Genomic DNA, 56345 nt, shown 5'->3' on the forward strand with positions numbered 1-56345 from the left:
GCTCGGTCAGGTGGCGGACCTTGGCCGGCGAACCCGCGCTGCCGATGATCCGGCGGGCGCCGAGCAGCCGGGCGATGCGGCCGGTGGCGGTGCCGACCCCGCCGGCCGCGGCGGAGACGAACAGGTCCTCGCCCTCCCGCAGGGCGGCGGTGCGGGTCAGGGCCGCGTACGCGGTGAGGCCGGTGCCGCCGAGGATCGAGAGGTACGCCTCCAGGGGGACCCCGTCGGGGACCCGCAGCCTGCGGGCCCCGGCCGCGCCGAGGGTGACGAGGGCGTGGGTGCGCCACCTCTCGCGGTGGAAGACCAGGTCGCCCTCGGCCAGGCCCGGGTCCCGGGAGGCGATCACACGGCCGATCGCGCGGCCCTCCAGCGGGGCGTGCAGCGCGAAGCCGTCCTGGCCGCCGTCCATCAGGCCGCGGTGGTACGGGTCCACGGAGAGCACGAGGTTCCTGCTCGCGGTCGCCGAGTCCGGTGGGTTCTCCGCCGCTGCCGCCGCGCTCGGACTCACCCAGTCGGCCGTGTCGCACTCCGTGCGCGGCAGCGAGGCCAAGATCGGCGCGGTGCTCTTCGAGCGGGGGCGGACCGGGGCCTCGCCCACCCCCGCGGGTGAGCGGGCCGTCGGCCACGCCCGCCGGATCCTGCGGCTGTACGAGGTGATGGCCGCGGAGGTGCGCGGCGCGGGCCGGACCGCCCCGGGCGGCGACATCCTCGCGGGGGTCATCCGGATCGCCGCGTTCCGCAGCGCGGCCCTGCACCTGCTGCCGCCCGCCCTGGAGCGGCTGACGGCCCGCCACCCGGGGATCCGCCCCGAGGTCCGGGTAGTGCGCGAACTCGGGGCGGGCGCCGCCGGGGAGGTGGCGGCCGGCCGCGCCGACCTGGGCATCGCCACCCTGGGCGGGCCCGGGCAGACGCCGCCCGGCCTGCTGACCGGGGTGCTCGCACAGGAGGCGTACGCGCTGGTCCACCCGGCCGGGCATCCGGACCCCAGGAGCCTGCCGCTCCTGGACTGGCACGAGAACTGCGGCTCCTACACCCGGGCGTGGTGGCGCGAGCAGGACTGGATCCCGCCCGCCACCGTCACGGCGGAGGACGACGGGATGGTCCTGACGATGGTCGGCCGCGGGCTCGGCATGGCGATCCTGCCGGAGCTGTCGCTCCGCGAGGTCGGCGAGGCGGTGCAGATCACCGATCTGGGGCCCCGGAGGCCGGTGAGGCAGGTGGGATACGTCACCACACCGGAATCTGCCGCCACCCTTGCCGTAAGGGCTCTGATCAGGGAACTTCGCTCCGAGAAGGGGTGAATCGGATGCCTGGAAGGGGTCGTTGCGGGGGCTTCCGCGTCTCAGATAGTAGGAAGTCCGAGTAATTGCGGAGACATACAGGCGGACCTGCCCTAGCTTTGTAGGAGCCGAACGTCTCGCCGATCAGGCGAATGGTGGTCGAGAGCGCGCGCCCCCGGCAGGCAACCCCTGCGGCGCACTGCTCCCCGCCTCTTCCGGCGCCTTGAAGGAACCCCTCATCCGTGGCTCCGCCACGCCGTGATCTCAAGGAGTCGATCCACATGACCCCCACCACCGCCGCGGTCCGCCGCGTCCGCCACTCCTCCACCGCCGACACCGACCGCCGCAACGCCGCCGCCGCGCTCCAGCGGGCCCTCGACCGCCGTGACAACGGCGGCTCGACCGGCCACTGACACCGGCCGCGGGGCACGGCCGGGCACCCGCCCGGCACGCACGGGCCCACGACATGTTGCGTCCTCGTTCGTCCGGATGCTGGACGCAATATGTCTGAGGGCTGGGACAGGGAGTACGGTTTCGTCCATGTCGACCAGCATCAATCTCGCAGTGATCCCCGGTGATGGCATCGGCCAGGAAGTCGTGGCTCAGGGCCTGAAGGTCCTTACCGCGGTCCTGCCCCAGGATGTGAAGCTGGAGACCAGGCAGTACGACCTCGGCGCGCAGCGCTGGCACCGCACGGGTGAGACCCTTCCGGACGCGGAGCTGGAGGCGCTCAAGCACCACGACGCGATCCTGCTGGGTGCCATCGGCGATCCCTCGGTTCCGTCCGGGGTGCTGGAGCGCGGGCTGCTGCTGAAGCTCCGCTTCGCCTTCGACCACTTCATCAACCTGCGTCCCTCGAAGCTGTTCCCGAACACGGCGACCCCGCTGGCCGGCCGTCCGGAGATCGACTTCGTCGTGGTCCGCGAGGGCACCGAGGGTCCGTACACCGGCAACGGCGGCAGCCTGCGCACCGGCACCCCCGCCGAGGTGGCCACCGAGGTCAGTGTGAACACCGCCTACGGCGTCGAGCGCGTCGTGCGCGACGCCTTCGAGCGGGCCGACGCGCGGCCGCGCAAGAAGCTGACGCTGGTCCACAAGAACAACGTGCTCGTGTACGCGGGGCACCTGTGGAAGAACACCTTCGACCGGGTCGGCCGGGAGTACCCCGAGGTCACCACCGACTACCTGCACGTCGACGCCGCGACGATCTTCTTCGTCACGCAGCCCGAGCGCTTCGACGTCATCGTCACCGACAACCTCTTCGGTGACATCCTCACCGACCTCGCCGCGGCCGTCACCGGCGGGATCGGCCTGGCCGCCTCCGGGAACATCAACCCGACCGGTGCCTTCCCCTCGATGTTCGAGCCCGTGCACGGCTCCGCCCCCGACATCGCGGGCACCGGCAAGGCCGACCCGACCGCCACGGTCCTCTCCGTCGCCCTCCTCCTGCGCCACCTCGGCTACGAGGACCAGGCCGTCCGCATCGAGGAGGCGGTCAGCGCCGACCTCGCCGAACGCGACGGCACCTTCCGCTCCACCGACGCGATCGGCGACGCACTCGCCGCGCGCGTAGCCGGCTGACCCGGCAGCACCACTCCAGGAAGCCGTCGGGTCACACACGGACCCGGCGGCTTTTCCTGTGCGGCCCCGGGTGCCACCATCTCCCCTGGGCCGCTACCCCGCTTCTCCGCAGCCAGGCCACGCGCGATAATCGAACGCGAGGCCGCGGAATGCGGGGAAGCTCGGACGTCCTAGTACGCCGTGAGCGCGGTCCGCCATACACAACCGGTGAAGGACAAGCACTCATGACGACGCCCACGATCGAGCTCAAGCCCTCCTCGAACCCGCTGTCCGACGCGGAGCGCGAGGCGATCCTGGCCAGCCCCGGCTTCGGCCGCCACTTCACCGACCACATGGTGACGATCAAGTGGACCGAGGGCCGCGGCTGGCACGACGCCGAGCTGGTCCCCTACGCGCCCCTGTCGATCGACCCGGCGAACATGACGCTGCACTACGCGCAGACGATCTTCGAGGGCCTGAAGGCCTACCGCCAGCCCGACGGATCCGTCGCCACCTTCCGCCCCGAGGCCAACGCCGCGCGCTTCCAGGCATCGGCGCGCCGGATGGCCATGCCGGAGCTGCCGGCCGAGCTGTTCATCGAGGCGTGCGACGTCCTGATCCAGCAGGACCGCGCCTGGGTCCCGGACTCCGGCGAGGCATCGCTCTACCTGCGGCCGTTCATGTTCGCCTCCGAGGTCGGCCTCGGCGTCCGCCCGGCGAACGAGTTCCTCTTCATCGTCATCGCCTCGCCCGCCGGCGCGTACTTCCCCGGCGGCGTCAAGCCCGTCTCCGTCTGGCTCTCCGAGGACTACGTCCGCGCGGTCAAGGGCGGCACCGGCGCGGCCAAGACCGGCGGCAACTACGCGGCCTCGCTGGTCGCGCAGGCCCAGGCGGCCTCGCACGGCTGCGACCAGGTGGTCTGGCTCGACGCCGTCGAGCACCGCTGGATCGAGGAGATGGGCGGGATGAACCTGTACTTCGTGTACGGGGACCGCATCGTCACCCCCGAGCTCACCGGCTCACTGCTCCCCGGCATCACCCGCGACTCCCTCCTGACCATCGCCCGCGACCTCGGCTACACCGCCGAGGAGGGCCGCCTGACCACCGAGGACTGGCAGCGCGACAACGCCGACGGCACCCTCACCGAGGTGTTCGCCTGCGGCACCGCCGCCGTCATCACCCCCGTCGGCTCGGTCAAGTCCGAGCGTGCCGCATGGACGCAGGGCGACGGGCGGCCCGGCCCGGTCACCATGCGCCTGCGCAAGGCCCTGCTGGAACTCCAGACCGGCCACGCCGCGGACACCCACGGCTGGATGCACCCGCTCGGCTGATCCGGCGCCCCCCGCCGCGTACGGACGAAGGCCCGCGCTCCCGACAGTGGAGCGCGGGCCTCCGCGTTCATGGGGGCGGGGCGGGCGGGGCGGCGCGGGGGGCGCGGCCGCGCCGCCCGCTGGTCAGGCGGTCGCCGGCTCCTCGGACGGGACCACCGCCGCAGCGGTGCGCGCGGTCAGGGCCGTGTAGACGAGCCCGCCGACCAGTCCGGAGAGGACGAAGGAGCAGTCCACACCGCCGGTCAGGGCGAGCAGCGGCCCCTCGTAGAACGGGGTGGTCACGGCGAGCAGGCCGACCCCCGCCCCGATGGCCCAGGACGCGGTGGCGGCCGCGTTCCACCCGCCGCGGTACCAGTAGGCCCCGCCCACCGAGCGGCGGTTGAAGACCTGGAGCGCGTCGGCGTCGTACTGCCCCTTGCAGCGCACGTGCCCGATCAGGGTGATCACGGCCCACGGGGTGCCGATCGCGGTCAGCAGCAGGACGAAGGAGGTCATCGCCGCCTGCACGTCCCACTCGAAGGAGCCGATGAAGACGAACGCGGTGGCGACGGCCGCGGCGATCACGGTGGCCGTGGTGCGGGTGGCCCGGGGCACGATCGCGTCGAGGTCGAGCCCCATCGAGTACAGCATCAGCCCGGCGTTGCCCACCGAGCCGGCGGCGGCCGCGGCGAGCAGCGGGACCAGGTACCACAACGGCGCGGCCTCGACCAGCGGCCCGGCGTAGTCGGTCCCGGCGCGCGCGGCGAGCGCGGTGAAGGTGCCGAACAACTGCGGGACCAGCAGGCCGACGAGCAGGCCGAGGCCGGTGGCCCACAGGACCTTGCGGGAGCCGTGGCGGCGCGGGGAGATGTAGCGGGTGTAGTCGCCGAGCAGGGTGATGAAGGCGACGGGGCCGCTGAGTCCGGCCGCGACGACGGCGAGCAGCCAGGTCGGCCAGAAGGAGCCGAGCAGGTAGGCGGTGTCCGGCGGCGCCGCGGTGGTGAACTCGGGGGCGTAGGCGACGACGCCGACGGCGAGCAGGAGCACCATGCCGACGGACAGCACCTTGCTCATGCGCAGCAGCAGCCGGTAGCCGAAGACGGCAGCGACGACCGTGCACAGGGCCAGCGCCCCGTACATGGCGCCCCGCGAGACGCCGCTGTCCGGCAGCCCGGTGAGCCGCGCGAGCACGCCGACCATGACGTCGCCGCCGATCCACAGGGTCAGCGCGGTGTAGCCCAGGGACAGCAGCAGGCCGACGACCGAGCCGACGAGGCGGCCGCGGACGCCGAACTGGGCTCCGCTGGAGGTGGAGAGGTTGGTGGCGGTGCGCAGGGAGACCAGCGCCAGCGGCGCGGTGAAGGCGATGCCGACCAGGGTGCCGGTCACGATGGCGGTGACCGAGGGCCACAGCCCCAGTCCGAAGGACGGGGGAAGCCAGCCGAACACGATGACGCCGAGGCAGAGGTTGGACCCGAGCAGGATCGCGACCAGGTCCCGGGGGCCACTCGTCCGCTCCTCCTCGGGGATGGTGTCGACTCCGCGCTGTTCGATGGGCATAGGGGGACTCCCTTGCAGGGCGGGGGGTGGTTCCGCTTGGCTTTGAGCGACACTCAATGTGACGCAAGCCCTGGTCCGAGGTCAATGCTTCAAGGACCGGAATCAAAGAGTTAGAGTGATGCTCTAACCCATTGACTCAAGAGGTGGTGGATCGGCGTGCGGCTGACCCCTACGGAGCGCGACCGGCTGCTGCTGCGCAGCGCCGCGGAACTGGCCAGGGCCCGACGGGCCCGCGGCCTCCGGCTCAACGTCCCGGAGGCCACCGCGCTGATCGCGGACACCGTCTGCGAGGCCGCGCGCGACGGCAAGCGGCTCGCGGAGGCCATCGAGGAGGCCCGCCGCGTGCTGGGCCCCGACGACGTCCTGCCCGGCGTGGCCGACGTGGTGACCGAGGTGCACGTGGAGGCCGTCTTCGACGACGGCTCCCGGCTCGCGGTGGTCTCGTCCCCCGTCCAAGGCGCGGTGCCGCTCGGCGACGACGCCCCCGGGGCGGTCCTCACCGGGCCGGGCGTCCCCCAGCCCGAGCCGGTGCTGCACCTGCGCGTGCGCAACACCGCGCCCGTGCCGGTGAGCGTCACCTCCCACTTCCACTTCTTCGAGGCGAACCCCCGGCTCGACTTCGACCGTGCGGCCGCCTACGGCATGCGGCTGTGCGTGCCGGCGGGCTCCTCCGTACGGTTCGACCCGCACGGCGAGGGCGAGGTCGGGCTCGTCCCGATCGGCGGCGCCCGCGTCGCGATCGGCTTCGCGGGCCTGGTCGACGGCCCCCTGGACGCCCCCGGGGCCAAGGAGCTCGCGCTGGCCCGGGCCGAGGCGTGCGGATACCTGGGCGCCGCCGGCCCGTCCGGCTCCGCCCCGGCGTCCGGCACCACCCACGCCGCACCGGCCCCGCCGGTCGACGGCGCCGAACGAGCGGACGGAGAGCAGCGTTGAGCAGGCAGACCCCGCACAGCGACCACAGCGCCCACTGCGCGCCGGGCAGCCGGCACATCGACCCGCAGGAGTACGCCTCCGTCTTCGGCCCGCGCGTCGGCGACCGGGTGCGGCTCGGCGACTCCGGGCTCACCGTCCGCGTCGAGTACGACGCCCAGAAGCCCGGCGACGAGTTCCTGGCCGGATTCGGCAAGACCGCCCGCGACGGCCTGCACCTGAAGGCCGCCGCCGTCCGCGAGACCTGCGACGTCGTGATCAGCAACGTCCTGGTGATCGACGCGGTCCTCGGCATCCGCAAGGTCTCCATCGGCATCCGCGAGGGCCGCATCCACGCCATCGGCCGGGCGGGCAACCCCGACACCCTCGACGGGGTCGACGTCGTCGTCGGCACGGGCACCTCGATCGTCTCCGGCGAGGGACTGATCGCGACCGCCGGAGCCGTCGACACCCACGTGCACCTGCTCTCCCCGCGCATCATGGAGGCCTCCCTCGCGGCGGGCGTCACCACGGTCATCGGCCAGGAGTTCGGCCCGGTCTGGGGCGTCGGCGTCAACTCCCCGTGGGCGCTGAAGCACGCCTTCAACGCCTTCGACGCCTGGCCCGTCAACATCGGCTTCCTGGCCCGCGGCTCCTCCTCGGACGCCGCCCCGCTGGTCGAGGCGCTCGCCGAGGGGGGCGCGTCCGGCTTCAAGGTGCACGAGGACATGGGCGCCCACACCCGCGCGCTGGACACCGCCCTGCGCGTGGCCGAGGAGCACGACGTACAGGTCGCCCTGCACAGCGACGGCCTCAACGAGTGCCTCTCCGTCGAGGACACCCTGCGGGTGCTGGACGGCCGGACCATCCACGCCTTCCACATCGAGGGCTGCGGCGGCGGGCACGTGCCCAACGTGCTGAAGATGGCGGGCGTGCCGAACGTGATCGGCTCCTCCACCAACCCCACCCTGCCCTTCGGCCGGGACGCGGTCGCCGAGCACTACGGCATGATCGTCTCCGTCCACGACCTCAAGCCGGACCTCCCGGGCGACGCCGCCATGGCCCGCGACCGGATCCGCGCCGGCACCATGGGGGCCGAGGACGTCCTGCACGACCTCGGCGCCATCGGCATCACCTCCTCCGACGCCCAGGGCATGGGCCGCGCCGGCGAGACCATCCGCCGCACCTTCGCCATGGCCGCCAAGATGAAGGGCGAGCTGGGCCCGCTGCCCGGTGACGGCGAGGGCGACGACAACGCCCGCGTGCTGCGCTACATGGCCAAGCTGACCATCAACCCCGCCATCGCCCACGGCCTCGCCCACGAGATCGGCTCGATCGAGGTCGGCAAGCTCGCCGACATCGTGCTGTGGCGCCCGCAGTTCTTCGGCGCCAAGCCGCAACTGGTGCTCAAGTCCGGCTTCCCGGCGTACGGCGTCACCGGAGACCCCAACGCCGCCACGGACACCTGCGAACCGCTGGTCCTGGGGCCGCAGTTCGGCTCGTACGGGGCGACGGCCGCCGACATCTCGGTCGCCTTCGTCTCGGCCGCCGCGGCGGCCCTCGGGAGCGACGCGATGCCGACCAGGCGGCGCCGGGTCGCCGTCCGCGGCACCCGCGGCATCGGCCCCGCGGACCTGCTGCTCAACTCCCGGGTGGGCGCGGTCGATGTGGACGCGCGCAGCGGCCTGGTCTCCCTCGACGGGGAACCGCTGCGCTCCGAAGCCGCCGAATCGGTCTCCCTTAACCGCCTGTACTTCCTCTGAGGACTTGCCTGTCATGACTGCACAGCCCGTGAACGACGGCTTCCGGATGCCCGCCGAGTGGACGCCCCACGAGCGGACCTGGATGGCCTGGCCCAGCCCCAACCCCACCTTCACCGACGAGCGGGAACTCGCCGAGGCCCGTGAGGCCTGGGGCGCCGTGGCCCGCGCGGTGCGGGCGTACGAGCCGGTGACGCTCGTCGCCTCGCCGGGCGACGCGGAGAACGCCCGCGCCATCGCGGGGGCGGGGGAGGGCCACGAGCTCACGCTGGTGGAACGCGAGCTGGACGACGCCTGGATGCGCGACATCGGCCCGACCTTCGTCACCAACGACGCCGGCGAGCTGGCGGCCGTCGACTGGACGTTCAACGGCTGGGGCGCGCAGGAGTGGGCCCGCTGGGAGCACGACTCCAAGATCGCCCGGCATGTCTCGGACGTGGTGGGCACCCGCACCTACAGCACCCGCCTGGTCAACGAGGGCGGCGCCATCCACGTCGACGGCGAGGGCACCGTCCTGCTCACCGACACCGTGCAGCTCGGCGAGGGCCGCAACCCCGGCTGGACCCGCCGGCAGGTCGAGGCGGAGATCCACGCCCACCTCGGCACCACCAAGGCCATCTGGCTCCCGTACGGCCTGGCCGGCGACTACGGCACCTACGGCACCCAGGGGCACGTGGACATCGTCGCCGCCTTCGCCCGCCCCGGCGTGGTGATGGTGCACACCCAGCCCGACCCGGCCCACCCGGACCACGAGCGGTGCAAGACCATCGCCGCCATCCTGCGGGCGTCCACCGACGCGCGGGGCCGCCGGCTCGAGGTGGTGGAGATCCCGGCGCCGACCGTGCTCGAGGAGGACGGGGAGTGGGTGGACTACTCCTACATCAACCACTACCTGTGCAACGGCGGTGTCGTGCTGTGCTCCTTCGACGACCCGCGCGACGAGGAGGCAGCGGAGATCTTCCGCGGACTGTTCCCCGAGCGGACCGTGACACTGGTTGACGCACGTACGATTTTCGCCGGGGGTGGCGGGATCCACTGCATCACCCAGCAGCAGCCGAAGGTCTGACGACCGCACCGGCGCGAAGACGACGAGGAGTGGGCCATGGCGGCGGGTGGAGTACCGGTACGGGCGGCGCGCAAGAACGCACCCCCGCGCGAGGACGTACTCGTCGCCGCCATGGCCACGATCGCCGAGCGCGGCCTGGAAGGGCTGACCATGGCGGGCCTCGGCCGTGAGGTCGGCATGAGCAGCGGCCACCTCCTCTACTACTTCCGCAGCAAGGACGAGCTCCTGCTGCAGACCCTGGAGTGGAGCGAGGCCGAGCTGGGCACCGAGCGGCGGGCGCTGCTCTCGCGCCGCGGCCCGGTGCGGGAGCGCCTGGAGGCGTACGTGGACCTCTACGTGCCCACGCGGCCCCGGGACCCGCACTGGACGCTGTGGCTGGAGGTCTGGAACCGCTCCCAGAACGCGGGCCCCCAGGAGCGCGACCGCCAGGCCGCCATCGAGGGCGCCTGGCACCGCGACCTGGTGGCGCTGCTCGCGGAGGGGATCTCGCGCGGGGAGTTCCGGCCGGTGGACCCAGATCGCCTGGCGGCACGCGTCCGGGCCCTGCTCGACGGGTTCAGCATCCAGCTCGCGGTGGGTCTGCCGACGGTGGACCGGTCGGCCATCCTCGACCACGTCCGGGAGTTCCTGTCCGAGGCCCTCACGCCGTAGGCCGCGTCCTCGGGGGCCGGACCGGATCCGCTGCCCGCATGCTGAGATTCCTGTCCACCCGCGGCGGACGGTGTGGCACACTGCGAGCGTGCCTGCTCAGCTCGTGATTATCGCCAGCAGCGCGCCGGTCCACAGTGGCCGCTGAACCGCGGTAGAACCTCGCGGAAGCGGCCACCGTGCCTCAGACCCGCGCGCAGACCTCTCGCTACCCGCGAGGGGTCTTTTCGTTTACCGGCACCACCCCGCCGGGAGCGGACCGCGCGCGATGATGGGGGCAGTGGGCCCCCGGGCATCCGGAACCACTCATCCGACAGGAGTCAGATCAGCATGACGACGACATCAGGGGCGGCAGCAGCGGTCCTCGACGACGGCTTCCATGTCTTCGACACCACGCTGCGCGACGGCGCCCAGCGCGAAGGCATCAACCTCACGGTCGCCGACAAGCTGACGATCGCCCGGCACCTGGACGACTTCGGAGTGGGCTTCATCGAAGGCGGCTGGCCCGGCGCCAACCCCCGCGACACCGAGTTCTTCGCCCGCGCCCGGGCCGAGATCACCTTCAAGAACGCCCAGCTCGTCGCCTTCGGCGCCACCCGGCGGGCGGGCGGCGAGGCGGCCGCCGACCCGCAGGTCCGCGCCCTGCTGGAATCCGGCGCCCCCGTGATCACCCTCGTCGCCAAGTCCCATGACCGCCACGTCGAACTCGCCCTGCGCACCACCCTGGACGAGAACCTGGAGATGGTCCGGGACACCGTCTCCTACCTGGTGGCCCAGGGCCGCCGCGTCTTCGTCGACTGCGAGCACTTCTTCGACGGCTACCGGGCCAACGCCGAGTACGCCAAGTCCGTCGTGCGCGCCGCCCACGAGGCCGGCGCCGACGTTGTCATCCTCTGCGACACCAACGGCGGGATGCTGCCCGCCCAGATCACCGCGACCGTCGCGACCGTCCTCGCGGACACCGGCGCACGCCTCGGCATCCACGCCCAGGACGACACGGGCTGCGCCGTCGCCAACACCCTGGCCGCCGTGGACGCGGGCGCCACCCACGTGCAGTGCACGGCCAACGGATACGGCGAGCGCGTCGGCAACGCGAACCTGTTCCCCGTCGTGGCCGCCTTGGAGATCAAGTACGGCCGCCGGGTGCTCCCCGAGGGCGCCCTCGCCGAGATGACCCGCATCTCGCACGCCATCGCCGAAGTCGTCAACCTGACGCCCTCCACCCACCAGCCGTACGTGGGGGTCTCCGCCTTCGCCCACAAGGCGGGCCTGCACGCCTCGGCCATCAAGGTCGACCCCGACCTCTACCAGCACATCGACCCGGAGCGGGTCGGCAACACGATGCGCATGCTGGTCTCCGACATGGCCGGGCGGGCCTCGATCGAGCTCAAGGGCAAGGAGCTGGGGGTCGACCTCGGCGATGACCGCGCGCTGATCTCCCGGGTCGTGGAGCGGGTCAAGGAGCGCGAGCTCAAGGGCTACACCTACGAGGCCGCCGACGCCTCCTTCGAGCTGCTGCTGCGCGCCGAGGCCGAGGGCCGGGCCCGCAAGTACTTCCGCATCGAGTCCTGGCGGGCGATCGTCGAGGACCGCCCCGACGGCACCCACGCCAACGAGGCCACCGTCAAGCTGTGGGCCAAGGGCGAGCGGATCGTCGCGACGGCCGAGGGCAACGGCCCGGTCAACGCGCTGGACCGCGCCTTGCGGGTGGCCCTGGAGCGGTTCTATCCGCAGCTCGCCAAGTTCGAGCTGGTCGACTACAAGGTCCGCATCCTGGAGGGCACGCACGGCACGGAGTCCACGACGCGCGTGCTGGTCGCCACGACCGACGGCGTCCGGGAGTGGTCCACGGTGGGCGTGGCCCCGAACGTGATCGCGGCCTCCTGGCAGGCCCTGGAGGACGCCTTCACCTACGGGCTCCTGCACGCGGGCGTCGAACCGGCCGAGTGAACGGGCGGTCCTTATGTCCGGCTCACGCATGAAATCACCCGTTCGGGTAGCGTCATCCGTATGAGGACCAGGCTGATATCCGTACGTTGTGGATCGTTGCTGTCCGGTCTGCTGCTGGCCCTGTCCGCGACCGCCCTCGCGGTCGCGCCGCAGGCATCGGCCGCCACCGGCGTCGCCGCCGTGGCGGAGGCCCTCAGGCAGGGTCCCGTCTACGTCGACCCCCGCGCCCAGGCGCAACTGCCCCGGGCGGAGGCGGACGCGCTGGCACAGAAGATCAAGGACGCGGACAAGCCGGTGTTCGTCGCCGTGCTGCCCGCGGGCGGGGAGTTCCCGGAGGACAAGGTGCTCAGTGCCGTCCGCGCCCAGACCGGGATCACCGGGCTCTACGCGATCCGGCTCGGGGACGGCTTCAACGCCGGCGCGGACCGTGCGGTCATGCCCCCGAACGCCGTGCGCAACCTCACCGAGGCCGTGAAGACCGGCGCTCCGGCGGACGCGGGCGCACAGCTGGACTCCTTCGTGGACCAGGCCCTGACCCAGGTCAAGGGCGGGGCCCCCGCCTCCTGGGGGAGCGTCGGCGAGGAGGGCGGCGCTCCGGTCGGCGGCCTGGTCACGCTCGGCGCGCTGGCCGTGGTGGGCGGCGGCGGCGCCTACGCGCTGGTCCGCCGCAACCGCAGGAGGAAGGAAGAGGACCGGCGTGAGGCCGTGGAGCGCCTGAGGGTGGTCGTCGACGAGGACATCACGGCCTTCGGCGAGGAGCTCGACCGCCTCGACTTCCACCCAGGCGAGCCCGGCGCGGACGAGGCGATGCGCAGGGACTACGAGCAGGGGCTCGACTCGTACGAGAGGGCGAAGCAGATCATGGCTTCCGTGCGGTACCCGCACGAGGTCACGGGGGTCACACAGGCCCTGGAGGACGGCCGCTTCGCCCTGGCCGCCCTGGACGCGCGCCGCCAGGGCAGGCCGCTGCCCGAGCGCCGCTCGCCCTGCTTCTTCGACCCCCGGCACGGGCCCAGTAGCGAGGACGCCTCCTGGGCCCCGGCGGGCGGGGCCCCGCGGACCGTCCCGGTCTGCGCGGCGGACGCCGTCCGGCTGCGCGACGGCCTGGACCCGGTGGTCCGCACGGTCGACACGGAGCGCGGGCCGCGCCCCTACTACGACGCGGGCCCGGCCTACGGCCCCTGGGCCGGAGGCTACTTCGGCGGCGGTCTCCTGCCCGGTCTGCTGATGGGGACCATGCTCGGTTCGATGATGTCCGGTCCGGCCTACGCAGCGGACTTCGGCGGCGGCACGGGCGGCGGTTTCGAGGGCGGGGACGTCTCGGGAGCCGACTTCAACCCGTCCGACTTCGGCGGCGGGGACTTCGGCGGGGGTGGCGGGTTCGACGGCGGAGGTGGCGGATTCGACGGCGGGGGCGGCTGGTAGCCGCCCCGTGCGGCCCGCGGGTGGCGCCGGTCAGACCTGCTTGATCGCCGAGATGTCGAAGCCCAGCCTGACCTTGTCGCTGACCATCACGCCGCCGGCCTCCAGCGCCGCGTTCCAGGTCAGGCCCCAGTCGGAGCGCAGGATCTCGGCGGAGCCCTCGAAGCCGACGCGCTCGTTGCCGTAGACGTCCTTGGCGGATCCGGTGAACTCCAGGTCGATGGAGAGCGGGCGGGTGATGTCCTTGATCGTGAGCTCGCCGGTGACGCGGTAGGCGTCGCCGCCGAGCTGCGCCGCCCGGGTGGAGCGGAAGGTCATCAGGGGGAAGAGCTCGGCGTCGAAGAAGTCGCTGCCCAGCAGGTGGGCGTCGCGGTCGCCGATGCCGGTGTTGACCGAGCCGATCGTCACGTCGATGGAGGCGGTGGAACGGGTCGGGTCCCCGCCGTCCAGGTGCAGGTTGCCCTCGAAGGCGTCGAAGCTGCCGCGGACGTTGGTGACCATGGCGTGGCGGACGGTGAAGCCGATGCTGCTGTGAGCGGCGTCGATGACGTAGTCGCCGGTGAGGGCGGCGAGCGCCGGGTCCACGACCGAGGTGGCAGTGGCGGTGTCCTGGCTGCGGCGGGTGAAGATGCCCATGACGTGCTCCTCGGATGAGTCGGAGAGGTTCTGTTGAATGTTCAACTACTTCAACGAGGACGACGCTAACCCCATCCTGTTCAAATTTCAACATCTGGCCGGTCTGTCAGCCCGTTGTGTGGAAGGCCCACAAAGGACGAAGGTCTCGTCTGGCGGAGTCCTTGGTTCCTCCGGTCGTACTGTGCGGGCCGGACAGCGGAAGACTCCCGAGACTGTGCGGAATGAACGGAGGTTTTTCATCGCGATCTTCGTAAGGTCGGTACATGACCGTTGTGGACCAGACCCCGAGCGAGCCGACGGACGCCCGTGGGCGCGTGGCCGAGCTGCACTCCCTGCGCGAGCAGGCGCGGCGCGGCCCCAGTGACCGCGCCACCGAGACCCAGCACGCCAAGGGCAAGCTGACCGCCCGTGAGCGCATCGCGCTGCTCCTCGACGAAGGTTCCTTCAGGGAGGTCGAGCAGCTGCGCCGCCACCGTGCGACCGGCTTCGGCCTGGAGGGCAAGAAGCCCTACACCGACGGTGTCATCACCGGCTGGGGCACCGTCGAGGGCCGCACCGTCTTCGTCTACGCCCACGACTTCCGCATCTTCGGCGGCGCCCTGGGCGAAGCCCACGCCACGAAGATCCACAAGATCATGGACATGGCCATCGCGGCCGGCGCTCCGCTGGTCTCCCTCAACGACGGCGCCGGCGCCCGCATCCAGGAGGGCGTCTCCGCCCTCGCCGGCTACGGCGGCATCTTCCAGCGCAACACCAAGGCATCCGGCGTCATCCCGCAGATCTCGGTCATGCTGGGCCCCTGCGCCGGCGGCGCCGCCTACTCCCCGGCCCTGACGGACTTCGTGTTCATGGTCCGGGACACCTCGCAGATGTTCATCACCGGACCGGACGTGGTCCGCGCGGTGACCGGCGAGGAGATCACCCAGAACGGGCTCGGCGGCGCCGACGTGCACGCCGAGACCTCGGGCGTCGCGCACTTCGCGTACGACGACGAGGAGACCTGCATCTCCGAGGTCCGCTACCTCATCTCGATGCTGCCCTCCAACAACCGCGAGAACCCGCCCGTCCACGAGACGAGCGACCCCGCGGACCGCCGCTCCGAGGTCCTCCTGGACCTGGTACCCGCCGACGGCAACCGCCCGTACGACATGCTCAAGGTCATCGAGGAGCTCGTCGACGAGGGCGACGTCCTGGAGATCCACGAGCGCTGGGCCCGCAACATCATCTGCGCCCTGGCCCGGATGGACGGACAGGTCGTCGGCATCGTCGCCAACCAGCCCGGCCACCTCGCCGGCGTCCTGGACATCCACGCCTCCGAGAAGGCCGCGCGCTTCGTCCAGATGTGCGACGCCTTCAACATCCCGATCATCACGCTGCTCGACGTCCCCGGCTTCCTGCCGGGCGTCGACCAGGAACACGGCGGCATCATCCGCCACGGCGCCAAGCTGCTGTACGCGTACTGCAACGCCACCGTGCCGCGGATCTCGCTGATCCTGCGCAAGGCGTACGGCGGTGCGTACATCGTCATGGACTCCCAGTCCATCGGCGCCGACATCACCTACGCCTGGCCCACCAACGAGATCGCCGTCATGGGCGCCGAAGGCGCGGCCAACGTCATCTTCCGCAAGCAGATCGCGGACGCCGAGGACCCCGAGGCCATGCGCGTGCGCATGGTCAAGGAGTACAAGGCGGAGCTGATGCACCCGTACTACGCGGCCGAGCGCGGCCTCGTCGACGACGTCATCGACCCCGCCGAGACCCGCGAGACCCTCGTGGCCGCCCTCGCGATGCTCCGTAACAAGCACGCCGACCTGCCGTCGCGCAAGCACGGCAACCCGCCGCAGTAAAGAGGAGACAAGCCACCGATGAGCACCGACACCCTGCTGCGCGTCGAAAAGGGCAACGCCGCGCCCGAGGAGCTGGCCGCGATCACCGCGATCCTGCTCGCCCGCGCCGCCGCCACCCCCGAGACGGTTCCCGCCCCCCGCTCCGGCTCCCAGGCCGGCTGGCGCCGTCTGGAGCGCACCCCGGGCTTCCGCGCCCCGCACAGCTGGCAGGGCTGAGCCCCGACGCCGAGAAGGCCCCGCACCTCCAGGGTGCGGGGCCTTCCGCGTGGGGCGGGGGTCGGGCCCAGGCCCTCGCCCCACGCGGAAGGCCCCCGTGTCGGCCTGACACGGGGGCCTTCGCGGCGTGTTCGGCGGGGGGACGCCCCGCTCCTACCGCAGGCGCGCCATGAGGGCGTGCTCGACGAGCGTGATGAGCGCGCTCTTGGCGTCCGCGCGGTGGCGGGCGTCGGTGGTGATGATGGGGGCGTCCGGTCCGATCTGCAGGGCCTCGCGGACTTCCTCCGGGGTGTAGGGCTGGTGGCCGTCGAAGCCGTTGAGGGCGATGACGAACGGCAGGCCGCTGTTCTCGAAGTAGTCGACGGCCGGGAAGCAGTCGGCGAGGCGGCGCGTGTCCACGAGCACGACGGCGCCGATGGCGCCGCGGACGAGGTCGTCCCACATGAACCAGAAGCGGTCCTGGCCCGGCGTACCGAAGAGGTACAGGATCAGGTCCTGGTCCAGCGTGATGCGGCCGAAGTCCATCGCGACCGTGGTGGTCGTCTTGTCACCGGTGTGGGTGAGGTCGTCGATCCCGGCCGAGGCGGAGGTCATCACGGCTTCGGTGCGCAGCGGGTTGATCTCGGAGACCGCGCCGACGAACGTGGTCTTGCCCACGCCGAAGCCGCCCGCCACCACGATCTTCGCGGAGGTGGTGGAGCGAGCCGCTCCGCCGTTAGAGCTTGCGAAGTCCACTGAGCACCCTTTCGAGCAGTGTCACATCTGGCTGGCCGCCGGCAGACTCGTCGCCGCCGGGCTGGTGAATGGCGACAAGGCCCGCCTCCGCCAGGTCGGCGACGAGGATGCGGGCGACACCAAGAGGAATGGAGAGGAGTGCCGAGATCTCCGCGACGGATTTGATCTCCTGGCACAGACGGCAGATGCGCTGATGCTCGGGCAACTGCCCTTGCAACCGCGCGGGGTCCGCCGTGGTACTGACCAGCGCCTCGATGGCGAGCTGGTAGCGCGGCCGAGTACGGCCGCCGGTCATCGCGTACGGACGCACCAGCGGGTTGTGGGCCTTCGGAGCCGGCTGGCGTGTCGCGCGCGGCGGCTGCTGAGGCATTTGGGGCTGTTGTGGCTGCTGGGGCTGGCCGTACGGCTGCTGCTGGTAGGGGTCGTACTCCGGCACGGGCCGGCTGGGAGCAGAGGGGAAGTTGAAGCGGTTCTGGTCGTGCTGTCCACCCTGCGGCTGCTGAGCGCCGCCATAAGGATGACCTCCGGGTGTTGTCACGTTTCCTCCTCCGACTCCAAGAACGCAGTACTCCCTGTGGAACCGCGCCACCGCACCCTATGGTGCGATGGCGCGAAACGCACTGCCTGTCTGCTAGTTGAGAAGACTTCCCTGCAGCTCGGCGCGCAGGTCCGGGGTCAGGACGCTGCCCGCACGATCCACCAGAAGGGCCATCTCGTAACCGACGAGGCCGATGTCGCACTCGGGGTGCGCGAGCACCGCGAGCGAGGATCCGTCGGAGACGGACATGAGGAAGAGGAACCCCCGGTCCATCTCGACCACGGTCTGGTTGACGGCGCCGCCCTCGAAGATGCGGGAGGCTCCGGCGGTCAGCGAGGTCAGTCCGGAGGCCACGGCCGCCAGCTGATCCGCGCGGTCGCGCGGGAACCCGTCGGACATCGCCAGAAGGAGTCCGTCGGCGGAGACCACCACCGTGTGGGACACCCCTGGGGTGTTGTCCACGAAGTTGGTGATCAACCAGTTCAGGTTCTGTGCCGCCTGGCTCATCGGGCTCACACTAACGCTCCTGGTCATAGCTGTTACTTGACTGCTCAGATCCCGCACTGCGTCCCTGCTGGACACCGCGCCGCAGGTTGCTCAACCTGCCGCGGACGTCCTCCGGAGCGCGGGAGACCTGGGGGCCGCCCTGCGGGGTCGTCTCCGCCGCGCCCTCGACCAGGTTGGCCTTGGGCACCCGCCGAGGGAGGCCGGACGGGGTGACCCCGCCCGCCTTCGGCTCGCGGAGTTTGGCCGCCTGCTGCCAGCGCTCGTCGTTGCCCGAGCGCCAGGCCGCCGTGGCGTCCTTCTCCTCCGGGGACCGCTCCGGCTCAGCGGGCTGCTGCTGTCGCTGCGGCCGCTGCTCGAAGAGGGATCCGGAGGACTCCGCTTCCTTCTGTGCCGGCTGCCACTGCTGCTGGCTGCCGCGTCGCGGCAGGCCCGCTCCGGTCATCTGGTGACCGGTGTCGGCAGCGGCGCCCGGACGGTCGAAGCCTACGCGCTCCGCGACCGGTTCGGGACCGGCCGGGGATTCCGATTCGGTCCCGTAATCCTGCTGGTAGGCAGCCGGATACGTGTTCTGTCGGGGCCACTGCCCCTGCTGCGACCGGGAGTCGTAGCCACCATCGTAGTCCGGGGCGGCCGGCTGCTGGTCCTCGTAGCCGGCTTCCGAATAACCGTAGCCCTGCTGCGGGTACTCCTCGTACCCCTGCCGGCCCTGAGCCGTCTCGTACGAGTCGTCGAAGCCCTGCCCGGACTGCTGCTCGTAGCCCTGGTACGGCTGGTAGCCGTGCTCCGGCTGAGGTTCCGGATACTCCTGGGCCTGCTGCTCGTACTGCTGCTCCTGCGGGTAGCCGACCTGTGCCTCCAGGGCGGCTCGCCGCTCCTCGCGGCTCAGGGACCGCCCGACCGGGTCGAGCTCGCGGACGTCGCCGCCCTGCTGGTCGTAGCGGGAGTCGTCGAAGCCGAGTTCGGCGGCCGTGCGCAGCGGGGCCGCCTGCTGGGCGTGCTGCTGCGGGATGATCGAGGAGACCGTGAAGTCGTCGTCCGGAACGGACTCGCCGCCGCCACCGTGGGTGATGGCCTCGGGAAGCATGATCAGCGACGTGGTGCCGGCCGCCTCGCCCGAGGGGCGCAGCTGGACGCGGATGCTGTGGCGGTCCGCCAGCCGACCGACCACGAACAGACCCATGCGCTGCGAGATCGCGGCGTCCACGGTCGGCGGGTTGGCCAGCTTGTGGTTGATGTCCGCGAAGTCCTCGGCGGTCAGGCCGATGCCCTTGTCGTGGATCTCGACCATCACGCGGCCGTCGGGCAGACGCGTGGCGTTGACGCGGACCTTGGTCTGCGGGGAGGAGAAGGTGGTGGCGTTCTCCAGCAGCTCGGCGAGCAGGTGCACGAGGTCGGTCACGGCCTGGCCGTGGATCTCGGCGTCGGAGACGCCCGAGAGTTCGATGCGCTCGTACTGCTCCACCTCGGAGGAGGCGGCGCGCAGGACGTCGACGAGGGGGACTGGCTGGTCCCAGCGGCGGCCCGGCTCCTCACCCGCGAGGATGAGGAGGTTTTCGCCGTTGCGGCGCATACGGGTGGCCAGGTGGTCCAGGCGGAAGAGGTTCTCCAGCTGGTCCGGGTCCGCCTCGTTGTTCTCCAGGTCGGTGATGAGGGTCAGCTGCCCCTCGATCAGCGACTGGTTGCGCATGGAGAGGTTGGTGAAGATCGCGTTGACGTTCCCTCGCAGGAGCGCCTGCTCGGCGGCGAGCCGGACCGCTTCCCGGTGGACCTGGTCGAAGGCGCGGGCGACCTCGCCGATCTCGTCCTGGGAGTCGATCGGGATCGGCTGGACCCGGGTGTCGACCTTGCCCGGGTCGGTGCGCGAGAGCTGGTCGACGAGCGAGGGCAGGCGCTGCTCGGCGATGTCGAAGGCGGCGGAGCGCAGGCGGCGCATCGCGCGGCCCATCTGGCGGGCCATGAGGCCGGCCATGATGAAGGCGGCGAGCAGGGCGACGACGACGATGGCGCCGTTGACGATGGCGTCGGTGCGGGCCTCGTCGGAGACCGCGACGGCGTCGTCGACGGCCTTGGCGAGGAGCTCCTTCTCGATCTCGTCGTAGCCGTCGAACTTCGCGGTGGCCGCGGCCTGCCAGGCCATCGGGGTGGTGCCCTCGGCCGCGAGCTTGGTCTTGTTCTGGCCGCTGGCTATCGCCTCGGTCATGCCGGTGAGCACCGACTTGTTGGCCGCCACGGGCGGCGGCACGAAGCGGACCCCCGCCTCCTCCGCCTTGGCCTTCGCGTCGGCGAGCTTGGCGGCGCCCTCGTCGGACTTCTTCTGCATCACCTGCTTGAGGCGGTTCACGTCCTCCTCGGTACCGGCCGCGACGTACTCGCCGATGGCGATTTCCTCGAGGTAGGCGTAGGAGGAGAAGGCGACGAGCTGGCTCTTGCGGATGTCCTCGTTCGCGTTCGGCCGCACCAGCAGGTGGGTGCCGACGGCACGCTGCAGCGAGTTGGCCGCCTTGGCCAGCTGGATCGCGTAGACCATGCGGCCGTAGGAGGTCACGTTGCCGGTGCCGAGGCCGAGCTCGTTGGAGAACTGCATGAGGTAGTGCTGGACCAGCACATAGCCCTCTTCGGTCGGGATCGGGCCCGGCGCGGTGGGGAGGTTCTTCTTCGCCGTCTCCGCGGCGGCGGCGTAGGCCGTCTCGCGGACCGTCTTGAGCTTGGGCTCGTCCCCCCGGAAGAGGTCCAGGCGCCGTTCCATGCCCTGCTTCTTCGGCATGTCCTGGACGGCCTGGTCGAACTTCACCTTCGCCGCGTCGGTCGCGCCGCGGGCCTTGGTGACGATCTCGCTGTTCGGATTGCCGCTCAGCAGCGGCTCGGCCGTGAGGTCGCGCTCGTTGAGCAGCGCGAGGCCGTACTCGGAGGAGGCCTGGACGACCTTGGCTATCTTCTCGGCGTCCTTGGCCTCGTTCCAGGTGTCGACGGAGCCCTTCACCTGGAAACCGCCCATGACCAGGCCGACGAGGGCCGGTACGAGCAGGATGGCGTTCAGGCGGGTCGGCACGCGCCAGTTGCGGGGCGAGAACCTGCTGGTGCTCCCGGGGCTCGCCGGCGGTTCCACGGGCGCGTCGACGGGCGACGCGGCCGCTCGCGGCGGCGGGGTGAAGTTGCCGCGCGCGGGTTCATCCGCGGGGCTCGTGTTGCTTCGCCTCACTCGACCAACAACCTCTCGGCGGTGCTACTAGCTAGTTCGTTGAATTCCAGCACGGTTGACGGCCCTGTTCCAAACAGTTGAAACCGGCCGTTCCCAGATCCTTATGCCCCACATAAATCGGACATAGAGTCCTTCCTGCGGCAAAAATAGGGGGAGTTGTGCGCGTAGCGGCACCGGCCGAACGCACCCCGTGGCCAACGGGCGCCAATTGTCTGTCGAAACGTTATGAACGAGAAGGGCGGGCCGTGTCGTAGGACACAGCCCGCCTCCCCTCGGTCCGGCAGTCGCGCTCCGCTTACTTCAGGCGCGCCATGAGGGCGTGCTCGACGAGCGTGATGAGCGCGCTCTTGGCGTCCGCGCGGTGGCGGGCGTCGGTGGTGATGATGGGGGCGTCCGGTCCGATCTGCAGGGCCTCGCGGACTTCCTCCGGGGTGTAGGGCTGGTGCCCCTCGAAGCCGTTGAGGGCGACGACGAACGGCAGGCCGCTGTTCTCGAAGTAGTCGACCGCGGGGAAGCAGTCGGCCAGCCGGCGCGTGTCGACCAGGACGATCGCCCCGATGGCGCCGCGGACGAGGTCGTCCCACATGAACCAGAAGCGGTCCTGGCCCGGCGTACCGAAGAGGTACAGGATCAGGTCCTGGTCCAGCGTGATGCGGCCGAAGTCCATTGCGACCGTGGTGGTCGTCTTGTCACCGGTGTGGGTGAGGTCGTCGATCCCGGCCGAGGCGGAGGTCATGACGGCTTCGGTGCGCAGCGGGTTGATCTCGGAAACGGCGCCGACGAAGGTCGTCTTGCCCACGCCGAAGCCGCCCGCCACCACGATCTTCGCGGAGGTGGTGGAGCGCGGCGCCGCGGCCTGGGAGCCTCCGTTAGAGCTGGCGAAGTCCACTGAGCACCCTTTCGAGCAGTGTCACGTCCGGCGTACCGCCGGCCTCTCCGTTGCCCGGCTGGTGAATGGCCACCATTCCGGCCTCCGCCAGGTCGGCGACGAGGATCCGGGCGACACCGAGCGGCATCGACAGCAGCGCCGAGACCTCCGCGACCGACTTGACCTCGCGGCACAGGGTGCAGATGCGCTGGTGCTCCGGAAGCAGGCCGGACAGGTGCATCGGATCGGCCGTGGTGCTCACCAGGGCCTCGATCGCGAGCTGGTAGCGGGGCCGGGTCCGGCCGCCGGTCATCGCGTACGGACGCACCAGCGGTTGGTCGCCTTCCGAGTACGAATCTCCGTACGCATCGGGATAGGCGGGGGGCGGGGTCATTGATCCTCCGGGCTGGACAGCAGTGGTCAGCGTGCCGTCTGACGGGGCGGCCGGTGGGGGGACGGTATGACGGCCTGGCGGGGGTACTGGGTTCCGGAGCGAATGCTCCGGGCCCCCGGCCGTTAGTACCGTCCGGCCGGGGGTAGGGGGAGTCAGATGAGCAGGCTTCCCTGCAGTTCCGCGCGCAGGTCCGGGGTCAGGACGCTGCCCGCACGATCCACGAGGAGGGCCATCTCGTAACCGACGAGGCCGATGTCGCACTCGGGGTGCGCGAGCACCGCGAGCGAGGATCCGTCGGAGACGGACATGAGGAAGAGGAACCCCCGGTCCATCTCGACCACGGTCTGGTTGACGGCGCCGCCCTCGAAGATGCGGGAGGCTCCGGCGGTCAGCGAGGTCAGTCCGGAGGCCACGGCCGCCAGCTGATCCGCGCGGTCGCGCGGGAATCCCTCGGACATCGCCAGAAGGAGTCCGTCGGCGGAGACCACCACCGTGTGGGACACCCCTGGGGTGTTGTCCACGAAGTTGGTGATCAACCAGTTCAGGTTCTGTGCCGCCTGGCTCATCGAACTCAACTATCGCTCCTGCTGGTAAGTGGGGTCGATGTGGTAACTGCCGGTCGCCGGACCGCTGTTGCCGGCCTGGCGGCCCTGCTGGATACCGCGCCTGAGGTTGGTCAGACGGCCGCGGACGTCATCCGGAGCCCTCGAGACCTGCGGACCGGCCTGCGCCTCGGACTGCTGCTGCGCCGTGCCGGCCACGAGGTTCGCCCGCGGGACCCGGCGGGGCAGCCCCGACGTGGTGATCCCGCCCGCGGCGGGCTGGCGGACCCGCTCGGCCTGCCGCATCAGCTCGTCGTTGGGCGAGGACCGCCAGCTGACGGTCGGCGTGGCGCCGGTCGCCGCGGTGGCGGGCTCGGCCGGTGCCTGCCCGCGCTGCGGCAGCCGCTGCGGAGCGGGCGCCGCCGCGGCGGACTGCTGCGGCTGCTGCGCCTCGGCGGGTGCCTGCGCGGCGGGCTGCTGCCCCTCCTCGCGGAACCAGTTCGACTCCAGGGTGTCGAAGATCGGGCTGCGGGCGTCACCGGCGCTCGGCGCCGGGGGCAGCGCCTCGGGCCGGGTGGCCTGCGGCAGACCGGGGGCCTGCGGGCGCTGCGGCGCCGGCGCGTAACCGCCGGGCTGCTGCGGCGCCTGCTGCTGGTACTGCTGCGGCTGCGGGGCCTGCGGCTGCTGCGGGGTCTGGGGCTGGCGGGGGAAGCCGCCGACCCCGGGACCGCCGGGGCGCTGCTGCTGGCCGCCGGGCTGGTGGGTGCCCGGGCGGGCGAACTGCCCGGTGCCGGCCGGGTCCACGGGACCGCGTACGTCCGGACGCTCGAACTGGCCGGTCGCGCCGGCGCCGTCGGCGTTCGCCTGGGGCATGGGGGCGTTGAAGTCCGGGCGGGCGAACTCGGCCGTCGAGCCGGGGCCCGAGAGCTCGTCGTGGCCGCGGGCCTGGTCGGCGCCCCAGCTGGCGCCCTGCGGGCCGGGCAGCTCGGGCAGCGCGGCGCCGCCGCGCGGCGGCAGCTGGGGCCGGGCGCCGCGCGAGGGCGGGGCCGCGGGACCGGACTGCTGCTGGGCCTGCTGCGGGGAGTGCTGCTGAGCCTGCTGCGGCTGGGGCTGCTGCGGACGCTCGAAGCTGTTGCCCTGCGGGAAGCCGGGCTGGGCGGACGCGGTGGGCGCGGCGGCCGGACGGGCCTGCGGACCACGGCCCGCCAGCGGCGCACCGGAGCCGAAGCCGGCCTGGCCCTGCCCGCTGGTGGTCGCACCCTGGTGCGGGCGGGCGCCCGGCGCGGTCTGGCCGCCCTGCGGGGACCAGCCGGCCTGGGAGCCCTGCGGGTTCTGCGCGCCCTGCTGGTTCTGGGCACCCTGCGGACGCTGCTGGCCCTGGGCGCCGTCGCGGCCGGGAAGGGCCGCGCGCTGGCCGCCGGGGGCGACCTGGCCGCGCTGCGGAGCCGCTCCCACCGGGGGACGGGCGGACGCGCCGGGCACCGAGCCCTGTCCGCCGGGACCGCCCTGTCCGCCGCCGGGGCCGCCCTGCGGGCCGGGGCCCTGACCGCCGGGCTTCTTGCCGCCCTGGGCGACGTCCACCGGCAGCATGACGAGGGCCGTCGTGCCGCCCGAGTCTGAGGGGCGCAGCTGGATGCGGATGCCGTGTCGCAGGGACAGGCGGCCGACCACGAACAGGCCCATGCGGCGGGAGACCGAGACGTCCACGGTCGGCGGCGCCGCGAGCCGCTCGTTGATCGCGGCGAGGTCCTCGGGGGACAGGCCGATACCGGTGTCGTGGATCTCGACCAGCACGCGGCCGTCCGGCAGCGCGTGGCCGGTGACCTTGACCTTGGTCTGCGGGGAGGAGAACGAGGTGGCGTTCTCCAGCAGCTCGGCGAGCAGGTGCACGAGGTCGTTGACGACGCGGCCGGCGACATCGGTGCCGGGCACCGCCGCCAGCTCGATGCGCTCGTACTGCTCCACCTCGGACGCGGCGGCGCGGAGCACGTCGACGAGCGGGACGGGGCGGGTCCACCGGCGGCCCGGCTCCTCGCCCGCGAGGACGAGGAGGTTCTCGCCGTTACGGCGCATGCGGGTCGCGAGGTGGTCGAGCTTGAAGAGGGAGGAGAGCTGGTCCGGGTCCGCCTCGCGCGACTCCAGCTCGGAGATGAGCGAGAGCTGGCGCTGGATGAGGCCCTGGGAGCGGCGCGAGAGGTTGGTGAACATCGCGTTGACGTTGCCCCGCAGGAGGGCCTGCTCGGCGGCGAGGCGGACGGCCTCGCGGTGCACGTCGTCGAAGGCCGCGGCCACCTGGCCGATCTCGTCGCGGGTGTGCAGGCCGACCGACTCCACGGACGTGTCCACGTCCTGCGGGTCGGACTCGGACAGCTGCTTGACCAGCTCGGGCAGGCGGTCCTGGGCGACGCGGGTCGCGGTGTCCTGGAGGCGGCGCAGCGAGCGGATCATCGAGCGGGCCATGACGAAGGCACCGACGAGGGAGACACCGAGGACCAGGAGGATCAGCGCACCGTTGATGATGGCGTCCTGCTGCGACTCGTTCTTGAGCTCGCGGGCCTTCTGCTCCATGTCCTCGAGCAGGGAGAGCTCGATGCGGCCCATCGCCTGGAGCTTGACGTCGTCGGCGTCGTACCAGTCCATCCAGGACCGGTTCTTCTCCTTGAGGAACTGGTCCTTGGTGCTCAGCACGCGCCGCGCGTAGTGGTCGGCGGTGCCGATCTCGGTGTTGCCGTCGCCGAGGGACGCGAGGAGCTCCTCGGACTTGCCCTGGTAGACCAGTTCGAAGGTCTTCTTCGACTGCTGCTCGCCCTTGAGCGCGGACAGGGCGTACAGACGGTCGTTCTCCTTCAGCTCGCCCTGCCGGTCGTTGCTGTCGGGGAGCGAGGCGGCGATGATCGCGCGCTGGACGGAGGCGTACTCCTTGGCGGCGGAGAAGGCCGACAGGGCGCGCGTGCGCTTGATCATCTCCGGGCTGGAGGTGGCCTGCGCCATGTCCTGGGAGAGCGAGAGCAGCGAGACGATGAGGCTGTTGTACTCGGTGACGGTCTGCTGGGCGCCGTTCGCGTACGCCTTGGTGCGGATGTCCTCGATGAGGGTGAGCTGGCGGCCGATCTGCAGGATGTTGTTGCGGATCGACTTGAGCGTCTCGTCCTTGTCCTCCGAGTTGTCGACCTTGTCGGTCGCACGGGCGAAGGCCTCGGCGGCGGCGTCGGTGTGCTCGCGGACGCTCTTGACGGTGCTGTTGACCTTGCCGGACTTGTCGGCGGACAGCGGACCGGCGGACTTGTCGCGCTCCTCCTGGAGCGCGGCGGCCAGGTTGGTGGCCTGCCGGGTCATCGTCGTCAGCAGCTGCATGTGCTCGAGCTGCGCGATGTCGTTGAGCGAGTCGTTGATACGGACGCCACCGAGCGTGGTGGCGGCGACGACGGGCAGGGTCAGCAGCGACACCAGTCGCGTGCTGATGCGCCAGTTCTGCATGGCGAGGCGGGAACCGGACCCACTGGGGGCCTTGGGTATCGCCACGTCCTGCTCGACGGCCCCGGCGGCCTGGGCCTTGCCCGGCTTGCCGGTCTTGCCGCGGCCCTTGGCCCGCGCCTTCGCCGCGGCGGAGGCGTCGGGGCCCGCGCCTTCGACAGCCGGCCCGCGGTTCTGGGCGTGCTGGGGCGAGGAGCCACGGTCGGTCCCGCCGCGGGGCTCCTGGTCAGCCGCGGCTTCCCCTCGGCCCTGGCGGGCCTGGGGAGACCCCTTGCCATCCCTCTTGAATCGTCCCTGCACTAGCGTCGCAACCTCTGGACCAGGCGTCCCGCCGGGTGACCGGTGGGACGGTGTCGAGTCGTGGGGCACTGACGGCCCCATGGTGGTCGTCGGTGACCGGCGCGTCTCCCTCTCCTTGCCGCCGCGCTGGGCGCTGTATCGCGCCACCTGCGCGCCGACTGATTCCCGCGGCGGTCCCGCGAATTCCAGCACAGTGGCGGATCTCCAACAAGGTGCGAGCGTTCCCCCAGGGGGTCGGTGACGGCTTGTGACAGGGGGGCTACGCCATGTGGGACCGCTTTCGGTAGAAACCGGACTTACACCATGCAAACACGGTGACTGGCAAGGTGTCCCAGTCGCCATGATCAGGAGCGGAATGACGCATTCAGTGGTGCAATGTCCGTTTCGCGGCAGTGAGTTGACTGTCCGTTATGCCGGTAATGCCGGGTCACGGGTGAGCAAACTCACACGGCTGTGGCCATTACTTCCCGGTTCCGTGAGGGATTCGGATGTTTAGCCTTACCTTTTAAAGGGTTGGCGCCGCGGCCGGCGCACGCCACGACCGACATCCCAGATCGAACCGAGGACCCCGAACCCCGATGAAGACGACGATGTTCCGCAACATAGCCAACCCCCGCCGCACCACCCTCGCGCACCTCGAGGACGCCGAGGAGCTGCAGGCGGCCCCGGCCGTACCGGAGCACGCCGTCGAGCTGCCGACGCAGACCGCGAACCCCCGCCGCACGATCCTGATGGACGCCCCCGAGGTCGTCGCCGCGCCGTAGCCCCGGCAAATGAGGGCGAAGCGCCCCTGCCGGCCGCGTTAGCCTGGAGCCGCAGACTCCAGCGGCGGACAGACAGAGGGGCAGACGCAACACGTGCGCATCGCCAGGTTCTCGATCGACGGCAATGTCGCCTTCGGGGCGGTCGAGGGCGATGCCGCCCCCGGCGCCGAAGGCGAGCTCGTCCTCGACATCATCAAGGGCATCCCGTTCGCGGACTTCGAGCTCTCCGGCACCAAGGTCCCGCTGAGCAAGGTTCGCCTGCTGCCGCCCGTGCTCCCGAACAAGGTCGTGGCCGTCGGCCGCAACTACGCGGAGCACGCGGCGGAGCTCGGCAACGAGGTCCCGGACGCCCCCCTCACCTTCTTCAAGCCCTCCACCTCGGTGGTCGGCCCGGGCGACCCCATCACGTACCCCTCGTTCTCCCAGGACCTCCACCACGAGGCGGAACTCGCCGTGGTCATCGGCCGCATGTGCCGCGAGGTCCCCAGGGAGCGGGTCAAGGACGTCATCCTCGGCTACACCTGCGCCAACGACGTCACGGCGCGCGACGTCCAGCAGCGTGAGAAGCAGTGGGCCCGGGCCAAGGGATTCGACAGCTCCTGCCCCCTCGGCCCCTGGATCGAGACCGACCTGGACCCGCGCGACCTGACCATCCAGTGCACGGTGAACGGCGAACAGCGCCAGCTCGGCCGCACCGGCGACATGGTCCGCTCCATCGAGGACCTGATCGTCCACATCACCGAGGCCATGACGCTGCTCCCGGGCGACGTCATCCTCACGGGGACCCCGGCCGGAGTCGGCCCCCTCAACGTCGGCGACGAGGTCGCCGTCACCATCGAAGGCATCGGCACTCTCACCAACAAGGTGATCAAGCGTGGCTAACGCGAACCCCCCCCGCGTCCGTTTCTGTCCCTCCCCGACCGGCAACCCGCACGTGGGCCTGGTCCGCACCGCCCTCTTCAACTGGGCGTTCGCCCGCCACCACGGCGGAACGTTCGTCTTCCGGATCGAGGACACCGACGCGGCCCGGGACTCCGAGGAGTCGTACGAGCAGCTGCTCGACTCGCTGCGCTGGCTCGGCTTCACCTGGGACGAGGGCCCCGAGGTCGGCGGCCCGCACGCCCCGTACCGCCAGTCCGAGCGCATGGACATCTACCAGGACGTGGCGCGCAGGCTCCTGGACGGCGGGTACGCCTACCGCTGCTACTGCACCACCGAGGAGCTCGACGCGCGCCGCGCGGCCGCCCGCGCCGCCGGCAAGCCCTCCGGCTACGACGGCCACTGCCGCGAGCTCACCACCGTGCAGCTCGAGGCGTACCAGGGCGAGCACCGCAGCTCCATCGTCCGCTTCCGGATGCCCGACGAGACCATCACCTTCACCGACCTGGTGCGCGGCGAGCTGTCCTTCAGCCCGGAGAACGTGCCGGACTTCGGCATCGTGCGCGCCAACGGCGCCCCGCTGTACACGCTGGTCAACCCGGTGGACGACGCGCTGATGGAGATCACGCACGTCCTGCGCGGCGAGGACCTGCTGTCCTCCACGCCCCGCCAGATCGCCCTGTACAAGGCGCTGACCGAGCTGGGCGTCGCCAAGAGCACCCCCGCCTTCGGCCACCTGCCCTACGTCATGGGCGAGGGCAACAAGAAGCTCTCCAAGCGCGACCCCGAGGCATCCCTCAACCTCTACCGCGAGCGCGGCTTCCTCCCCGAGGGCCTGCTGAACTACCTCTCGCTCCTCGGCTGGTCCTTCTCCAAGGACCAGGACGTCTTCTCGATCGAGGAGATGGTGGCGAAGTTCGACATCGACGGGGTCAACGCCAACCCGGCGCGCTTCGACCTCAAGAAGGCCGAGTCGATCAACGGCGACCACATCCGCCTGCTCGACCCGAAGGTCTTCGCCGACCGCTGCGCGCCGTGGCTGCGGGCCCCGCACGCCAACTGGGAGCCCGAGGACTTCGACGCCGAGGCGTGGGAGCGCATCGCGCCGTACGCCCAGACGCGGGTGGCCGTCCTGTCGGAGATCACCGCCAACGTCGACTTCCTGTTCCGCAAGGAGCCGGTCGAGGACCAGGCGTCCTGGGACAAGGCGATGAAGGGCGAGCCCGCGGCCCTGCTGACCACGGCCCGCGAGAACCTGGCCGGCGCCGACTGGAACGACCCGGAGTCCCTCAAGCAGGCCGTCCTGACCGCCGGCGAGGCCCACGGGCTCAAGCTCGGCAAGGCCCAGGCCCCCGTCCGCGTGGCCGTGACCGGCCGCACGGTCGGCCTGCCGCTCTTCGAGTCCCTGCAGATCCTGGGCAAGGAGCGCTCTCTGTCCCGCATCGACGCGGCCCTGGCCAAGCTCTCCGCGTAGCGACACCCGCGGCCTTCCCGGCCGCCGAAGGCCCCACCGCAGGGGGCGGCGCCGGATACCGGCCGCCGCCCCCTGCGGCGTGTCCGGCGTGCCCGCGGGGGCGATGTTCCGGTGGGGCCCGCGCGGCCGCGGGCGCGGGCGTAGGCTCGGCCCATGCCGATCCGCGCCGTGCTGTGGGACATCGACGACACCCTCTTCGACTACACCGGGGCCGACGCCGCCGGGCTCGCACGGCACCTTGAGGCCGAACGCATCGCGGAGCGGTACGGGACCCCGGTGCAGGCCCTCGCGCTGTGGCGGGAGATCACCGAGCGGAACTGGGCGCGCTTCGCCGCGGGCCGGGGCACCTTCCAGGGCCAGCGGCGCGACCGGGTGCGGGAGTTCCTGGAGCGGCCCGCGATGACCGACGCGGAGGCCGACACCTGGTTCGACCAGTACGTCGCCCACTACAAGGCCGCCTGGGCGGTCTTCCCCGACGTGGTGCCCGTCCTCGACGCCCTCGCGGCGGACTACCGGCACGGGGTGCTGACCAACTCCTCCACCGCCAACCAGGACCCCAAGCTGCGGGACCTCGGCCTGCGCGAGCGCTTCGAGGTCCTGGTGTGCGCCGTGGAGCTCGGCGTGTCCAAACCCGCCGCCGGGGCCTTCCTCGCCGCGTGCGAGGCGCTGGGGCTGCCGCCCGCCGAGGTGGCCTACGTCGGCGACCAGCCCGAGATCGACGCCCGGGGCGCCCGCGACGCGGGACTGCTCGCCGTCTGGCTGGACCGCGCCGGGGACCGGGGGGACGGACCCGCCGGGGTGCACCGCATCGAGTGCCTTGACCTGCTTCCGGAGCTGCTGGCTGCCGATACCCGTTTTGGAGCACGGTCAGGCATCCGGTAATGTTCTTTCTGCGCCGCCCGAGCGGGCCGAAAGGCCGGACGGGGGCGCCACTCGAAAGAAAATCCCACAAGGGGTTGACTTTTGGTGGGGTATAGTGTAATTGGCAACACGAGGGTTTCTGGTTCCCTTATTCTAGGTTCGAGTCCTGGTACCCCAGCGCAATGCAGCAGTAACGCAGTGCTTTGCCCCCGTTGTGTAGCGGCCTAGCACGCCGCCCTCTCAAGGCGGTAGCGCCGGTTCGAATCCGGTCGGGGGTACAGATCCTTCCCGTGAGGTGTCCTGGGTAGCTCCCGTACGTCTTGATGCAGGATCGCTAGGGCCCCCGTTGTGTAGCGGCCTAGCACGCCGCCCTCTCAAGGCGGTAGCGCCGGTTCGAATCCGGTCGGGGGTACGTTGGTCTGGTATAGACCACTTTGGGCTATGGTGTAATTGGCAACACGAAGGTTTCTGGTTCCTTTGTTCTAGGTTCGAGTCCTGGTAGCCCAGCGCAGTGCAGTGCAGACTGCAAGGCCCGCCCCCGTTGTGTAGCGGCCTAGCACGCCGCCCTCTCAAGGCGGTAGCGCCGGTTCGAATCCGGTCGGGGGTACGTTTCAGAAGAGGCCCTCCGCGTCCCACGCGGAGGGCCTCTTCGCGTTCCCGATCCCGCAAGAGAACGGGCCCGGAGGCGCGTGTGCGGACGTGTGCGGCGTCGTACGCGCCCCCGGACCCGGGGGGTTGGGTGAGGCAGGACGAAGGGGGAGGGGTCAGCTGGAGCGGCGCAGCGCCTCCGTGAGGCGGGCGGCCGCGTCGATGACGGCCTGTGCGTGCATCCGGCCCGGGTGGCGGGTCAGGCGCTCGATCGGCCCGGAGACCGACACGGCGGCCACCACCCGGTTCGACGGCCCGCGCACCGGCGCCGAGACGGAGGCCACACCGGGCTCCCGCTCGCCGATCGACTGCGCCCAGCCGCGGCGCCGGACGCCCGAGAGCGCGGTCGCCGTGAAGCGCGCGCCCTGCAGCCCACGGTGGAGCCGCTCCGGCTCCTCCCAGGCCATCAGGATCTGCGCGGCGGAACCCGCCTTCATCGGGAGGGTCGAACCCACCGGGACGGTGTCCCGCAGGCCCGACAGCCGTTCCGCGGCCGCGACGCAGATGCGCATGTCCCCCTGCCGGCGGTAGAGCTGCGCGCTCTCGCCCGTCACGTCCCGCAGGTGGGTCAGTACCGGTCCCGCCGTGGCCAGCAGGCGGTCCTCGCCGGCCGCGGCGGCGAGCTCCGCCAGCCGCGGTCCGAGGATGAACCGGCCCTGCATGTCCCTCGCCACCATCCGGTGGTGTTCCAGTGCCACGGCAAGGCGATGTGCCGTGGGTCGTGCGAGCCCTGTCGCCGCGACCAGCCCGGCGAGGGTGGCCGGACCGGACTCCAGTGCGCTCAGTACCAGAGCTGCCTTGTCGAGAACGCCGACGCCGCTAGAGTTGTCCATGAAACGATATTCACGTCTCACACTGTGAAACGCAAGTTCAATTTTTCCAAGAACGAGCGAGTCTGTATGTGCGGGTCCACGAACCACTGGGTCCGAGCCGTCGTCCGGGACGTGGGGTACGGGCGGTCAGGCGCACGAGATCTCTATGAAGCGCCGGCACAACCGGCCGGCCGGAGGGAAAGCGATGGGTAGGACACTCGCGGAGAAGGTCTGGGACGACCATGTCGTCCGGCGCGCCGAAGGCGAGCCCGACCTCCTCTTCATCGATCTGCACCTGCTGCACGAGGTGACCAGCCCCCAGGCCTTCGAAGGTCTGCGCCAGGCCGGCCGCAAGGTCCGACGCCTCGACCTCACCATCGCGACCGAGGACCACAACACCCCCACCATCGACATCGACAAGCCGATCGCCGACCCGGTCTCCCGGGCCCAGCTCGAGACGCTGCGCAAGAACTGCTCCGAGTTCGGTGTGCGCCTGCACTCGCTCGGTGATGTCGAACAGGGCGTCGTCCACGTCGTGGGACCGCAGCTGGGCCTGACCCAGCCCGGCACCACCGTGGTCTGCGGCGACTCGCACACCTCCACGCACGGCGCCTTCGGCGCGCTGGCCTTCGGCATCGGAACCAGCCAGGTCGAGCACGTGCTGGCCACCCAGACGCTGCCGCTGGCCCGTCCGAAGACGATGGCGATCACGGTGACGGGCGAGCTGGCCGAGGGCGTGACCGCGAAGGACCTGATCCTGGCGATCATCGCGAAGATCGGTACCGGTGGCGGTCAGGGCTACATCCTGGAGTACCGGGGTCGGGCGATCGAGCAGCTGTCGATGGAAGCGCGCATGACCATCTGCAACATGTCGATCGAGGCCGGTGCCCGCGCGGGCATGATCGCCCCTGACCAGACGACCTTCGACTACCTCAAGGGCCGCGACCACGCCCCCGAGGGCGAGGAGTGGGAGCAGGCGGTCGCCTACTGGCAGACCCTGCGCACCGACGACGACGCCGTCTTCGACGCCGAGGTCGTCATCGACGGCGCCGCGCTGTCCCCGTTCGTCACCTGGGGCACCAACCCGGGCCAGGGCGCGCCGCTGTCGGCCAACGTCCCCGACCCCGCTTCGTACGAGGACGCTTCGGAGCGCCTGGCCGCAGAAAAGGCCCTGGAGTACATGGGGTTGACCGCCGGGCAGCCGCTGCGCGAGATCAAGGTCGACACCGTCTTCGTAGGTTCCTGCACCAACGGCCGCATCGAGGACCTGCGCGCCGTCGCCGGGATCGTCGAGGGCCGCAAAGTCGCCGACGGCGTACGGATGCTGGTCGTCCCCGGCTCGGTCCGGGTCGCCCTGCAGGCCGTGGAGGAGGGCCTGGACAAGGTCTTCAAGGAGGCCGGCGCCGAATGGCGGCACGCGGGCTGCTCGATGTGCCTGGGCATGAACCCCGACCAACTGGCCCCCGGTGAGCGTTCCGCGTCCACCTCCAACCGCAACTTCGAAGGCCGCCAGGGCAAGGGCGGACGCACCCACCTGGTCTCCCCGCAGGTGGCCGCCGCCACCGCGGTACTGGGCCATCTGGCCTCACCCGCCGACCTGTCCGACGCCCACGCCACCGCCGGAGTCTGAGAACCATGGAAGCCTTCACCACCCACACCGGCCGGGCCGTCCCGCTGCGCCGCAGCAACGTCGACACCGACCAGATCATCCCCGCCCACTGGCTGAAGAAGATCACCCGGGACGGGTTCGAGGACGGGCTCTTCGAGGCCTGGCGCAAAGACCCGGAGTTCGTCACCAACCGCCCCGAACGCGCGGGGGCGACCGTCCTGGTCGCCGGCCCCGACTTCGGCACCGGCTCCTCCCGCGAGCACGCCGTGTGGGCCCTGCAGAACTTCGGCTTCAAGACCGTCATCTCCTCCCGCTTCGCCGACATCTTCCGCGGGAACTCGCTGAAGAACGGCCTGCTGACCGTTGTTCTGCCCCAGGAGGCCGTCGAACGGCTGTGGGAGCTGACCGAGGCGGACCCCACCGCCGAGATCACCGTCGACCTCGTCGACCGCAAGGTCCGAGCCGAAGGCGTCGAGGCCGAGTTCGAACTCGACGACAACGCCCGGTGGAGGCTCCTGGAAGGGCTGGACGACATCTCCCTCACCCTTCAGAACGAAGCCGACATCACCACCTACGAAAGTGGCCGCCCCGCCTTCAAGCCCCGCACGATCCGGGTCTGATTCCAGCCTGAACAGGGCTTATTCGCCCCCGGCCGATTGCTTTCAGCGCGCTGTGCCCCCCACCCTCCCGTGGGGGGCACAGCTGCGTGTTGAGGCCCCGTGAGGCGACAACTCGCCCCAGATGGCACAATCTGTGCATGGAACGCGACAGTCAACTTGAGCTCTACGGACGCGTCGCGGACCGGCTGAAAGAAGCACACACACGGGTGCGCTCACTGCAAGTCCCGGAGGGCGTAAGGATGGCGCTGTCCCGGAAGCTGCTGGTCGTCACGGCTGCGGCGAAGCACGATCTCGCCGATGCGGCAAGGCGCCTGGACAGGTTGATGAAGGACCTCGACGAGGGTCGATTCCCTGAAGGCGACTGATGCGAAGGAACTCCGTAACGTCCTCCGGCGTTGCGGCACTAGGGTGATTAGCCCGTTTCGTGTTTGATTTGCGGTATATATCCGCCTAACGTGCGAAATAAGCTTGAACACATTCGTTCTGGCGAAGTCTCCGAAGGGGAAGACGTTGAACAAGGCGCAGCTCGTAGAAGCGATTGCCGACAAGCTGGGCGGCCGCCAGCAGGCCGCGGACGCTGTCGACGCGGTACTGGACGCGATCGTCCGCGCTACCGTCGCGGGCGACCGGGTCTCGGTCACGGGCTTCGGCTCGTTCGAGAAGGTCGACCGTCCGGCCCGTTACGCCCGCAACCCGCAGACGGGTGAGCGCGTCCGGGTCAAGAAGACCTCCGTCCCCCGTTTCCGCGCGGGCCAGGGCTTCAAGGACCTGGTCAGCGGCACCAAGAAGCTGCCCAAGGGCGGCGAGGTGTCCGTGAAGAAGGCGCCCAAGGGCAGCCTTTCCGGCACGCCCCCCACCATCGCGAAGGCCGCGGGCAAGCGGGCGGCCGTGAAGAAGACCGCGGCGAAGTCGACCGCCGCGAAGACCACGGCGGCGAAGAAGACCACCGCCAAGAAGGCCGCCCCGGCCGCGAAGAAGACCACGGCGAAGACCACGGCGGCGAAGAAGACCACCACCCCTGCCGCCTCGAAGACCACCGCCAAGAAGGCCACCCCGGCCAAGAAGGCGACGGCGACCGCGAAGAAGACCGCGCCGGCCGCGAAGAAGACCACGGCGACGAAGTCGCCCGCCAAGAAGACGGCGACGCGCAAGGCCACCGCGAAGAAGACCACCGCCCGCAGCAAGTAGGCGCGCGGGTCACACACGCCGGGCCGGTTTCCCCTCCGCGGGGAAACCGGCCCGCGGTGCGTTCCGCTTCAGAAGGTCTGCAGCGTGACCAGGGTGATCCGCAGGCCCGCGCCCTCGCCGTCCGTCTCGATCCGGACCCGCTGGCCGGGCCGCAGCAGCCGCAGGCCGCCCGCGTCGAAGGCCGGGGCCTCGAAGGGCACCGGGGTGCCGTCGTCCAGCAGCACACTGCCGCTGCGGGTCCGGGAGTCGTACGTGTACGCGGTCGCCTGCATACGGGCACTGTATCGGGCGGTGTGGGGGCCCACCCCGAGCAGGAGCGCCGTCCGCAGGTCCCGGGCCGTATCCACGTCCCGGCGCACGCTGTCCACACCGGGCAGAAGGATTTCCTCCGCCCCCGAAGCCGAATGCCGGACCCGTGAACGGCCGCCGAAGGCGGGTGCCAATTCCACGTCCGGAGCAGCGGAAAGCAAGGTCGTGCCGATTCCGGCCGCATCTGCCAGAAATGCCCGGGGAAATAGCGCGGCCTTTTCGAGCACCCGTAGCAATTCGGGCGGGCGCAGCGCCGGCAGGTCGGCGTTCATCGCGGCCACCGCGGCCCGCGGCCGGTCCGCCCGTACCGCCCGCACCCCGTGGGCCAGTGCCGCGTTGAGCCCCGCCCCCGGGCCGTCCGCGACGATCCGCGCCCCCAGCCGGGAGAGCGCGGCGGAGGCCGCCGCATCGTCCGTGACGACCACCACATCCGCGACGGCGGCGCAGGCCAGCGCCGCCGCCACGGTGTCCTGGGCGAAGGCGAGGGCGAGCCCCGGGCGGGAGGCGCCCACCGCGGCCGCGAGCCGGCTCTTGGCCGCCGACAGGGGCTTCAACGGGACCACCAGGCTCCACACGGCGTTCGTGACCGACCCCTTCCCTCCGGCGCGCTGGGTTACGTGCCCCGCCCGTGGTCACGTCATGGCTGGGGCGTGGTCCGGCCCATTGTCGCCTCCGCCGGGCGGCCCGGGACCGCGGCCGTGCGAGCGGGGCGTACGGTGTTCTCGACAGAGACCGGGCCTGGGGCGACACTTGTCCGGCCGACGAGGTGCCCGAGCTCCCCCGGCTACCGCCGGGAGGTCCCGCCCCGGTCGCAGAGGAAGGTGTCCGAGTGTCCCGCCGCAGAATCGGCTTCTGGTACCGCCTGGCGGCGGTCATCGCAAAACCGCCGCTGGTAGTGCTCTTCAAGCGGGACTGGCGGGGAATGGAGCACATTCCGGCCGAGGGCGGATTCATCACCGCCGTCAATCACAACTCGTACCTGGACCCGCTCTCCTACGCGCACTTCCAGTACAACACCGGCCGGGTACCGCGACTGCTCGCCAAGGCGGCCCTCTTCAAGGTTCCGGTCGTCGGCGCGATCCTGCGCGGATCGGGGCAGATCCCGGTCTACCGGGAGAGCACCAACGCCCTGGACGCGTTCCGGGCCGCCGTCGACGCGATCGAGCGCGGCGAATGCGTGGCCTTCTACCCGGAGGGCACCCTCACCCGCGACCCCGACATGTGGCCGATGGCCGGGAAGACCGGCGCCGCCCGGGTCGCCCTGATCACCAAGGCGCCCGTCATCCCCGTGGCCCAGTGGGGCGCGAACCTGGCGATGCCGCCCTACGCCCGCGAGGACAAGGTCCGGCTCTTCCCACGCAAGACCCTCCAGGTGCTCGCGGGGCCGCCGGTGGACCTCTCCGCCTTCTACGACCGGGAACCCACCCCGGAGGTGCTCAAGGAGGCCACCGAGGTGATCATGGCGGCCATCACCGCGCTGCTGGAGGAGGTGCGCGGCGAGACCGCGCCCGAGCAGCCGTACGACCATCGCAGGGCCAGGGCGGAACAGCGGCGCAAGGCCGCGGGGGAGGGCAAGAAGTGACACGTCCCGTGAAGGCAGCCGTCTACGGAACCGGCTCCTGGGGCACGGCCTTCGGCATGGTGCTCGCCGACGCCGGCTGCGAGGTGACCCTGTGGGGCCGCCGGCAGGAGCTGGCCGACGCCGTCAACACCGGCCGGACGAACGTGGACTACCTGCCGGGGATCCAACTCCCCGAGAACCTGCGCGCCACCACCGACCCGGCCGAGGCCGCCCGCGGCGCCGACTTCACCGTCCTCGCCGTCCCCTCCCAGACGCTGCGCGGCAACCTCGCCGCGTGGGCCCCCCTGCTCGCCCCCGACACCGTGCTCGTCTCCCTGATGAAGGGCATCGAACTCGGCACCGCCAAGCGGATGAGCGAGGTCATCGAGGAGGTCGGCAAGGTGCCCGCCGAGCGCGTCGCGGTGGTCACCGGCCCCAACCTGGCCCGCGAGATCGCCGCCCGGCAGCCCGCCGCCTCCGTCGTCGCCTGTGTGGACGAGGCCGTGGCCCGGCGCCTCCAGGCCGCCTGCCACACCCCCTACTTCCGCCCCTACACCAACACCGACGTCGTGGGCTGCGAGCTCGGCGGCGCCGTCAAGAACGTCATCGGCCTCGCCGTCGGCATCGCGGACGGCATGGGGCTGGGCGACAACACCAAGGGCTCGCTCATCACCCGCGGGCTCGCCGAGACGACCCGGCTGGGCCTGGCGATGGGCGCCGACCCGCTGACCTTCGCCGGCCTCGCCGGACTCGGCGACCTCGTCGCCACCTGCTCCTCGCCGCTCTCCCGCAACCACACCTTCGGCACCAACCTCGGCCGGGGCATGACCCTGGAGGAGACCATCGCGGTCACCCGGCAGACCGCCGAGGGCGTCAAGTCCTGCCAGTCCGTGGCCGATCTGGCCCACCGGCACGGCGTCGACATGCCGATCACCGAGACCGTCGTCGACATCGTCCACCACGGCAAGCCGACGCTGGTCGCGCTCAAGGAGCTGATGGGGCGCAGCGCCAAACCGGAACGCCGCTGACTCCGTTCCGGACGTTCGAGCGGGTACTCTCGTGGCGATATGAGCAGCGAGAACCTCCCCCAGACCCCTGAGCAGCAGGGCCGCAAGCCCCGCGTGGCCGTCGTGTTCGGCGGCCGCAGCTCGGAACACGCCATTTCGGTCGTCACGGCGGGCGCGGTGCTGCGCTCCATCGACCGCACCACGTACGAGGTGCTGCCCATCGGCATCACCACGGACGGCCGGTGGGCCCTGACCGCCGACGAGCCCGAGCGGATGGCCATCACCGACCGCCGGCTGCCGAGCGTCTCGGAGCTGGCCGACTCCGAGGACGGCGCCGTCGTGCTCTCCGTCGACCCCGCCAGCCGCGAGGTCGTCTACACCGAGCCCGGGGCCGTCCCCAAGGCCCTGGGCGAGGTCGACGTGGTCTTCCCCGTCCTGCACGGCCCGTACGGCGAGGACGGCACCCTCCAGGGGCTCCTGGAGCTGTCCGGGGTCCCGTACGTCGGCTCCGGCGTCCTCGCCTCGGCCGTCGGCCAGGACAAGGACTACATGAAGCGGGTGTTCACCTCCTTCGGGCTGCGCGTGGGCCCGTACGTGACCATCCGCCCCCGCGAGTGGAGCGCCGACCCCGCCGCCGCCCGCGGCCGCATCCTGGACTTCGCCGCCGAGCACGGCTGGCCGCTGTTCATCAAGCCCGCGCGCGCCGGCTCCTCCATCGGCATCACGAAGGTGGACGACGCCTCCGGCCTGGACGACGCCGTCCGCGAGGCGCAGCGCCACGACCCGAAGATCATCGTGGAGGCGCTGCTGCGCGGCCGGGAGATCGAGTGCGGGGTGCTGGAGTTCGAGGACGGTCCGCGCGCGAGCGCGCCCGCCGAGATCCCGCCGGTCTCCAGCCACGACTTCTACGACTTCGAGGCGAAGTACATCGACTCCGCCTCCGGGATCGTGCCCGCCCCGCTCACTGCGGAGCAGACCGCCGAGGTGCAGCGGCTCGCGATCCGGGCCTTCGAGGCCGCGTCCTGCGAGGGCCTGGTGCGCGCCGACTTCTTCCTCACCGAGGACGGCACCTTCGTCATCAACGAGATCAACACGATGCCGGGCTTCACGCCGATCTCCATGTACCCGCGGATGTGGCAGGAGTCGGGCATCGAGTACCCGGAACTCGTCGACCTCCTGATCCAGGCGGCCCTGCGCCGCTCCACCGGGCTGCGCTAGCCGCAGCGGATCGCACCGCAGACCGCCCGCCTGCCGGCCCCCAGGGGCGGGCCGGCGGGCGGTCGGTGTGAGGGGCGGCGGTCTCAGTACGACGAGACGCCCTCGGGCACGGTCGCGGCGACGGCCGTGGACAGCCCGACGAGCATGCCCGCGTCCGTGGCATGCTCCTTGTCGACCACGACCTCCGTGTACGCCTCCCGCCCGCCGGTGGTGAACCGGAACCCCCCGTCGTCAAGCTTCTCCAGCAGCCAGGCGACCCCGTTCACATGGACGCCCTCCTGGTCCGGATCGGCCATCGCGGGGGGCTTGGGGATACCGCACCGCAGTACGATCGCCGAGCCGCCCCACGCGGCGGTCAGTGCGGACGGGGGCTCGGTGACGGTCCGCTCCAGGCCGGCCACCGAATCCGGGAGTTCCTCGTGCAGCGCCGCACAGAGCCCCGCGACCTCGGCCGGCGGCGGGGGCGGCGGTTCCACCCGGGCGGTGCCGGAGCCGCCCGGCGAGCACGCCGCGACGGCCAGCAGGGCCAGCGCGGCGGGCACGGCGGACACGCCCGACACGATGCGGACAGGGACGGGTCGGCGGTGGAGGGACATCACCGGCCAAGAGTAGACGGGGGCTACAGATGGACCACCGGGCAGGTCAGGGTGCGGGTGATCCCCTCCACCTGCTGGACCTTGGCCACGACCATGCGGCCGAGCTCGTCCACGGTGTCGGCCTGGGCGCGCACGATCACGTCGTACGGTCCCGTCACGTCCTCGGCCTGGATCACCCCCGGGATCTGGCCGATGGACTCGGCGACGAACGACGCCTTGCCCACCTCGGTCTGGATGAGGATGTACGCCTGTACCACGGAACCTCCAGGGCGGCCACGAGGATCATTTCCCCTAACCTTCGGGTGGGCCCGACACGAGCGGAAGGGCCGGGGGAAGAAGGGACGCCACGGTACCGCGTCGCCGCGCACCACGGGGAGACCCGCGAGCCCGGCGCCACGCACGGCGGGGCGTACGGAGAGCTGAAGTTGACGTATCTGTTGACGGTACCCAGAGCTGTGAGGGCTCGCGACCGCAAGCGGACTGGGCAAGAAGGGGCACAGCGATGAAGGGCACTGTGGGCGAGCTGGGGGAGTTCGGGCTCATTCGTGAGCTCACCTCACGGCTCACCACCACCCCGGCGGTCCGGCTCGGGCCGGGCGACGACGCCGCGGTGGTGTCGGCGCCGGACCGGCGGGTCGTGGCGAGCACCGACATCCTGCTGGAGGGCAGGCACTTCCGGCGCGACTGGTCCACCGCCTACGACGTCGGCCGCAAGGCCGCCGCGCAGAACCTCGCCGACATCGCCGCCATGGGAGCGGTGCCGACCGCCCTGCTCCTCGGCCTCGTGGTGCCGGCCGAACTGCCGGTGACCTGGCCCACCGAGCTGATGGACGGCATCCGCGACGAGTGCCAGGTCGCGGGCGCGGCCGTGGTCGGCGGGGACGTGGTGCGCGGCGACACCATCACCGTCGCCATCACCGCCCTCGGCGACCTGCGCAACCACGAGCCCGTGCTGCGCTCCGGCGCCCAGCCCGGCGACGTCGTGGCCGTCACCGGCTGGCTCGGCTGGTCCGCCGCCGGCTTCGCGGTCCTCTCGCGCGGCTTCCGCTCCCCGCGCGCCTTCGTCGAGGCGCACCGGCGCCCCGAGCCGCCCTACCACGCGGGCCCCGCGGCCGCCGGGCTCGGCGCCACCGCGATGACCGACGTCAGCGACGGTCTGATCGCCGACCTCGGGCACATCGCCGAGGCCAGCAAGGTGCGGATCGACCTGCGCTCGGGAGCCGTCGACATCCCGACCCAGATGCACGACATCGGCCAGGCCGTCGGCGTGGACCCGCTGCAGTGGGTGCTCACCGGGGGAGAGGACCACGCCATCGTGGCCACCTTCCCGCCCGACGTGAAGCTCCCGGCCCGCTGGAAGGTCATCGGCGAGGTGCTCAACCGCTCCGCGCTGCCCCAGGTCACCGTGGACGGCGCCCCGTGGACCAGCAGCAGCGGCTGGGACCACTTCGGAGCCGACCCGGCCACCGAGGACAGCCCGCTGTGAGCACGGCCCCGCCGCTGTGCCTGACCGTCGCCGGATCCGACTCCGGCGGCGGCGCCGGCATCCAGGCCGACCTCAAGACCATGCAGGCGCTCGGCGTGCACGGCATGAGCGTGGTGACCGCGGTGACGGCGCAGAACTCGCTCGGGGTCCACGGCACGTGGGAGCTGCCCGCGGAAGCCGTCACGGCCCAGTACCGGGCCGTCGTGGACGACATCGGCGTCCGGGCCGTGAAAACCGGGATGCTCGCGTCCGCCGTGCTCGTGGAGACGGTGGCCGCGCTGCTCGCCGACACCCCCGCCCCGGCCGTCGTGGACCCGGTGGGGGTCTCCAAGCACGGGGACGCGCTGCTCGCCGCCTCGGCGCTGGAGGCCGTGCGGCGGGAGCTGCTCCCGCGCGCCACCGTGGCCACGCCCAACCTCGACGAGGTCGCCTGGCTCACGGGCGTATCGGTGGAGGGCGAGGACGACATGCGGCGGGCCGCCGACGCGATCCTCGGCTACGGCCCCCGGTGGGCGCTGATCAAGGGCGGCCACCTCGCGGCGGACGGGGACGAGGCCGTGGACCTGCTGACCGACGGGACCGAGGAGCGGTGGCTGCGGGCCCCCCGGCACGACAACCGGCACACCCACGGCACGGGCTGCACGCTCGCCAGCGCCGTCGCGGCGGGATTGGCCAAGGGCCTGGCGGTTCCGGCGGCGGTCACGGCCGCCAAGGAGTACGTCACGGGGGCCATCGCCGCCGGCTTCCCGCTCGGCGGCGGCATCGGACCGGTGGACCACGCCTGGCGCCGGCGCTGACCCCGGCGGCCGTCGCTCTTCCCGGCTTGTCGCCCTTTCCCGCCCGGCGCCCTGACCGGCCCGGGAAAGGCAAAAGACCGGTTCACCAGAGGTGAACCGGTCTTCCAGGCAACCGGAAGGGCTGCGCTACGACGGGAGGCGTCAGCGCGAGACCTTGCCGGCCTTGATGCACGAGGTGCAGGCGTTGAGGCGCTTCGGCGTCCCATTGACCACGGCACGGACGCGCTGGATGTTCGGGTTCCAGCGACGCGAGGTGCGGCGGTGCGAGTGGGAGATGCTGTTGCCGAAGCTCGGCCCCTTGGCGCAAACGTCGCAGTTGGCAGCCACAGGTCACTCCAAAGACTTCAGATGCACTTACAGTGAACCCGGCGCACCGGAATCAGAGGTCTGAAGTGGTTTGCCGGGGGGGATTGGCCCGACTCTCATCGGGCAACCGGAGCAGCATACAACGACTGCGTCCGTCCAAGAAAACTACCATGACCGCCGCTGCCCCCGCCCCGAGGGCCGGACGCCGGGGCCGTCCTTGGTTACCCTGCGGTGAACCCTGGCCCGCACAAGGAGGAACGCCCGGTGCCGCACGAGCCGCAGCCCCAGCGCCCGGACGAGCTCGACGCCGAAGCGGTGCGCGCCTGGAGCTCGCTGGCCCTGGCCGCACTGGGCCGGGCCCGTGAGGACATCGACGCGATCAACGTCTACCCGGTGGCCGACGCCGACACCGGGACCAACCTCCACCTCACCGCCGAATCGGCCCACCGCGCCCTCGAAGAGGCCTTCGGCTCGGGCACCGCGGACACCGGGGACGTGACCGACGCCACGCCCGAGGCGGCGCCCGCCTCCCTGGCCCGGGCCGTGCGGGCCTACGCCCACGGCGCCCTGCTCGGAGCCCGCGGGAACTCGGGGACCATCCTGGCCCAGCTGCTGCGCGGAGTGGCCGACGTGCTCGGCGGCGAGCCCGGCGGGCAGGCGCCCGGCCGGCTGCTGGCCCGGGCGCTGACCCGGGCCGCGGAGGAGGCGTACGGAGCGGTCGCGCACCCGGTGGAGGGCACCATGCTCACCGTCGCCGCGGCGGCCGCACGCGCCGGTGAGGCCGCCGGGAGCGCGGCCCGTGCCGCCGACGTGGCCCGCGCCGCCTACGACGCGGCCCGGGCGGCCCTGGCCGAGACCCCGGGCCAGTTGGAGGCGCTGGGCCGGGCCGGTGTGGTCGACGCCGGGGGGTGCGGGCTGGTCGCCGTACTCGGAGCCCTGTGGCAGGCGCTCTCCGGCGAGGAGCCGGCCGCCGAGGCGGTACCGGGCGGGGCCGTGTCCGTACCGCGCACCCCCGAGCCCTGCGCGCAGGAGGACGAGGGGCCGGCGTACGAGGTGGTCTACCTGCTGGAGGCATCCGAGGCGGCGGTCGGGGAGCTGCGCGCGCGGCTCGACGCCCTCGGCGAGTCCCTGGTCGTGGTCGGCGGCGAAGGGCTGTGGAACGTCCACGTCCACGTCGACGACCCGGGCGCGGCGGTGGAGGCCGGAGTCGTCGCCGGCCGGCCGTACCGCATACGCATCACGCACTTCGGCGACGAGCGGCGCCGTGCGCGCGGGCCCCGCGCCCAGCGGGCCGTGGTCGCCGTCGTCCCCGGCGAAGGGCTGGCGGGCCTGTGCGGGGAGGCGGGCGCGACCACCGTGCTCGTACGCCCCGGGGAGGCCCCGGCCGTCGCCGATCTGGTCGACGCCGTCCGCCGCGCGCACGCCCGCGAGGTGGTCCTGCTGCCGGGCGGCGCCGAACTGCGCGCCATCGCGGCCGCGGCCGCGGTACGGGCCCGCGCCGACGGGGTGCGCGTGGCCGTCATCCCCACCCGCTCCGCCGTCCAGGGGCTGGCCGCCCTCGCCGTGCACGACCCGGAGGCCAGCTTCGACGAGGACGTGGTCGCCATGACGGCGGCGGCCGGCGCCACCCGCTACGGCGAACTCGCCGTCGCGGAACGGCAGTCCTTCACCTCGGCCGGCATCTGCCAGGCCGGGGACGTCCTCGGGCTCATCGACGGCGACGTCGCCGTCATCGGCGCGAGCCTGCCCGAGACGGCCGTGGCCGTCCTGGAGCGGATGCTGGGATCCGGCGGCGAACTCGTCACCCTCGTCCTGGGACCGGAGGTGCCGGACAGCCTCGCCGAGCACCTGGAGGCGCACGTCCAGCACGGGCACCTGGCCGTGGACACGGTCACCTACCGGGGCGGGCGGTACTCGGCGCCGCTCCTCATCGGGGTCGAATAGCCGGCTTGTCGGCGGCATGGTGTGCAATGGAACACGTGCCCGCGCTCGACGAAGACCTCAAGAAGACGCTCGGCCCAGCCACCGCCAAGGTGCTGGCCGAGCAGCTCGGCCTGCACACGGCCCTGGACCTGCTCCACCACTACCCGCGGCGGTACGCCGAGCGCGGCGAGCTGACCTCGCTGGCCGAGCTCGCCGACCAGATCGACGAGCACGTGACCGTCGTCGCGCAGGTCGCCGACGCCCGGGTCCTGACCTTCAACGGGGGCCGCGGCAAACGCCTGGAGGTGACCATCACCGACGGCAACGGCCGGCTCCAGCTGGTCTTCTTCGGCGCGGGCGTGCACAAGCCGCACAAGGACCTGCTGCCCGGCACCCGCGCGATGTTCGCCGGCAAGGTCTCGAAGTTCAACCACAAGCTCCAGCTGGCGCACCCCGCCTACGAGCCGCTGGGCGCGGACGCCTCCGACCGGGACGCGGCCACCGCCTTCGCCCACCAGCTCATCCCGATCTACCCGGCCTGCGCCAAGCTGGAGTCCTGGAAGATCGCCAAGTGCGTGGACGCGGTGCTGCCCGGCGCCGGGGAGGCCGTGGACCCGCTGCCGCCCGCCCTGCGCGAGGGCCGCGGGCTGCTGCCCCTCACCGAGGCCCTGCTGAAGATCCACCGGCCGGCCGCCAAGGCCGACATCGACGCCGCGCGCCAGCGCCTGAAGTGGGACGAGGCCTTCGTCCTGCAGGTCGCCCTCGCGCGCCGCCGCCACGCCGACTCCCAGTTGCCGGCCGTACCCCGGCGCCCCGTCCCCGGCGGACTGCTCGACTCCTTCGACGCCAAGCTCCCCTTCACCCTCACCGACGGCCAGCGGAGCGTCTCCGCGGAGATCTTCGGCGACCTGGCCACCAGCCACCCCATGCACCGCCTCCTCCAGGGCGAGGTCGGCTCCGGCAAGACGCTGGTCGCGCTGCGGGCGATGCTCGCCGTCGTCGACTCCGGCGGGCAGGCCGCGATGCTCGCGCCCACCGAGGTGCTCGCCCAGCAGCACCACCGTTCCATCACCGAGATGATGGGCGAGCTGGCCGAAGGGGGCATGCTCGGCGGCTCCGACCGGGGCACCAAGGTGGTGCTGCTCACCGGATCCATGGGGACGGCCGCGCGCCGGCAGGCCCTGCTCGACCTCGTCACGGGTGAGGCCGGCATCGTGATCGGCACGCACGCCCTGATCGAGGACAAGGTCCAGTTCCACGACCTCGGCCTGGTGGTCGTCGACGAGCAGCACCGCTTCGGAGTGGAGCAGCGCGACGCGCTGCGGTCGAAGGGCAAGCAGCCCCCGCACCTGCTGGTCATGACGGCGACCCCGATCCCGCGCACCGTGGCCATGACCGTCTTCGGCGACCTGGAGACCTCCGTCCTGGACCAGCTGCCCGCCGGGCGCTCCCCGATCGCCACGCACGTGGTGCCCGCCAAGGACAAGCCGCACTTCCTCGCCCGGGCCTGGGAACGGGTCCGCGAGGAGGTGGAGAAGGGCCACCAGGCCTATGTGGTCTGCCCCCGGATCGGCGACGAGGAGGAGCCGAAGAAGAAGTCCGCGGCCAAGGCCCCCGCGCCGGACGACGAGGAGCGCCGGCCGCCGCTCGCCGTCCTCGACATCGCCGAGCAGCTCTCGCGCGGTCCGCTGGCCGGACTCTCCGTCGAGGTGCTGCACGGGCGGATGGACCCCGCCGACAAGGACGACGTGATGCGCCGCTTCGCCGCGGGCGAGGTCAAGGTGCTGGTCGCCACCACGGTCATCGAGGTCGGGGTGAACGTGCCCAACTCCACCGCCATGGTGATCATGGACGCGGACCGGTTCGGCGTCTCCCAGCTCCACCAGCTCCGCGGCCGGGTCGGCCGCGGAGCCGCCCCCGGCCTCTGCCTGCTGGTCAGCGAGATGCACGAGGCGAGCCCCGCCCGCGCCCGGCTGGCCGCCGTCGCCGCCACCCTCGACGGCTTCGAACTCTCCCGCATCGACCTGGAGCAGCGCCGCGAGGGCGACGTCCTCGGCCAGGCCCAGTCGGGCGTGCGCTCCAGCCTGCGGATGCTGGCCGTCATCGAGGACGAGGAGGTCATCGCCCAGGCCCGGGAGGAGGCCACCCGCGTGGTCGACCAGGACCCGGCACTGGAGCGGCTGCCCGGCCTGCGGACCGCGCTGGACGCCCTGCTCGACACCGAACGCGAGCAGTACCTGGAGAAGGGCTGACAATAGGGGGGCCCACCGTTCGAAGACCGAAGGACCTCATCGATGACCCGCGTGATCGCCGGCAGCGCCGGCGGGCGACGGCTGGCCGTGCCCCCGGGCACCGGTACCCGGCCGACCTCCGACCGGATGCGCGAAGGCCTCTTCTCCACGTGGGAGTCGCTGCACGGCCTCGCGGCGGCCCGGGTGCTCGACCTCTACGCCGGATCCGGCGCCGTGGGCCTGGAGGCCCTCTCCCGCGGCGCGGACCACGCCCTGCTGGTCGAGACCGACCCCAAGGCCGCCCGGTCCATCCGGGACAACATCGAGACGGTCGGCCTGCCCGGGGCGGAATTCCGGGCGGGCAAGGCCGAGCAGGTGGTCGCGGCGAGGCCGGTCGGGGAGCCGTACGACATCGTCTTCCTCGACCCCCCGTACGCCGTCGGCCACGACGATCTTCGCGAGATCCTGCTCACACTCCGGTCCAATGGCTGGCTCACGGACGACGCGCTCGTCACCGTGGAACGCAGCACCAGGAGCGGTGCCTTCCCGTGGCCCGAGGGCTTCGAGCCGCTCCGGTCCCGGAAGTACGGCGAGGGCACCCTTTGGTACGGTCGCGCCGCCTTCACCAGCGAAGACTCATGAACGAGGGAGTTCAGTTGCGCCGCGCCGTCTGTCCGGGATCCTTCGATCCCATCACCAACGGACACCTCGACATCATCGGACGTGCCTCCCGGCTCTACGACGTCGTGCACGTCGCCGTGATGATCAACCAGTCGAAGCAGGGCCTGTTCACCGTCGAGGAGCGGATCGAGCTGATCCGCGAGGCGACGGCCGACTACGGGAACGTGCAGGTCGAGTCCTTCCACGGACTGCTCGTCGACTTCTGCAAGCAGCGGGACATCCCGGCCATCGTCAAGGGTCTGCGCGCCGTCAGCGACTTCGACTACGAGCTGCAGATGGCCCAGATGAACATCGGGCTGTCGGGCGTCGAGACCCTCTTCGTGCCCACGAACCCCACCTACAGCTTCCTGTCGTCCTCCCTGGTCAAGGAGGTCGCCACCTGGGGCGGCGACGTCGCCCACCTGCTCCCGGCGCACGTGCACACCGCGCTGATGCAGCGACTGGGCGAGCGCTGAGCGCCTGACGTCCCGTCAGCCGGTGTCGGGGGGCCGTCCGCTGGCCTTACAGTCGTGCCGTCCGACTCGGGAACCGCCCGAGGCCGAGAGAGTGCGAGCCCCCATGGACGTGCAGAAGAAGCTCGACGAGATCGTCGCGGCCGTCGGCGGCGCCCGGTCCATGCCCATGTCGGCCTCCTGCGTGATCAACCGCGCCGAGCTCCTCGCCCTGCTCGAAGAGGTCCGCCAGGCGCTCCCCGGCTCGCTCGCCCAGGCCCAGGAACTGATCGGCGGGCGGGAGCAGATGGTCGAGGAGGCCCGCCGGGAGGCGGAGCGGATCATCGAGTCCGCGCACAGCCAGCGCGGTTCGCTGATCTCCGACACCGAGGTCGCGCGGCGCTCCCGGGCCGAGGCGGACCGGATCCTGGCGGAGGCCCGCCGGGAGGCCGAGGAGATCCGCGCCGAGGCCGACGACTACGTCGACAGCAAGCTGGCCAACTTCGAGGTCGTGCTCACCAAGACCATCGGGTCGGTGGACCGCGGCCGGGAGAAGCTGCTGGGCCGCGGATCGGGTCTGGACGGGCAGGGCTACCCGGACCCCGACTACGACGAGGCGCCCGAGCGCAGCCACGACCCCGAGACGCAGCGGCAGCAGGCGGACGCCTACGTGGACACCAAGCTCGCGACCTTCGAGGCGGTGCTCTCCAAGACCCTGGAGGCCGTCGGCCGCGGCCGGCAGAAGCTGCTGGGACGGGTTCCCACGGACGACCTCGGCGCGCACGTGGCGGCCCAGGACGCGGCCGGCGTGCAGCAGTCGCGCTCGGCGAGCGACGCCGACTTCCTCGCGGGCCTGGCCGAGCCCCAGCCCGTGCACGCGCCGGTCCCGGCGCAGCCCCAGCCGGTGTACGACACGTACGGCTACCAGCAGCAGCCCGGGCAGCAGGACGGCTACGCCTACCAGGACCACCAGGACCCGTACGCCGGGGCGACCGCGGGCTCCGCCGGGGCCTACGCCGGGCAGTACGACGCGCAGCAGCCCGACCCGTACGCGGGCTACGGGCAGCAGCCCGACCCGTACGCCGGTGCGGGCACCGGTTCCACCGGAGCGGCGTACGCCGCTTCCTACGGTGCGCAGCCCCAGGCCCAGCAGCCCTCGCTCGACGAGACCAGTTTCTTCGACACGAGCATGATCAACCTGGAGCAGCTCCGCCAGTACGAGCAGGGGCGCTAGGCGGTGCCCGGCTGCGGATTGGGCGCAGAGCGCGGCGCCGGGTATCCTGGCTGTTCGGTCGCGCGTATGCACCGCGATCCATGCTGCCCATCTGAGGGCGGAAACTCGATCTTCAGCGATCTGTGAAAGCAGGAACGGCCCTGAATACCCGCCTCGACCACCGCAACCCCCTCGTGTTCGACACGCACGAGCTGGGTCGGCGTCCTGGTGCCATGCAGCGGCTGTCCCGCGAGATCGCGGCGCCGGCGGACCTCGGTCTCGCCGGGGTCATCGGAGTGCCGGAAGGCGCCCCGATGAAGCTCAACCTCCGCCTGGAGTCGGTCATGGAAGGGGTGCTCGTCACAGGCACCGTCCGTGCATCGGCGACCGGGGAGTGCGTAAGGTGTCTGGAGGCCGTCGGGCGCGAGCTCAAGGCGGACTTCCAGGAGATGTTCTCGTACCCTGACGCCGACGACCGGAGCCGCTCCAGGGCGGAGCCGGCCGACGACGCCGAGGACGACGAGGACACGCTCTTCCTCGAGGACGGTTTGTTCGACCTCGAACCCGTGCTGCGCGACGCGGTGGTGCTCGCACTGCCGCTGCAGCCGGTGTGCCGGGAGGACTGTCTCGGACTGTGCCCCGACTGCGGGCTCAGCCTGAACGATGACCCGGACCACCACCACGACGCCGTCGACATTCGTTGGGCGGCATTGCAAGGACTCGTCGTGACCGATCAGGACGACGAGAAGGACAACATGAGCGGCACTGCCTCTGACGGAGTTCAGGGCGCCGCCGAGAAGCAGGAGAAGTAGCCGTGGCTGTTCCGAAGCGGAAGATGTCGCGCAGCAACACGCGCCACCGCCGGTCGCAGTGGAAGGCTGCGGTCCCCACCCTGGTTTCGTGCGAGCGTTGCCAGGAGCCGAAGCTCCAGCACATTGCGTGCCCGAGCTGCGGCACCTACAACAAGCGCCAGGTCCTCGAGGTCTGAGCGGCTGGTGAGAGGCGCAATGTCTGAACTGTCCAACGCTGAGAAGCAGGCAGACAGTAGCAACGCGGCCTCGTCCCACAAGCTTCTGGAAGGGCGGCTCGGGTATCGACTCGAGTCCGCCCTTCTGGTGCGTGCACTGACCCACCGCTCGTACGCGTACGAGAACGGCGGTCTGCCCACCAACGAGCGGCTGGAGTTCCTCGGGGACTCCGTGCTCGGCCTGGTGGTCACGGACACGCTGTACACGACCCACCCGGACCTCCCCGAAGGCCAGCTGGCCAAACTTCGGGCCGCGGTGGTCAACTCGCGTGCACTGGCGGAGGTCGGGCGCGGCCTCGAACTCGGCTCCTTCATCCGGCTCGGCCGGGGTGAAGAGGGCACGGGTGGCCGGGACAAGGCCTCGATTCTCGCCGACACGCTCGAAGCGGTGATCGGCGCGGTCTACCTCGACCAGGGCCTCGACGCGGCCTCGGAGCTGGTCCACCGGCTCTTCGACCCGCTCATCGAGAAGTCCTCCAACCTGGGAGCCGGCCTGGACTGGAAGACCAGTCTCCAGGAACTCACGGCGGCCGAAGGTCTTGGCGTACCGGAATACCTGGTCACCGAGACCGGTCCGGACCACGAGAAGACCTTCACTGCTGCTGCCCGCGTCGGTGGTGTCTCGTACGGCACCGGCACCGGCCGCAGCAAGAAGGAAGCGGAACAGCAGGCGGCGGAATCCGCCTGGCGCGGCATCCGCACCGCGGCGGACGAACGGAACGCGGCTGCCGCCGCGGCCGGCGCGGCCGCCGAAACCGGTGCGGACGCCGAAGCCGACGCGGTCGCCGAAGCCGGCGCCGCGGCCGGGGAGGGCGGGACGCCGACGCCCGCCGCTCCGGGCGCCTGACCCTTCCTTCGGGCTTCCCCCGCCCCGCCACCTGCCCCGGCAGGTGGCGGGGCGGTCCCGTTTCCGGGCCGCCGCGGCGCGGCCGGTAGGCTCGGCCGCAGCGCCCCACCGCCGCACCACCGAGGAGAGACCGTGCCCGAGCTGCCCGAGGTCGAGGTCGTGCGGCGGGGTCTCGCGCGGTGGGTGGCCGGGCGGACCGTCGAGGCCGTCGAGGTCCTGCACCCGCGGGCGGTACGGCGGCACCCGGGCGGCGGCGCCGACTTCGCGGCCCGGCTGCGCGGGGCGACCATCGGGGTGCCGCAGCGGCGCGGGAAGTACCTGTGGCTGCCCCTCGCCGACCGGGACCTGTCCGTCCTCGGCCACCTCGGCATGAGCGGACAGCTGCTCGTGCAGCCCGAGGGCGCCCCTGACGAGAAGCACCTGCGGATCCGGGTGCGGTTCACCGATTCCGGCAGCGGCTCCGCCGGAACCGAACTGCGCTTCGTCGACCAGCGGACCTTCGGCGGGCTGTCCCTGCACGAGGTCGCGGCCGACAGCGCCGACGGGCTGCCCGACGTCATCGCGCACATCGCGCGCGACCCCCTGGACCCGTTGTTCGACGAGGGTGCCTACCACCTGGCGCTGCGCGGCCGGCGCACCACCGTCAAGCGGGCGCTGCTCGACCAGTCCCTGATCAGCGGGGTCGGCAACATCTACGCGGACGAGGCGCTGTGGCGCGCCAGGCTGCACTACGAGCGCCCCACCGCCACGCTCACGCGCCCCCGGAGCGCGGAACTCCTGGGGCACGTCCGGGACGTCATGAACGCGGCCCTCGCGGTCGGCGGCACCAGCTTCGACAGCCTCTACGTCAACGTGAACGGCGAGTCGGGCTACTTCGACCGGTCGCTCGACGCCTACGGGCGCGAGGACGAGCCCTGCCGGCGCTGCGGCACCCCGATGCGGCGCCGGCCCTGGATGAACAGGTCGAGCTACTTCTGCCCGCGCTGTCAGCGGGCTCCGCGCGCGGCGTCGTAGGACCGCCGGGCCCCCAGCACCTCCGGCATGCTCGCCTCCAGGAAGTGGATGAGGGAGAGCAGCCGGTCCGCCACCTCCACGCCCATCGGCGTGAGTTCGTAGTCCACGCGCGGCGGGTTCGTCGGCTGCGCCTCGCGGTGGACGATGCCGTCGCGCTCCAGCGCGTGCAGGGTCTGCGCGAGCATCTTCTCGCTCACGCCGTCCACCCGGCGGCGCAGCTCGTTGAACCGGCACGGGCCCTCGCGCAGGGCGCCCACGGTGAGGCTGCCCCAGCGGCCGGTGACGTGCTCCAGGGTCTCCCGGGACGGGCACGTGCGCGCGAAGACGTCGAACGCGAGTCCGGGATCGGCGGCCCCGGTACAGGCGGGGAGTGTGTCCATGCGGCAAGCGTACCTCTGTGCAGCGCTAACCAGTGGGTTGCGCTTTCTAAAAGTTAGTGCTTCTCTGTTTCTCGTCGCAGCCTTCCCCGCCGCGCCGCAACGGCGGCGCGGGGGACGTCCCGAGGAGAGACCGCCTTGTCCGGTACCACGCACACCCCCGTCGTCTCGATCGCCTACCACTCCGGCTACGGCCACACCGCGGTCATCGCCGAGGCCGTCCGCAACGGCGCCACCGAGGCGGGCGCGACCGTCCACGTCGTCAAGGTCGACGAGATCGACGACGCCCAGTGGGCGCTGCTCGACGCCTCCGACGCGATCGTCTTCGGCTCGCCGACCTACATGGGCACCGCCTCGGGTGCCTTCCACGCCTTCGCCGAGGCCACGTCCAAGCGCTGGTTCGGCGACGTGTGGCAGGACAAGGTGGCGGCCGGCTTCACCAACTCCGGCTCCAAGAGCGGCGACAAGCTGCACACCCTGCAGTTCTTCCAGATCCTGGCGGCGCAGCACGGTATGAGCTGGGTGAACCTGGGGCTGAAGCCGGGCTGGAACTCCAGCACCGGTTCGGAGAACGACCTCAACCGCCTCGGCTTCTTCTCCGGCGCCGCGGCCCAGAGCAACTCCGACGAGGGCGCGGAGGCGGTCCACAAGGCCGACATCGCGACCGCCGAGCACCTGGGCCGGCGCGTCGCCGAGCACACCCGCGTCGTCGTCGCGGGCCGCGCGGCGCTGGCCGCGGGCTAGGAAACCCTGGGGGCGCTTCGTACAGGACCCTTCGGGGCGGGTACCCCTAGTAGCCGAAGTCCTGGGTCCACCAGGGGCCGCCGGCGGCGAAGTGGGCGCCGACGCCCAGGGTGCGGAACTCGCAGTTGAGGATGTTCGCCCGGTGGCCCGGGCTGTTCATCCAGGACTTCATCACGGTCTCGGCGTCGCCCTGGCCGCGGGCGATGTTCTCCCCGGCCAGGCCCGAGATCCCGGCCTTCGCGGCGCGGTCCCACGGGGTGTTGCCGTCCGGATCGGTGTGGCCGAAGAACCCGCGGGCGGCCATGTCCCGGCTGAAGGCGCCGGCCAGGGTGGCGAGCGGCGGGTTCGCCCGGACCGGTCCGCAGCCGGCCTGCGCGCGCTCCCGGTTCACCAGGGCGACCACGGCGGCCTCCTCGGCGGAGTGGTTGTCGAGGGGCGGCCGGGGGGCGGGCGCCTGGGTGGAGGGCTCCGCCGGCACGGGGGCGGGCCGCGCGGTGGCCTTGCGCGACGGCGGCGGGGACGGCGCCGTGCTCGGCGCGGAGGGGGCCGCGACGGGCGCCGAAGGCGAGGCTGGGGAGGACGTGGCCGGGCTTGACGAGGCGGAAGGGCTCGGGGAGGCGGAAGGGCTCGGAGAGGCGGAAGGGCTCGGCGACGCGGAGGCCGACGGGCTCGCGGGGGCGGAGCCGGTGGGGACACGGCCCGACAGGTTGGCGAGGCCGCCCTGCTCCTCCACGGCACTGCCGCCGGGGCTCGGTGTGGCCCCTGCGCCACGGGACTGCGCCGATCCGGCGGAGTCCGCACCGGAGACACCCACGTAGGGGAAGGAACCGCCGACCGGAACCATGCCCGTCGTGACGGCCGCCGTCCCGAGCGCCACGGCCACCGAGACGCCCAGCAGGCCGGTGCGCACGGCGGTGCCGCGCTTGCCGCCGCGGCGCGGTGCGGCATGGAGTCCGTGGCGTCCCATCGGCGTCGTGCCTTTCCATACAGACCAAGATCGTCCCTTACTCACCCAAACGGGTGAGTTCATTGGTGCGCGACTGTACGCCATGGGGCCAAGGGGGCGATGTGTCCCGAAAGTGTTCGCCCGGTTAGCGTTCACGCATGAACGAAGAGGTCCGTCTGATCGCCTGGGTGCGCGGTCGCGTGCAGGGAGTGGGCTTCCGCTGGTTCACCAGGGAGAACGCCCTGGAGATCGGCGGGGTCGTCGGTTTCGCGCTCAACCTCGACGACGGGCGGGTGCAGGTGGTGGCCGAAGGTCAACGTGAGAATTGCCACCGGCTCCTCGACTGGCTGCGCTCGGCCGACACGCCCGGCCGGGTGGACGGAGTCACGGAGATCTGGGGCACACCGCGCGGCGGCTACGACGGCTTCGCGATCCGCTGACCGTTTCGCTGATCATGTACTGATCACACTCTGAACCCGTCCGCACACGGTCGGAACTGGGCATTCTCCGTCGAGGCGTTGCCGACGCGGCCGATCCGTGGAAGGCTCGGAGATGAGGATGATCTCCACGCCCCTTGCGGGGCCCGGGCTGCCCGCCGATACGGGGCGTGATCGTGTTGACCGTCAAACTTTTTGGTGAGACGCTGGAAGCCCCGCGCACCCGAGCTGTTTGGCAGTGCTGGCAGTAGTAAGCGCAGTGACTGACAGTCGCTGCCGGACATCCGCGGGTGCGATTCCCTCACGACCCACACCACTTCGGTCGGTCACTCAGTGTGGAGGACCATCCATCATGGCAAAGGCGCTTCTCGGTTACGTCGGCGGTTCCGACCCGCGACTCCTCGCCGAGATGCGACGGCTTCAGCAGCGCGTCCAGGACCTCGAGTCCGAGCTCGTACGGATTCAGTCCGAGAACGACGCGCTGAACGCGGCCGCCGCTCAGCACGACGGAGACTCGCTGCTCGACAGCATCGAGATCGACGTACCCCAGGCGGAGCCTGCGCTCACCTGACAGCACTCATGACGTCGCTCGACTACAGCCCCGCATGATCTGCAAGGGACGCTTCGGCGTCCCTTCTTTCTTTGGACGGCCCGGACGGGCGGCTGGGCGCCGACACCGTTCGCGCCGGTGGTGCCCGCACCCCGCCCCGCACCTTCAGGGGTGAAAGGGAACGCGACGGGTAGAGTCCGGCGGCGTGCACCTCAAGTCCCTGACCCTGCGTGGCTTCAAATCCTTTGCTTCCGCGACCACCCTGCGCTTCGAGCCGGGCATCACCTGCGTCGTGGGTCCGAACGGCTCCGGCAAGTCCAACGTCGTCGACGCGCTGTCCTGGGTCATGGGCGAGCAAGGGGCCAAATCCCTGCGCGGCGGCAAGATGGAGGACGTCATCTTCGCCGGGACCACCGGGCGGCCGCCGCTCGGCCGCGCCGAGGTCTCGCTGACGATCGACAACGCCGACGGCGCGCTGCCCATCGACTACGCCGAAGTCACCATCACCCGGATCATGTTCCGCGGCGGCAGCAGCGAGTACCAGATCAACGGGGACACCTGCCGGCTGCTCGACATCCAGGAGCTGCTCTCCGACTCCGGCATCGGCCGCGAGATGCACGTCATCGTCGGACAGGGCCAGCTGGACTCCGTCCTGCACGCCGACCCCATGGGGCGCCGCGCCTTCATCGAGGAGGCGGCCGGCGTACTGAAGCACCGCAAGCGCAAGGAGAAGGCGCTGCGGAAACTGGACGCGATGCAGGCCAACCTCGCCCGCGTGCAGGACCTGAACGAGGAGCTGCGCCGCCAGCTCAAACCCCTGGGTCGGCAGGCCGCGGTGGCCCGGCGGGCCGCTGTCATCCAGGCCGACCTGCGCGACGCGCGGCTGCGGCTGCTCGCGGACGACCTGGTCACCCTGCGGCGCGCGCTCGACGCGGAGATCGCGGACGAGGCGGCCCTGAAGGAACGCAAGGAGGCCGCCGAGGCCCGGCTCGCGCAGGCGCTGCGGCGCGAGGCGGAGCTGGAGCAGGCGGTACGGGAGCTCGCGCCGCGGCTCCAGCGGGCGCAGCA

The 56345-nt window shown here is 71.6% G+C and carries 55 protein-coding genes, 5 tRNA genes and 1 pseudogene (2 of these 61 cut by a window edge); 43 read left to right on the forward strand and 18 right to left on the reverse strand.

The window, feature by feature from the left end:
• Positions 1 to 508, reverse strand: partial view of an NADP-dependent oxidoreductase gene (locus AC07FY_RS09120; RefSeq protein WP_479002737.1) — the 5' portion only. The gene continues 440 nt to the left of window position 1, outside the view; only the first 508 of its 948 coding nucleotides appear in the window; its start codon is at positions 506 to 508; its stop codon lies off the left edge, out of view.
• Here AC07FY_RS09120 and AC07FY_RS09125 point away from each other — a divergent pair.
• From AC07FY_RS09125 to AC07FY_RS09140, 4 genes are all read left to right on the forward strand, one after another.
• Positions 450 to 1301: a LysR family transcriptional regulator gene (locus tag AC07FY_RS09125; RefSeq protein WP_479003193.1), complete on the forward strand. Its 852-nt coding sequence runs from the start codon at positions 450 to 452 to the stop codon at positions 1299 to 1301. The genes AC07FY_RS09120 and AC07FY_RS09125 overlap by 59 nt on opposite strands.
• A gap of 260 nt (positions 1302 to 1561) precedes the next feature.
• Positions 1562 to 1693: a hypothetical protein gene (locus tag AC07FY_RS09130; RefSeq protein WP_479002740.1), complete on the forward strand. Its 132-nt coding sequence runs from the start codon at positions 1562 to 1564 to the stop codon at positions 1691 to 1693.
• Positions 1694 to 1820: 127 nt separating this feature from the next.
• Positions 1821 to 2861, forward strand: coding sequence for a 3-isopropylmalate dehydrogenase (locus AC07FY_RS09135; RefSeq protein ID WP_479002743.1), 1041 nt, complete (start codon positions 1821 to 1823; stop codon positions 2859 to 2861).
• A 224-nt stretch (positions 2862 to 3085) separates the two neighbouring features.
• Positions 3086 to 4171 (forward strand): branched-chain amino acid aminotransferase, encoded by a 1086-nt coding sequence (locus AC07FY_RS09140; RefSeq protein WP_479002746.1) that lies wholly within the window; start codon positions 3086 to 3088, stop codon positions 4169 to 4171.
• A 123-nt stretch (positions 4172 to 4294) separates the two neighbouring features.
• On the opposite strand, the gene AC07FY_RS09145 is transcribed toward AC07FY_RS09140, so the two are convergent.
• Complete coding sequence (locus AC07FY_RS09145; protein ID WP_479002748.1) at positions 4295 to 5710, reverse strand: cytosine permease; 1416 nt, start codon at positions 5708 to 5710, stop codon at positions 4295 to 4297.
• 156 nt (positions 5711 to 5866) lie between these two features.
• Here AC07FY_RS09145 and ureA point away from each other — a divergent pair, with 156 nt between their 5' ends.
• The 6 genes from ureA (at position 5867) to AC07FY_RS09175 (ending at position 13468) form a co-directional block, all read left to right on the forward strand.
• Positions 5867 to 6643, forward strand: a complete 777-nt coding sequence (gene ureA, locus AC07FY_RS09150; protein ID WP_479002751.1) for an urease subunit gamma — start codon at positions 5867 to 5869, stop codon at positions 6641 to 6643.
• A 56-nt stretch (positions 6644 to 6699) separates the two neighbouring features.
• On the forward strand, positions 6700 to 8382 hold the full coding sequence (locus AC07FY_RS09155) for an urease subunit alpha (RefSeq protein WP_479003196.1): 1683 nt from the start codon (positions 6700 to 6702) through the stop codon (positions 8380 to 8382).
• Between the two features lie 13 nt (positions 8383 to 8395).
• Positions 8396 to 9445 (forward strand): agmatine deiminase family protein, encoded by a 1050-nt coding sequence (locus AC07FY_RS09160; protein ID WP_479002754.1) that lies wholly within the window; start codon positions 8396 to 8398, stop codon positions 9443 to 9445.
• Positions 9446 to 9481: 36 nt separating this feature from the next.
• Complete coding sequence (locus AC07FY_RS09165; protein WP_479002757.1) at positions 9482 to 10096, forward strand: TetR/AcrR family transcriptional regulator; 615 nt, start codon at positions 9482 to 9484, stop codon at positions 10094 to 10096.
• 327 nt (positions 10097 to 10423) lie between these two features.
• Entirely contained in the window at positions 10424 to 12043 is a 1620-nt protein-coding gene (gene cimA / locus AC07FY_RS09170; protein WP_479002760.1) for a citramalate synthase, read from the forward strand.
• 60 nt (positions 12044 to 12103) lie between these two features.
• Positions 12104 to 13468 carry a hypothetical protein gene (locus tag AC07FY_RS09175; protein ID WP_479002763.1) on the forward strand — a complete coding sequence of 455 codons (1365 nt, stop codon included), beginning with the start codon at positions 12104 to 12106 and terminating at the stop codon, positions 13466 to 13468.
• Positions 13469 to 13498: 30 nt separating this feature from the next.
• On the opposite strand, the gene AC07FY_RS09180 is transcribed toward AC07FY_RS09175, so the two are convergent.
• Entirely contained in the window at positions 13499 to 14101 is a 603-nt protein-coding gene (locus AC07FY_RS09180; protein ID WP_479002766.1) for a YceI family protein, read from the reverse strand.
• A gap of 263 nt (positions 14102 to 14364) precedes the next feature.
• Between AC07FY_RS09180 and AC07FY_RS09185 the strand changes: the two genes are divergently transcribed.
• Together AC07FY_RS09185 and AC07FY_RS09190 are read left to right on the forward strand one after the other, a co-directional pair.
• Positions 14365 to 15948, forward strand: coding sequence for an acyl-CoA carboxylase subunit beta (locus AC07FY_RS09185; RefSeq protein WP_479002769.1), 1584 nt, complete (start codon positions 14365 to 14367; stop codon positions 15946 to 15948).
• 18 nt (positions 15949 to 15966) lie between these two features.
• Entirely contained in the window at positions 15967 to 16164 is a 198-nt protein-coding gene (locus tag AC07FY_RS09190; protein ID WP_479002771.1) for an acyl-CoA carboxylase subunit epsilon, read from the forward strand.
• Positions 16165 to 16317: 153 nt separating this feature from the next.
• Here the strand turns inward: AC07FY_RS09190 and AC07FY_RS09195 are convergent, their stop codons facing one another.
• The 8 genes from AC07FY_RS09195 to AC07FY_RS09230 form a co-directional block, all read right to left on the reverse strand.
• Complete coding sequence (locus AC07FY_RS09195; RefSeq protein ID WP_037792108.1) at positions 16318 to 16899, reverse strand: GTP-binding protein; 582 nt, start codon at positions 16897 to 16899, stop codon at positions 16318 to 16320.
• On the reverse strand, positions 16880 to 17437 hold the full coding sequence (locus tag AC07FY_RS09200; protein ID WP_479002775.1) for a DUF742 domain-containing protein: 558 nt from the start codon (positions 17435 to 17437) through the stop codon (positions 16880 to 16882). The genes AC07FY_RS09195 and AC07FY_RS09200 overlap by 20 nt, the downstream gene beginning before the upstream one ends.
• A 93-nt stretch (positions 17438 to 17530) precedes the next feature.
• Entirely contained in the window at positions 17531 to 17944 is a 414-nt protein-coding gene (locus tag AC07FY_RS09205) for a roadblock/LC7 domain-containing protein (protein ID WP_030037347.1), read from the reverse strand.
• A 10-nt stretch (positions 17945 to 17954) separates the two neighbouring features.
• Entirely contained in the window at positions 17955 to 21143 is a 3189-nt protein-coding gene (locus AC07FY_RS09210; protein ID WP_479002777.1) for a sensor histidine kinase, read from the reverse strand.
• A gap of 295 nt (positions 21144 to 21438) precedes the next feature.
• Positions 21439 to 22032 (reverse strand): GTP-binding protein, encoded by a 594-nt coding sequence (locus tag AC07FY_RS09215; protein WP_479002780.1) that lies wholly within the window; start codon positions 22030 to 22032, stop codon positions 21439 to 21441.
• On the reverse strand, positions 22013 to 22405 hold the full coding sequence (locus AC07FY_RS09220) for a DUF742 domain-containing protein (protein WP_479002783.1): 393 nt from the start codon (positions 22403 to 22405) through the stop codon (positions 22013 to 22015). Before AC07FY_RS09220 ends, AC07FY_RS09215 begins: the two co-directional genes overlap by 20 nt.
• Positions 22406 to 22557: 152 nt before the next feature.
• Entirely contained in the window at positions 22558 to 22971 is a 414-nt protein-coding gene (locus AC07FY_RS09225; protein WP_008739864.1) for a roadblock/LC7 domain-containing protein, read from the reverse strand.
• Between the two features lie 9 nt (positions 22972 to 22980).
• A complete protein-coding gene (locus AC07FY_RS09230) occupies positions 22981 to 26721 on the reverse strand; it encodes a sensor histidine kinase (protein WP_479002786.1) in 3741 nt (1246 codons plus the stop codon).
• Positions 26722 to 27299: 578 nt separating this feature from the next.
• Between AC07FY_RS09230 and AC07FY_RS09235 the strand changes: the two genes are divergently transcribed.
• From AC07FY_RS09235 to AC07FY_RS09275, 9 genes are all read left to right on the forward strand, one after another.
• Positions 27300 to 27485, forward strand: a complete 186-nt coding sequence (locus AC07FY_RS09235) for a hypothetical protein (RefSeq protein ID WP_479002788.1) — start codon at positions 27300 to 27302, stop codon at positions 27483 to 27485.
• 93 nt (positions 27486 to 27578) lie between these two features.
• Positions 27579 to 28367 carry a fumarylacetoacetate hydrolase family protein gene (locus AC07FY_RS09240; RefSeq protein ID WP_479002790.1) on the forward strand — a complete coding sequence of 263 codons (789 nt, stop codon included), beginning with the start codon at positions 27579 to 27581 and terminating at the stop codon, positions 28365 to 28367.
• Positions 28360 to 29838, forward strand: a complete 1479-nt coding sequence (gene gltX, locus AC07FY_RS09245) for a glutamate--tRNA ligase (RefSeq protein WP_479002793.1) — start codon at positions 28360 to 28362, stop codon at positions 29836 to 29838. The genes AC07FY_RS09240 and gltX overlap by 8 nt, the downstream gene beginning before the upstream one ends.
• A gap of 153 nt (positions 29839 to 29991) precedes the next feature.
• Positions 29992 to 30720, forward strand: a complete 729-nt coding sequence (locus tag AC07FY_RS09250) for an HAD family hydrolase (RefSeq protein WP_479002796.1) — start codon at positions 29992 to 29994, stop codon at positions 30718 to 30720.
• Positions 30721 to 30805: 85 nt separating this feature from the next.
• Positions 30806 to 30877, forward strand: a tRNA-Gln gene (locus tag AC07FY_RS09255).
• Between the two features lie 27 nt (positions 30878 to 30904).
• A tRNA-Glu gene (locus AC07FY_RS09260) sits at positions 30905 to 30977 on the forward strand.
• A gap of 61 nt (positions 30978 to 31038) precedes the next feature.
• A tRNA-Glu gene (locus AC07FY_RS09265) sits at positions 31039 to 31111 on the forward strand.
• Between the two features lie 23 nt (positions 31112 to 31134).
• A tRNA-Gln gene (locus AC07FY_RS09270) sits at positions 31135 to 31206 on the forward strand.
• A gap of 27 nt (positions 31207 to 31233) precedes the next feature.
• Positions 31234 to 31306 (forward strand) — tRNA-Glu (locus tag AC07FY_RS09275).
• Positions 31307 to 31463: 157 nt separating this feature from the next.
• Here the strand turns inward: AC07FY_RS09275 and ndgR are convergent.
• On the reverse strand, positions 31464 to 32180 hold the full coding sequence (ndgR, locus tag AC07FY_RS09280) for an IclR family transcriptional regulator NdgR (RefSeq protein WP_361753283.1): 717 nt from the start codon (positions 32178 to 32180) through the stop codon (positions 31464 to 31466).
• A 184-nt stretch (positions 32181 to 32364) separates the two neighbouring features.
• Between ndgR and leuC the strand changes: the two genes are divergently transcribed.
• The 4 genes from leuC to AC07FY_RS09300 all read left to right on the forward strand — a co-directional run bounded on the left by leuC (position 32365) and on the right by AC07FY_RS09300 (position 35576).
• A complete protein-coding gene (gene leuC / locus AC07FY_RS09285; protein ID WP_479002800.1) occupies positions 32365 to 33789 on the forward strand; it encodes a 3-isopropylmalate dehydratase large subunit in 1425 nt (474 codons plus the stop codon).
• Positions 33790 to 33794: 5 nt separating this feature from the next.
• Positions 33795 to 34388 (forward strand): 3-isopropylmalate dehydratase small subunit, encoded by a 594-nt coding sequence (leuD, locus tag AC07FY_RS09290; protein WP_479002803.1) that lies wholly within the window; start codon positions 33795 to 33797, stop codon positions 34386 to 34388.
• Positions 34389 to 34525: 137 nt separating this feature from the next.
• Positions 34526 to 34753, forward strand: a complete 228-nt coding sequence (locus AC07FY_RS09295) for an SCO5555 family protein (RefSeq protein WP_479002806.1) — start codon at positions 34526 to 34528, stop codon at positions 34751 to 34753.
• A 145-nt stretch (positions 34754 to 34898) separates the two neighbouring features.
• The gene (locus tag AC07FY_RS09300) at positions 34899 to 35576 is read left to right on the forward strand and encodes an HU family DNA-binding protein (RefSeq protein ID WP_479002808.1); all 678 of its coding nucleotides are present in this window, start codon (positions 34899 to 34901) and stop codon (positions 35574 to 35576) included.
• Between the two features lie 275 nt (positions 35577 to 35851).
• Here the strand turns inward: AC07FY_RS09300 and cofC are convergent.
• Positions 35852 to 36460 (reverse strand): annotated as a pseudogene (gene cofC / locus AC07FY_RS09305) (2-phospho-L-lactate guanylyltransferase); the annotation flags it as partial.
• Between the two features lie 254 nt (positions 36461 to 36714).
• On the opposite strand from cofC, the gene AC07FY_RS09310 reads away from it, so the two are divergent.
• From AC07FY_RS09310 to AC07FY_RS09320, 3 genes are read left to right on the forward strand one after another with little or no spacing between them, the layout of a single operon-like run.
• Positions 36715 to 37467 (forward strand): lysophospholipid acyltransferase family protein, encoded by a 753-nt coding sequence (locus tag AC07FY_RS09310; RefSeq protein WP_479002811.1) that lies wholly within the window; start codon positions 36715 to 36717, stop codon positions 37465 to 37467.
• Positions 37464 to 38474, forward strand: coding sequence for an NAD(P)H-dependent glycerol-3-phosphate dehydrogenase (locus AC07FY_RS09315; RefSeq protein ID WP_479002814.1), 1011 nt, complete (start codon positions 37464 to 37466; stop codon positions 38472 to 38474). Before AC07FY_RS09310 ends, AC07FY_RS09315 begins: the two co-directional genes overlap by 4 nt.
• Before the next feature lie 39 nt (positions 38475 to 38513).
• Positions 38514 to 39671: a D-alanine--D-alanine ligase family protein gene (locus tag AC07FY_RS09320; RefSeq protein ID WP_479002817.1), complete on the forward strand. Its 1158-nt coding sequence runs from the start codon at positions 38514 to 38516 to the stop codon at positions 39669 to 39671.
• A gap of 83 nt (positions 39672 to 39754) precedes the next feature.
• Here AC07FY_RS09320 and AC07FY_RS09325 read toward each other — a convergent pair whose 3' ends face one another.
• Both AC07FY_RS09325 and AC07FY_RS09330 read right to left on the reverse strand, forming a co-directional pair.
• Positions 39755 to 40267 carry a DUF3515 family protein gene (locus AC07FY_RS09325; protein WP_479002820.1) on the reverse strand — a complete coding sequence of 171 codons (513 nt, stop codon included), beginning with the start codon at positions 40265 to 40267 and terminating at the stop codon, positions 39755 to 39757.
• Positions 40268 to 40290: 23 nt separating this feature from the next.
• Positions 40291 to 40524 (reverse strand): Lrp/AsnC family transcriptional regulator, encoded by a 234-nt coding sequence (locus AC07FY_RS09330; protein WP_030028650.1) that lies wholly within the window; start codon positions 40522 to 40524, stop codon positions 40291 to 40293.
• Positions 40525 to 40769: 245 nt separating this feature from the next.
• On the opposite strand from AC07FY_RS09330, the gene AC07FY_RS09335 reads away from it, so the two are divergent.
• The gene (locus AC07FY_RS09335; protein WP_479002823.1) at positions 40770 to 41753 is read left to right on the forward strand and encodes a thiamine-phosphate kinase; all 984 of its coding nucleotides are present in this window, start codon (positions 40770 to 40772) and stop codon (positions 41751 to 41753) included.
• Positions 41750 to 42550: a bifunctional hydroxymethylpyrimidine kinase/phosphomethylpyrimidine kinase gene (thiD, locus tag AC07FY_RS09340; protein WP_479002826.1), complete on the forward strand. Its 801-nt coding sequence runs from the start codon at positions 41750 to 41752 to the stop codon at positions 42548 to 42550. The genes AC07FY_RS09335 and thiD overlap by 4 nt, the downstream gene beginning before the upstream one ends.
• Before the next feature lie 141 nt (positions 42551 to 42691).
• Here thiD and rpmB read toward each other — a convergent pair whose 3' ends face one another.
• Positions 42692 to 42877 (reverse strand): 50S ribosomal protein L28, encoded by a 186-nt coding sequence (rpmB, locus tag AC07FY_RS09345; protein WP_073911113.1) that lies wholly within the window; start codon positions 42875 to 42877, stop codon positions 42692 to 42694.
• Positions 42878 to 43120: 243 nt separating this feature from the next.
• Between rpmB and AC07FY_RS09350 the strand changes: the two genes are divergently transcribed.
• The 9 genes from AC07FY_RS09350 (at position 43121) to mutM (ending at position 52223) form a co-directional block, all read left to right on the forward strand.
• The gene (locus AC07FY_RS09350; RefSeq protein ID WP_479002829.1) at positions 43121 to 44800 is read left to right on the forward strand and encodes a DAK2 domain-containing protein; all 1680 of its coding nucleotides are present in this window, start codon (positions 43121 to 43123) and stop codon (positions 44798 to 44800) included.
• A gap of 26 nt (positions 44801 to 44826) precedes the next feature.
• Positions 44827 to 47031 (forward strand): ATP-dependent DNA helicase RecG, encoded by a 2205-nt coding sequence (gene recG, locus AC07FY_RS09355; RefSeq protein ID WP_479002832.1) that lies wholly within the window; start codon positions 44827 to 44829, stop codon positions 47029 to 47031.
• Positions 47032 to 47073: 42 nt separating this feature from the next.
• Positions 47074 to 47652 (forward strand): 16S rRNA (guanine(966)-N(2))-methyltransferase RsmD, encoded by a 579-nt coding sequence (rsmD, locus tag AC07FY_RS09360; RefSeq protein ID WP_479002835.1) that lies wholly within the window; start codon positions 47074 to 47076, stop codon positions 47650 to 47652.
• 14 nt (positions 47653 to 47666) lie between these two features.
• Positions 47667 to 48146 carry a pantetheine-phosphate adenylyltransferase gene (gene coaD / locus AC07FY_RS09365; RefSeq protein WP_479003199.1) on the forward strand — a complete coding sequence of 160 codons (480 nt, stop codon included), beginning with the start codon at positions 47667 to 47669 and terminating at the stop codon, positions 48144 to 48146.
• 103 nt (positions 48147 to 48249) lie between these two features.
• Entirely contained in the window at positions 48250 to 49356 is a 1107-nt protein-coding gene (locus AC07FY_RS09370; protein ID WP_479002838.1) for a DivIVA domain-containing protein, read from the forward strand.
• Between the two features lie 122 nt (positions 49357 to 49478).
• Positions 49479 to 50147 carry a YceD family protein gene (locus AC07FY_RS09375; RefSeq protein WP_479002840.1) on the forward strand — a complete coding sequence of 223 codons (669 nt, stop codon included), beginning with the start codon at positions 49479 to 49481 and terminating at the stop codon, positions 50145 to 50147.
• 2 nt (positions 50148 to 50149) lie between these two features.
• Entirely contained in the window at positions 50150 to 50323 is a 174-nt protein-coding gene (gene rpmF / locus AC07FY_RS09380) for a 50S ribosomal protein L32 (protein WP_003965982.1), read from the forward strand.
• 19 nt (positions 50324 to 50342) lie between these two features.
• The gene (rnc, locus tag AC07FY_RS09385) at positions 50343 to 51209 is read left to right on the forward strand and encodes a ribonuclease III (protein WP_479002843.1); all 867 of its coding nucleotides are present in this window, start codon (positions 50343 to 50345) and stop codon (positions 51207 to 51209) included.
• A 132-nt stretch (positions 51210 to 51341) separates the two neighbouring features.
• Positions 51342 to 52223, forward strand: coding sequence for a bifunctional DNA-formamidopyrimidine glycosylase/DNA-(apurinic or apyrimidinic site) lyase (gene mutM / locus AC07FY_RS09390; protein WP_479002846.1), 882 nt, complete (start codon positions 51342 to 51344; stop codon positions 52221 to 52223).
• On the opposite strand, the gene AC07FY_RS09395 is transcribed toward mutM, so the two are convergent.
• Positions 52196 to 52603, reverse strand: a complete 408-nt coding sequence (locus AC07FY_RS09395; RefSeq protein ID WP_479002849.1) for a winged helix-turn-helix transcriptional regulator — start codon at positions 52601 to 52603, stop codon at positions 52196 to 52198. The two genes, mutM and AC07FY_RS09395, sit on opposite strands and share 28 nt — an antisense overlap.
• A 135-nt stretch (positions 52604 to 52738) precedes the next feature.
• Here AC07FY_RS09395 and AC07FY_RS09400 point away from each other — a divergent pair, with 135 nt between their 5' ends.
• Positions 52739 to 53344 (forward strand): flavodoxin family protein, encoded by a 606-nt coding sequence (locus AC07FY_RS09400; protein WP_479002852.1) that lies wholly within the window; start codon positions 52739 to 52741, stop codon positions 53342 to 53344.
• A 46-nt stretch (positions 53345 to 53390) separates the two neighbouring features.
• Here the strand turns inward: AC07FY_RS09400 and AC07FY_RS09405 are convergent, their stop codons facing one another.
• Positions 53391 to 54311, reverse strand: coding sequence for a CAP domain-containing protein (locus AC07FY_RS09405; protein ID WP_479002854.1), 921 nt, complete (start codon positions 54309 to 54311; stop codon positions 53391 to 53393).
• 137 nt (positions 54312 to 54448) lie between these two features.
• On the opposite strand from AC07FY_RS09405, the gene AC07FY_RS09410 reads away from it, so the two are divergent.
• The 3 genes from AC07FY_RS09410 to AC07FY_RS09420 all read left to right on the forward strand — a co-directional run.
• Entirely contained in the window at positions 54449 to 54730 is a 282-nt protein-coding gene (locus tag AC07FY_RS09410) for an acylphosphatase (protein ID WP_479002857.1), read from the forward strand.
• Positions 54731 to 55079: 349 nt separating this feature from the next.
• On the forward strand, positions 55080 to 55298 hold the full coding sequence (locus AC07FY_RS09415; RefSeq protein WP_069922122.1) for a hypothetical protein: 219 nt from the start codon (positions 55080 to 55082) through the stop codon (positions 55296 to 55298).
• A gap of 184 nt (positions 55299 to 55482) precedes the next feature.
• Positions 55483 to 56345 carry the start of an AAA family ATPase gene (locus tag AC07FY_RS09420; protein ID WP_479002860.1) on the forward strand. It continues 2938 nt past the right edge of the window, so the window shows 863 of its 3801 coding nt (coding positions 1–863); its start codon is at positions 55483 to 55485; the stop codon falls past the right edge of the window.

Source organism: Streptomyces sp. NPDC045967 (assembly GCF_056430495.1).

Excerpts from the sequence above, each read along its gene's own strand:
- leuC (WP_479002800.1), top strand. The coding sequence starts at position 32,365 with ATGGGTAGGACACTCGCGGAGAAGGTCTGGGACGACCATGTCGTCCGG.
- AC07FY_RS09165 (WP_479002757.1), top strand. The coding sequence starts at position 9,482 with ATGGCGGCGGGTGGAGTACCGGTACGGGCGGCGCGCAAGAACGCACCC.
- AC07FY_RS09180 (WP_479002766.1), bottom strand. The coding sequence starts at position 14,101 with ATGGGCATCTTCACCCGCCGCAGCCAGGACACCGCCACTGCCACCTCG.
- AC07FY_RS09405 (WP_479002854.1), bottom strand. The coding sequence starts at position 54,311 with ATGGGACGCCACGGACTCCATGCCGCACCGCGCCGCGGCGGCAAGCGC.
- rsmD (WP_479002835.1), top strand. The coding sequence starts at position 47,074 with ATGACCCGCGTGATCGCCGGCAGCGCCGGCGGGCGACGGCTGGCCGTG.
- AC07FY_RS09295 (WP_479002806.1), top strand. The coding sequence starts at position 34,526 with ATGGAACGCGACAGTCAACTTGAGCTCTACGGACGCGTCGCGGACCGG.
- leuD (WP_479002803.1), top strand. The coding sequence starts at position 33,795 with ATGGAAGCCTTCACCACCCACACCGGCCGGGCCGTCCCGCTGCGCCGC.
- AC07FY_RS09140 (WP_479002746.1), top strand. The coding sequence starts at position 3,086 with ATGACGACGCCCACGATCGAGCTCAAGCCCTCCTCGAACCCGCTGTCC.
- AC07FY_RS09415 (WP_069922122.1), top strand. The coding sequence starts at position 55,080 with ATGGCAAAGGCGCTTCTCGGTTACGTCGGCGGTTCCGACCCGCGACTC.
- AC07FY_RS09190 (WP_479002771.1), top strand. The coding sequence starts at position 15,967 with ATGAGCACCGACACCCTGCTGCGCGTCGAAAAGGGCAACGCCGCGCCC.
- AC07FY_RS09135 (WP_479002743.1), top strand. The coding sequence starts at position 1,821 with ATGTCGACCAGCATCAATCTCGCAGTGATCCCCGGTGATGGCATCGGC.
- AC07FY_RS09145 (WP_479002748.1), bottom strand. The coding sequence starts at position 5,710 with ATGCCCATCGAACAGCGCGGAGTCGACACCATCCCCGAGGAGGAGCGG.
- AC07FY_RS09130 (WP_479002740.1), top strand. The coding sequence starts at position 1,562 with ATGACCCCCACCACCGCCGCGGTCCGCCGCGTCCGCCACTCCTCCACC.
- AC07FY_RS09225 (WP_008739864.1), bottom strand. The coding sequence starts at position 22,971 with ATGAGCCAGGCGGCACAGAACCTGAACTGGTTGATCACCAACTTCGTG.
- AC07FY_RS09175 (WP_479002763.1), top strand. The coding sequence starts at position 12,104 with ATGAGGACCAGGCTGATATCCGTACGTTGTGGATCGTTGCTGTCCGGT.
- AC07FY_RS09320 (WP_479002817.1), top strand. The coding sequence starts at position 38,514 with ATGAGCAGCGAGAACCTCCCCCAGACCCCTGAGCAGCAGGGCCGCAAG.
- rnc (WP_479002843.1), top strand. The coding sequence starts at position 50,343 with ATGTCTGAACTGTCCAACGCTGAGAAGCAGGCAGACAGTAGCAACGCG.
- AC07FY_RS09220 (WP_479002783.1), bottom strand. The coding sequence starts at position 22,405 with ATGACCCCGCCCCCCGCCTATCCCGATGCGTACGGAGATTCGTACTCG.
- AC07FY_RS09395 (WP_479002849.1), bottom strand. The coding sequence starts at position 52,603 with ATGGACACACTCCCCGCCTGTACCGGGGCCGCCGATCCCGGACTCGCG.
- AC07FY_RS09410 (WP_479002857.1), top strand. The coding sequence starts at position 54,449 with ATGAACGAAGAGGTCCGTCTGATCGCCTGGGTGCGCGGTCGCGTGCAG.
- AC07FY_RS09335 (WP_479002823.1), top strand. The coding sequence starts at position 40,770 with ATGAAGGGCACTGTGGGCGAGCTGGGGGAGTTCGGGCTCATTCGTGAG.
- cimA (WP_479002760.1), top strand. The coding sequence starts at position 10,424 with ATGACGACGACATCAGGGGCGGCAGCAGCGGTCCTCGACGACGGCTTC.
- AC07FY_RS09235 (WP_479002788.1), top strand. The coding sequence starts at position 27,300 with ATGAAGACGACGATGTTCCGCAACATAGCCAACCCCCGCCGCACCACC.
- recG (WP_479002832.1), top strand. The coding sequence starts at position 44,827 with ATGGAACACGTGCCCGCGCTCGACGAAGACCTCAAGAAGACGCTCGGC.
- AC07FY_RS09325 (WP_479002820.1), bottom strand. The coding sequence starts at position 40,267 with ATGTCCCTCCACCGCCGACCCGTCCCTGTCCGCATCGTGTCGGGCGTG.
- AC07FY_RS09160 (WP_479002754.1), top strand. The coding sequence starts at position 8,396 with ATGACTGCACAGCCCGTGAACGACGGCTTCCGGATGCCCGCCGAGTGG.
- AC07FY_RS09250 (WP_479002796.1), top strand. The coding sequence starts at position 29,992 with ATGCCGATCCGCGCCGTGCTGTGGGACATCGACGACACCCTCTTCGAC.
- ndgR (WP_361753283.1), bottom strand. The coding sequence starts at position 32,180 with ATGGACAACTCTAGCGGCGTCGGCGTTCTCGACAAGGCAGCTCTGGTA.
- AC07FY_RS09205 (WP_030037347.1), bottom strand. The coding sequence starts at position 17,944 with ATGAGCCAGGCGGCACAGAACCTGAACTGGTTGATCACCAACTTCGTG.
- AC07FY_RS09185 (WP_479002769.1), top strand. The coding sequence starts at position 14,365 with ATGACCGTTGTGGACCAGACCCCGAGCGAGCCGACGGACGCCCGTGGG.
- AC07FY_RS09370 (WP_479002838.1), top strand. The coding sequence starts at position 48,250 with ATGGACGTGCAGAAGAAGCTCGACGAGATCGTCGCGGCCGTCGGCGGC.